This window comes from Thiemannella venezuelensis, from assembly GCF_014203605.1.
Taxonomy (GTDB): domain Bacteria; phylum Actinomycetota; class Actinomycetes; order Streptosporangiales; family Streptosporangiaceae; genus Planomonospora_A; species Planomonospora_A venezuelensis.
Window position 1 is genome coordinate 1 of record NZ_JACHJJ010000033.1, and the last position, 55590, is coordinate 55590.

Genomic DNA, 55590 nt, shown 5'->3' on the forward strand with positions numbered 1-55590 from the left:
CCGTACCACCCGCCACGGCGAACGGGACGATCAGGCGGAAACCTCCATCAGCCGAAAGCCTTCAGGAGGGACGGCCATCCCCTGAGTCATCCAGGCCAGGCCGGGGCCGCCTTCGGCGAGCGCGTCGATGGCCTGCACCACCCGGGCATGGGTGGCGTCGTCGAGTTGCTCGATCCATTCGCGGACCTCGGTCACGACGTAGATGTCCCACTCGTCTCCAGCCACTCGTGGAGTATAGCTATAGGTATACCGCGGTGTCCGAGGATGCCGACGATGCATTCGGGTGGCTTGCTTGCGTGTCGCGGGCATCCGGGATGTCGAACAGAGGGCCTGCGGCCTGGAGGACCGGCTGGACCGCGTCGAGGATCAGGGCTCGTTGGGCGGGTGTCTGCCGGCCGGAGTAGCCCGCGGTGGTCTGGTACGACGCGTGTCCGGCCACCAACTGCATCACCCCGGGGGCCACGCCGCCGTCCCGGAGCATGGTGATCATTGTGTGGCGCAGGGCGTGAGGGGTGATGTGCTTGGCCAGGCCGCGTTCCCGGGCGAGCGCGAGTGCGGGCTGCAGGATGTCGTTGCGCTGGTTGCCGTAGTCGATGTAGCCGCCTGTCCGCTTCTGGAAGAGCGGCTCGTCGGACCTGCTGCCCTGCGCCCGCCCGGACAGCAGCCCGGCCAGTTCCTCGCTGATCGGCACGTCCCGGCGTTTCTTTCCCTTCGGGTACGGCTTGATGCGCCACTCCCAGCGGCCGGTGTCCTCGTTCAGCAGCCGGGCGTAGGTCTGGACGACGTGGATCACGCACCCCGCCGCGTCCAGGCCGCTTGTGTGTAGCCCTGCCAGCTCACCCCAGCGAAGGCCGGTGGCCGTCATGGTGACGATGAACAGCGCGGTGTCGCGGTCGACGTCACCGACCGCCGTGAGGTAGACGGCGACCTCCGGCCCGTACAGGACCTGGCGGGCGCGCACCGGCGCGGGCGGTAGGCGGAACCCGTCGCAGGGAGACGAACGCAGCAGAGGCGGCTCGCCGTCGTCTCCTTGCCGCATCGCCGCCCGCAGCACCGGCTTGATCGAACCCCGGTAGATCTTCGTGACCGTGGCGGGGGAGAGCGTCCCCGGATCCGGTCGCGCCGGACGGGGGGAGCCCGCCTCGCGCCACTTCCGCAGCACGTCGGGTGAGACACGTCCGGTCGGCTTCACGGCGAGGCCGCAGGTCTGCGCCCACCGGCGCGCGGCCTGCTCGTCGGACAGGGGCCGGTGCGGCTGGTGGGCGTTGCGGGCGGAGGGCCTGGCGAGCATCTGCTGCGCCCACTCCCGCAGTACCCGGCGGGTGACCTCGTCCAGCCGGAGGTGACCGAGGAACGGGAAGACGTGCCGTTCGGCGTCGGTCAGGTAGGTGAACCGCTGCGTCGGGGAAGCGCCCGGACGGGCGGCGTACTCGGTACGCGCGTACGCCTCGAACGTCGGCATGCCCAAGGCGCCGTCATCGCGGAAACGGGGGTCCTGAAGGCCGTGGCAGCCCTTCGGGTAGCCCGGTGGCCGCCGCTCGCCGTTGTCCTCGACGAGTTCGGCGAAGGATTCGGCGATCGTCCTGTCGTAGCAGGTCTCGAAGTCCTCCTTGCCGTTCCGCCCGCCGCCGATCCGCCACTTCACCAGCCATGACTTCGCACCGCTCTTGGCCGTGCGCTCGATGATCCGCGCCACCTGTGATCCCCTCGTCTCGATGGCCGCAGGATGGCGCAGAATGCTCGCACGGCTCATGGAGATGATCGGGAATCGACCGCGGCGTGGTGGAACGCGGGAACACCGGGGGAACATGATCTAGGAAACGGCCCGGCCCGACCCCGCTGACACCAACAGGATCGGGTCGATGACCTGCGTAAACATCGGTAGGGCGCCTGGGACTCGAACCCAGAACCTACGGATTAAAAGTCCGCAGCTCTAACCATTGAGCTAACGCCCCGCTGAAGACAGCGTACCGAGGATAGTGTCCACCGACGTCCGTTGCCAGGTTCGGGAGAGGACGCTGTTCGCCCAAGTGGCCCCTGGGAGGGTGGAAGACTTCCTAGAGTGGCATCTGTGACGAGATCTGGGCCAGAGCTGGACGATTCCCTCCGCACGTCCGCGCGGGGCGGCTACGTCGTGGTGGACGTGGAGACGACGGGGTTCTCGCCCGCCAAGGGCGATCGGATCTGCGAGATCGCGCTCGTCTCCCTGGACGGCGAGGGCAGGACCGTCGACGAGTGGCACTCGCTCATCGACCCCCGCCGGGACACGGGCGCCGTGCACGTCCACGGCATCACCCGCGCGATGGTCGCCGGAGCGCCGGTGATCGACGAGGTGCTGGACGAGATCTGGGGGCGGGTCGCCGGGCGTGTCCTGGTGGCCCACAACGCCTCCTTCGACCTGCGCTTCCTCAAGGTCCTCCCGGGCAGCCACTGGGTGACGGAGACCCTGTGCACCCAGCGGCTCGCGCCGGAGTTCCTGCCCTACGGCAAGTGGACGCTCGCCGCCTGCTGCGAGCGGGCGGGGATCCCCCTGGTGAACGCCCACGCGGCGCTCGTCGACGCCCGGGCCACCGCGGAGCTGTTCCGCTCCTTCCTGGCCCGGGGGGCCTCGTGGGAGGACCGCCTGGCCAGGGCGGCGCGGGCTCCCGAATGGCGGTCCTGCGGCCTGCCGCAGCGCGAGCCCCGGGTCCGGCGGGTCGGCCTGTAGGAGCCGGTCCGCCGAGGGGCGCCGGCGGGTGGAACCCCCTGAGCGCCCCCGTGGCCGGGCACGGGCTCAGGGGGACTCGTCAGCGGTAGGCGGGGATGCCGGTCAGGGCCTCGCCGAGCACCAGCGTGTGGATCTCCTGGGTGCCCTCGTAGGTGAGCACCGACTCCAGGTTGTTCATGTGCCGGATCACCGGATACTCCAGTGTGATGCCGTTGCCGCCGAGAACCGTGCGGGCCTGGCGGGCGATGTCCAGGGCGGCGCGGACGTTGGCGAGCTTGCCGAAGCTGATCTGGCGCGGGGTGATGCTCCCGGCGTCCTTCAGGCGACCCAGGTGGAGCGCGGTGAGCTGGGACTGGCCCAGGCCGACGTACATCCAGGCGAGCTTCTCCTGGGTCAGCTGGAAGCCGCCGATGGGCCTGTCGAACTGGACGCGGCTCCTGGAGTAGTCGACGGCCGACTCCAGGCAGGCGCGGGCGGCGCCGACGACGCCCCACAGGATGCCGAACCGGGCCTCCGACAGGCACGACAGCGGGCCCTTCAGGCCCCGGACCCCGGGCAGTACGGCCGCCGCCGGCAGTCGGACGTCGTCGAAGTAGAGGGAGGAGGTCACCGAGGCGCGCAGGGACATCTTCTTGTGGATCTCCGGGGCGGAGAAGCCGGGGGTGTCCGTGGGGACGACGAAGCCGCGGATGCCCTCCTCGGTCTGGGCCCAGACGACGGCGACGTCGGCGATGGAGCCGTTCGTGATCCACATCTTGGCGCCGTTGAGGATCCAGTCGCCCGACGGGTCCTGCTTGGCGTGGGTGCGCATGCCGGCGGGGTCGGAGCCGTGGTCGGGCTCGGTCAGGCCGAAGCAGCCGATCGCCTCGCCGGAGGCCATCCGGGGCAGCCACTCCTCCTTCTGCTCCGCGGAGCCGTACTTCCAGATGGGGAACATGGCCAGCGAGCCCTGGACCGAGACGAACGATCGCAGTCCGGAGTCGCCGGCCTCCAGTTCGCGGCAGGCCACGCCGTAGGCGACGGCGTCCAGTCCCGCGCAGCCGTACCCCTCCAGGTGCATGCCGAGCACGCCGAGTTCGCCGAGGGCGGGGGCGAGCTCGCGGGCGGGGAAGGAGGCGTCCTCGAACCAGTCGCCGACGTGGGGGAGCACCCTGTCGGACACGAACTCCTTGACGGTGTCGCGGATGAGCCGCTGCTCCTCGGAGAGGGCGTCGTCGATGCGCAGGAGGTCGTCCATGGGGTTCCTCTCGTCCGTGGTGACCCTGCCAGGGTATTGCGGGGAGGTCAGGGTCCGGCCAGGGGGAATCCCGATGTGAACGGGGCTTCCCGGAGGGCAGTCTGAATACATGAACGAAAACGACTTCTCGGGCGTGAAGCAGCTCCGCCGGACCAGGAACGGACGGATCGTCGCGGGTGTGGCCTCGGGCCTCGGCCGCTACATCGGGGTCGACCCGAACATCATCCGCGCGGCCCTCGCGGTCGCCAGCTTCTTCGGCGGGTTCGGGGTGGCCGTCTACGCGATCGGCTGGCTGCTCCTGCCGGACGAGGACAGCGACCGGTCGATCGTCCAGGACCTGCTGGAGAAGAACAAGGACAACCCGGTCTGGCTGGACGCCAGGGCGAAGGCCGAGCGCGGCTGGCGGGAGGGCATGGCCAAGGCCGAGCAGGGCTGGACCAGGGCCACCGGCCACAGCGAGCCGTACCCGGACCACCGGGAGCCGGCGCACCCGCCGTACCAGAACCCGGCCCCGCAGTACACCCCGTCGGTGCCCCCGCAGTACGTGACCCCGACGTCCCCGCAGGGCGGCGACGAGCCCAAGCCGCAGGCGTGAGTCAGGCGGTCGCCCCCGCGCGAACCCTCTTGATGATCTCCTTGCGGGACTCGGTCCACACCAAGGCCAGCGTGGCGGCGACGAAGAGACCCGCCGCGCCGGCCAGGGCCACCACGGGTTCGGGGCCGAGCTCGTCGGCGGCGGCGCCGCCGACGAGGATGCCGATGCCCTGGGCGGCCAGCAGGCCCGACTGGACGAGGCCGAACGCCTGGCCGCGCCGCTCGGCGGGCACGCACTGCACGAAGGCGGCGTTGGCGGCGAGCTGGTAGGCCCCGCCGACGCCCGAGACGAACCAGAGCAGCAGCACCGCGGCGAGCGGCGGCCGCAGCGCGCACAGGACCAGCGGCGCGCAGGACAGCATCGCCATCCAGCCCATGGCGCGCAGGCGCCTGGAGGGGCCGACGTAGCGGCTGAACAGGAAGGCGCCCACCACCGTCCCGGTGGGCATGGCGCCCATCAGCAGGCCGGCGACGAACGAGATCTGCTGGGGGTCGTCGGTCAGCGTGGCGGCGTAGGGGGTCGCGATGCCCTCGGGGAGCACGTAGAAGCCGCAGAGCCAGGCGAAGAGCACCAGGGTGCGCAGCCGGGGGTCGCCGAAGACCAGCCTGGCCCCGGCCCGGGTCATCGTCCACATCGATGGGCGGTTGGCCGCGTCGCGCAGGGGCGCGGGGCGACGCCGTACCCCGGAGACCAGGATCAGCGCCGAGGCCATGAAGGTGGCCGCGTCCAGGGCCAGCGCGCGGTACGGTCCCATCCCCATGATCAGGGCGCCGCCGACGGCGAAGCCGAGCATCTGCGCCGCCTGGTTGGTCATGTTCTGCAGGGCCGAGCCCGCCACGTAGCGGTCGCCCTCGAGCAGCTCGGGCAGGAGCGCCGCGCGGGCGGCCGAGAACGGCGCGCTGAGCAGCACCACGCAGAAGACCAGCGCGCACAGCGTGACGAACGAGGTGCCGGGGATCGCCATCATCGCGACCATGACGGCGCGGAGCACGTCGCAGACGATCATGACGCGGCGCCGGGCGTAGCGGTCGGCGAGGCCGGCCAGGAGCGGTCCGCCGATGATCGGCGGCAGGTAGGTCAGGGCGTAGACCGACGCGGTGGCCAGAGGGGACTCGGTCCGCTCGAAGACCAGGACGGACAGGGCCACACGCGAGAGCTGGTCGCCGAGGAGGGAGAGCGCCTGACCGGCCCAGAGCGCGCGGAACTCGTCGATGGCGAGGACCTCGCCGTAGGTGGCTTGGTGTTCGGCCGGACGGCGGTGCCGCCCGGTCGGCCGCCCGGACTGTGTGGCCGCCATGGGACTCCGGTGAGCGTGTCGGCGAACCTGACTGTGTGTATTCGTGATGTGACCTACCGTGCCTGGTCGGACGCCGTTTCGCAACCTGAAGCGACCAAGCTCATGCAGCCTGTAATCACAGGTCGGGAAATATCGGGCATGAGGCAGGTCGATATGTAATGCCACCTTGGCTACCAGCCGAGATCGTGCAGCCTGTCATCATCGATGCCGAAATGGTGGGCGATCTCGTGAACGACGGTGATCTGTACCTCCTCGACCACGTCGTCCTCGGTCTCGCAGATCGAGCAGATGGGATTGCGGTAGATCTCGATCCGGTCGGGCAGCACGCCGGCGTACCAGTCGCCACGCTCCGTGAGCGGGATGCCCGTGTAGAGGCCGAGCAGATCCGGCTCCGGCGGGTCGTCCACGACCACGACCACGACGTTGTCCATGACTTTCGTCAGCTCCGGCGGGATCGTGTCCAGCGCCTCGGCCACGAGCTCCTCGAACTTCTCCCGCGAGACCTCGATCACATCGCCATTCTGCCCCGCTTTTCGGGGTAACCGACTTATCGGGAGATCGGGTAGGGGTGGAGGCGCATGGATTTCAGACGCTGGGCCCGGGGCGCACGCCGTATCGCGACGGGGCGGATCGCGCGGGCGACGGCGATCGCCGCTGTCGCGGTCGCCTGCGCGTGGCTGGGCATCGCCGTCGGCGGCCCGGTACGGGTCGCCGTGGGGCCGGTCGAGGCCGGGATGTCCGCCGAGCTCTCCTGGACGGGGGAGACCGTCGTCGACGCCCGCCCCCTGGGCGCGCTCCTGTTCGACACCCACGACGCGCCCATCCGCCTGCGCGTGACCCTGGAGAACATCGACACCGAGCGGGCCAGGGCGATGCTGGAGGACCCCCGGCTCGCCGACCGGCTTCCCGGGCTGCTGGAGGAGGACCTGAGCGAGGGGGTCGGCAGGCTGGTCCTGCGGGTCGTCGTCGGCGGCCTGGCCGGGGCGCTGATCGGCTGCCTCATCGTCTTCCGCCGACCCCGGGCGGCCCTGGCGGGCCTGCTGAGCGGCGTCGTCATGATCGCCGGCGTCGGCACGGCGGCCCTCGCGACGTACCGCCCGGACTCCGTGGTGGAGCCGGAGTACACCGGGCTGCTGGCCGGAGCGCCGTCCCTGATCGGCGACGCCGAGTCGATCGTGACGAGGTTCGAGTCCTACCGGGGGCAGCTCGCCAAGCTGGTCAACAACGTCTCCCAGCTGTACGACACGGTCTCGGCCCTGCCCGTCTACGACGCCGACCCCACCGCGATCCGGGTTCTGCACGTCTCCGACATCCACCTCAACCTGATCTCGTGGAACCTCATCCGCTCGATCACCGCCCAGTTCAAGATCGATGCGATCGTCGACACCGGCGACATCACCGACCACGGCACCGGCCCCGAGGACAACTTCGTGGAGGAGATCGGCGACTTCGGGGTCCCCTACGTCTTCGTCCGGGGGAACCACGACTCCAGGGCCACCCAGCGGGCCGTGGCGAGGCAGAAGGGCGCGGTCGTCCTCGACGACTCCGTCGAGACCGTCGCCGGGTTGCGCATCTACGGGCTGGGGGACCCCCGGTTCACCCCCGACAAGTCCGTCGTGGTCGACTCCGACCCCGACTCCCTGGCCGCTCTCGGGCGGGCGCACGCCACACGGCTCACGCAGGCCTTCGAACCGGTCGACCTGGTGGCCGTGCACGACCCGACGATCGCCAGGTCCTTCTCGGGGTCGACCCCCATGATCCTCGCGGGACACGCCCACGCGCGGTCCACCGAACTGCTGCCGACCGGCACCCGCATACTCGTCCAGGGCTCCACCGGCGGCGCCGGCCTGCGCGCCCTCGAACACGACGAGCCCACCCCCGTCATGGCCTCCGTCCTGTACTTCGACCGGGAGACGCACCGCCTCCGGGCCTGGGACGACATCACCCTCGGAGGGCTCGGCGAGCAGTCGGTGCAGATCCAGCGTCACCTGGAGAACGACCCTGGGCGTACAATTTCCCCGGAGCCGACGATCGGCCCGTCTCCGACGGGATCGACCGCCGGCCCCGAAACGCCGTAGCCGGGAAACCGCTTTGGCATCGGGGGCGAAAGTCCCCTATGCTTCAGAGGTCTCCAGCGGAAGACGGCAGGCAGCGGGACGCAAGTCCTACAAGCCCCCATCGTCTAGTGGCCTAGGACACCGCCCTTTCAAGGCGGCGACACGGGTTCGAATCCCGTTGGGGGCACGGCCGAGCGAAAGCTCACCGGGGAAACGGCAGGTCGAAGACCTCCGAAGAACTGGTAAGCTAAGCAAGGCAAGACGGACGGAAGCGCAAACTTCCGGACGAAGCAAGGTCCTGTAGAGCAGTTTGGAGTGCTCGCCACCCTGTCAAGGTGGAGGTCGCGGGTTCAAGTCCCGTCAGGACCGCTCTGGTAGGTGTTCGATCCACCACCGAGGTCAGGTAGCTCAGTCGGTACGAGCGTCCGCCTGAAAAGCGGAAGGTCGGCGGTTCGACCCCGCCCCTGACCACCACAACTGAGCAGCAAAGACGCCCCGAGCCGATCACGGCCGGGGCTTTTTTGATCTACCGGATGCCCCGGGCCCGGCTTCGGCCGGCCGGAGCCGGGTCGTGGTCATGGCGAGGCCGGTGCCGCCGTCCCGGCGGCGCGGACCCCTGCCCGGTGGCGACACTCCGAGGCGGCCGGGGGAGCGTCCCCCCTGGTCTGCGCCGTTGCTCCTAGGGTTGTGGCCGTTCGATGGCTGCGAAACGAGAGCAGCCGGAGGAGGCGGAGATGTCGCTGGGGAACCCGCCCGAGGTGGTGTCGCGTGAGGAATGGCTCGCCGCCCGCAAGGAACTGCTGGCGAAGGAGAAGGAGCTCACCCGGGCGTACGATCGGGTGAACGCCGACCGGCGCCGGCTGCCGATGGTCCGGGTGGACAAGCCGTACACGTTCGAGGGCCCGGACGGAGAGGCCGGCCTGCTCGACCTGTTCGAAGGCCGTCAGCAGTTGGTGATGCACCACTTCATGTGGAGCTACGACATCGACGCCGACGGGAACGAGCACCCCCGCGACGTCGGCTGCACCAGTTGCTCCACCACCGCCGACGTCATCCCCGGACCGACCCAGCTGAACGTCCGTAACACCACGCTCGTCGCGGTGTCCCGCAGCCCGTACGACAAGATCGCCGCGTTCCGCGAGCGGATGGGCTGGACGTTTCCCTGGTACTCCTCGGCCGGCGGCGACTTCAACTACGACTTCCACGCCACCGTGGACGAACGGGTCGCCCCGGTGCTGCTCAACCACCGCACCGAGGCGGAGCTGGCCGCGGTGGGGACTCCCTGGACGGCGGCCATGCGCGGCGACTACCCGGGCATCAGCACCTTCCTCCGCGTGGACGACGCCGTCTACCACACCTACTCCACCTTCGGCCGCGGCATCGAGTTCTCCTACGCCTCGAACCCCTACCTCGACCTCACCGCACTCGGCCGCCAAGAGGAATGGGAGGAGCCCGAAGGCCGCGCCACCCCCCTCGGCCTCCAGGCCGGCGGGCCCGCGCTCCGCTTCCCCGACGAATACGACGTATGAGTGCGCGGCGGGCGGCGCAGGCCTCCAGGGCCCGGCCGCGCCGCCGGCCCTGGACGGGGCGCGCTTGGCCCGGCCGGAGGTCCGCTGCCGCGGGGACGCGCATACGATTCAGCGGTGGAGGTTTTGGAACCGGAGGTGTGGCGGGCCCGGGCGGAGGCCCACCGGCGGCGGGCCGAGGCGTGGACGGCGCCGCACCTGGCGCGCAGGGCGCGGGGTGAGACCCACCCCGTCGAGGACTTCCTGTTCACCTACTACGGGCACCGGCCGGCGCGGCTGCGGCAGTGGCATCCGGGCGCCGGAGTGGTGCTGAAGGGGGCGTACGGCTTCGGCCGCGACTACCTCGACGCCGCCGAGGGGGCCGTGCTCGACACCGCGGCGCTGATGGACAGGCGCGGGGCCTCGGTGGAGTGGATCGCGCGGCTGCTGGCCGCGACCGCGGAACGGCCGCCGTACTTCGGCTGCTTCGGACTGCACGAGTGGGCGATGGTCTACAGGTCCGAGGAGGTACGGCACGGCGCCTGGCCGCTGCGGCTCGGCGGGGACCAGGTCGCGCGGGTCGTGGAGGAGCGGGGTGTGCGGTGCGGTCATTTCGACGCGTTCCGCTTCTTCACCCCCCAGGCGCGTCCGCTCAACGTGCTGCAGCCGACGCGGGAGCGGCAGCGGGAGCTGGAGCAGCCGGGCTGCCTGCACGCCAACATGGACCTGTACAAGTGGGCGTACAAGCTGTCGCCGCTGGTGGGCTCCGAGCTGGTGGCCGACTGCTTCGCGCTGGCCCGGGACATCCGCGCGGTGGACATGCGGGCCAGTCCGTACGATCTGAGCGCGCTCGGCTACCGGGCGATCCGGATCGAGACGCCGGAGGGGCGGGCCGAGTACGCCGCCGAGCAGCGCGGTTTCGCCGAGCGGGCGAGGCCGCAGCGGCAGAGCCTGATCGAGGCCTGCGAACGGCTGCTCGCCGGAGCGCTCCTCCCCTGACCCGGGTGGCCCGGCCCGGCCCGTCGCGTTCCGGCGGGCGGGATGCGGGTCCCGGCTCGCCGGGAGGGGCGGCCGGAGGCGTCAGCCGGTGACGGAGACGGTCCAGGTCTTCTGGCAGGTGGACCCGAAGACGCCGGTGTCGCAGCCCTTGAGGTTCCAGCGGTAGCCGCTGTTGGTGCGGACGCGCGTGCGGACGCGTCCGCGGAAGCCGCCGGTGACGTCCTCCTGGACGCCGTCCGGATCGGCGGCGCTGGTCCAGCGGACGATGAACTTGTCGAAGGCGCGATCGGTCGTGCGCCAGTCGACGTAGGCGTAGCCGTCGGCCGACCAGGCGGCCACCACCAGGTCGGCGCCGTTCTTGGGGGACCAGGCCAGCTGGCCGCGGGCGAACGTCTGGCGGCGGCCGGCCCAGCCGACGCCGTCCTGGAGGATGCCGCGCTCGGGCAGCCGAGCCTGCCGTTCTCGCCGCCGAGCTGGGCCCAGCGGGCGCCGATGAGGCCGTACGGCTGGATGCTGCAGCCGCTCGTCGCGGTGGTGGTGGCGGCGTGGGCGGGCGGGGCGGCGGACAGGGCCGCGGCCGCGGCGAGGGCGGCGGTCGCCGAGAGGACCGTGCGGAGGTTCATGGTGGGCTCCTGGGGTCAGACCCGCCGTGCTGCCTGTGCGGGTGCCGTGCCCCAGTGATACGGCGTGCCGCTTACCGGCGGCTTGAGCGCCGCCTGCGCGGCCTTGCACGCCGCGGTCGCCGGGCGTCCGGCGCGGTGGCCCGCCCGTGCGGCCGGCCCCGGCCCCCGCTCCGGGGCGGGCGCCCGGAGGGCGGATCGGAGATCCCCGGGAAGTCCTTCTCCCGGAGGCCGATTAGAACTAGAGTTCACATGTGAACCAGGTGCTGCTTCTCATCGACGTCCAGCGGAACATGCTCCTGCCCCCGCGGCCGGTTCCCGCCGCGGAGGCCGTCTCCGCCGCGATCACCGCGCTGCTGGAGCGCGCCCGCGCGGCGGGGATGCCGGTGATCTTCGTGCGGAACAACGGGGGAGAGGACGATCCCGACGCCACCGGCACACCGGGCTGGGAGCTGGTCCACGAGGTGCGCCCCGGAGAGTTCGTGGTCGACAAGCACACGCCCGACGCCTTCGCCGGCACCGGGCTGGCCTGGCTGCTCCCGCCGACCGCGTCCGTCGTGGTCGCCGGGATGCAGAGCGAGTGGTGCGTCCGTGAGACCTCCCTGGCGGCCCTGGGGCACGGGCACGCCGTCATCCTCGCGCGCGGCGCCCACGCCACCTACGACGACGGAGGGCCCGCCGCGGACATCTCCCGGAAGGTTGAGGAGGAGCTGGCCGCGGCGGGGGTCAGGGTGACTGAGGCGTCCGATCTCTTCTGAGCTGCTCCATCGCCGCGGGCCGCAGGAGCAGCGCGTTGGCGGCCACCGCGACGCAGACCAGGCCGAGCAGGAACCCCCAGGCCACGTCGCTCAGGTGGTGCATGCCGCGGTACATCCGGGAGTAGGCGATCCCCAGCGGGATCGCCAGCCCGACCAGCCACCACAGCGCGTTCAGGATCGTGTGGCGCTGGGTGTGCACGGTCAGCACCATGGCCACGCCGCAGTAGAAGGCGACCGCGGCGCTGGTGTGCCCGGACGGGAAGCTGGAGGTGGGCGGGGCGGGGTCCAGGTGCTCGACCGCGGGCCGCTTCCGCTCGGCGAGGACGGTCGAGAGGAGGAAGATGATCGACTGGGACCAGACGGCGACCACCAGGAAGAGCGACTCGTTCCAGCGCTTGAACACCAGCCGGAAGACGATGACGAGCACGGCGGTGGCGGCGACGATCACCGGCGTGTCGGACAGCCCCGACATCGTGTCGGTGACCTCGCTCCAGAAGGTCGTACGGCCGTCGGCCAGTTCCTCGTTGACCCCCCGGTCGTTCGCGCCGATGGTGGTCGTCTCCAGAACCTTGGTGATCAGCAGTCCGACGCCGATCGTCAGGGCGGCCATGACGGCCAACGGCATCAGGATCAGGCGCAGGGCGCCTTTGAGATCGACCGGCAGTCTCGACATGGGGCACCAGCTACCCCAAAAGCCGTCCAAGGAACGCCATGAGGAAAGTATCCGCCCCGAGTGTCGGGAAAGCGGCGCGCTCAAGACTCTTCCCGGGACGCCGGGACGCCGGGACGCCGGGACGCCGGGACACGGGTCCGGCCGGGAGCCGCCGCGGCCGTCCGGAACGCCGTCCCCGGCGGGCGGTCTCCACGACCGCGGCTCGCCGTACGGACCGCGGCGTCCCGGCCGAGGCTCACGACGCCTCGGGCTCCACGCCCTCCTCGTACGGCACGGCGGGCCTGCGCCCCTCGTCGCGGCGCCAGGTCTCGTACCCGGTGGCGGTCGCCGCGACCGTCGAGAATCCCAGGGCCACCCCGGCGACCACGTCGCTGACCCAGTGCACGCCGAGCGCGACCCTGCTGTAGGCGACGAAGACGGTGACGGCGATCGCGACCGCCCAGGCGAGCAGGCGCGTGCCCCGGTGCCGCAGGAGGGGGAGCAGGAGGAGGACCAGCATGCTCGTCCCCGTCGCCGCGGCCATGGCGTGGCCGGAGGGGAACGAGGCGCCCGGCGCCCACGCCACCGGGTCCGGCAGGATCGGGCGGGCCCGGTCGACGAACTCCTTCATCGCCAGATTGAGCAGGCCGCTGGCGGTGATCGTGACGACCGACCAGACCGCCAGGCGCGGCCAGCCCCGCACCCAGAGCCAGACCGCCGCCAGCACCGCCAGGACGCGCCAGGTCCACGGCCCGAACACCTCGGTGGCCACGCCGAGGAAGTCCGTGTAGCCGGGGATGGACAGCGCGTGCCCGTAGAAGAGCTCGGCCATGCTCTGGTCGAAGTCGTTCAGCGGGGTGAAGGAGGACATGACCAGCACCAGCAGCACGACGAACGGCACCGAGAACAGTGCGACGGCGATCGTGGCCAGGGTGAGCCGCACGCCCAGGCGGCGGTCCGAGTGTCGGTGATCGAGCAACGTGACCATCATTGATGGCTACCCGATTCCACGGTTTCATGCGTCGGACCGCGGGACGGCCTGTGTCCACGGATCGGGCCGGGCCGGCCGGGGGACGGCGGGGCGGGCTCTTCAGGCGGCCTGGCGGCACTCACGACGGGCGGTCCAGCGCAGCACGTCGCAGTGGCGCCGCTCCGCCTCGGCCAGGGCGGGCTCGCCGGCGTAGGAGTCGAGGACGGCCCGCAGGTGCGGCAGCTGCTCGCTCACCTCGTGCCACGCCTGGTCGGGGCCGCCGGAGCCGAGCTCGATCAACGCGTCCAGGTGCGCGGCGTAGGCCGTCCACCACTGCCGGCTCAGCTCCGCCAGGAACCCGTCCAGCCCGCCGAACTCCCGCTCGATCTCGGGCTCCCACCAGACCGGGACGGTGGTGTGCCCGGTCTCGGCGAGGTCGCGGAGCACGACCTGCGCCAGGGTGCGGCGGCGGCGGACGGCGGTGGAACGCGAGGGAATGTTCATGCGGGCAGCCTGCCGATCTTCGCTTGACGAATGCTTAACAAGGTATTGACGGTGGTATGCGAACTTTTCCGGGTCAACCCGCTCCCGGAATCGCTTGGCTGGGGCTGTCGGGCGGCACTACGCTTTACACACAGATCATTCCGCCTTGTGTCCGCGGAGCTGCCCCGCCATGGAGGAAGCCCGCTATGACCCACGGTGCCGAGCCCTCCCGCGTCGTCGACCGCACCCTGCACGCCCTCGCCGAGGCCCTGGGTGCCGACGGCGCGGCCCTGATGCTCATCGACGACCACGACCGTCCCCGCGCCGTCGGCGGCTCCGACGCCGACGGGCGGCGGCTGGAGCTGGCCCAGGAGCGGACCGGCTCGGGCCCCTCGATCGAGAGCCTCGCCCGGGACGCGGACGTCGCGGTCAACGACCTGTACGCCGAGCGGCCCTCGGGTTTCCCCGGTGTGGCCGCGCAGACCCGCAGGGTGCGCGCGGTGCTCTCCGTGCCGCTGCACGCCGACGACCGGGTGATCGGCTCCCTCGACTTCTACGACCGGGTCAGCCACGAGTGGCAGCCCGCCACGGTCCGGGCCGGGCGCCGGCTGGCGGAGCTGATGGTCATGGTCCTGGAGGCGCTCGCCCATAAGTCCCCGTTCTCAGGGCAGTCGTAGATCTCAGGTCAGCATTAGGTCAGACGCTGTGAAAGGCGCCACACATATGACGCACATTGACCAGGAGGCGCTGGTCGCGAGCCTCAGAGGGCTTCAGATGACCGTCCCGGCCACGGGGATCGTCCACCAGCTCGAGCGGGCGGTCGAGGTCGTGGACACCCTGTTCGGCTACTCGGGAGCGGGCCTGATGTTCGCCGGAGAGGACGGGGAACTGCGCTACCTGGTCGCCACCGACGACGCGGGCCGGAGCCTCGAAGGCGCCCAGCTCCGCGTCCGCCGGGGCCCGTGTGTGTCCACCTACGAGAACGACGCCGCGGTGACCTCGTTCGACGTGCGGACCGATCCCCGCTGGCCGGAGCTGGCCGAGCGGCTCCACCCCGGTGTGCGGGCGGTCGCGGGGGTGCCGGTACGGCTCGGCGGAGAGCCGGTGGGCACGCTGAACGTCTACCAGTCGACCCCCTACCAGTGGGACGACTCCGACATCCGGGCGATGCAGGCCTACGCCGCCGTCATCGAGCAGATCCTCACCGCCGCGATGGCGGCCGAGGAGAAGAGCGCCCTGGCCGACCAGCTCCAGTACGCCCTGGACTACCGCGTGGTCATCGAGCGCGCGATCGGCTACCTCATGGGCAAGCACGACCTCACCGCCGCGCAGGCCTTCACCGGCCTGCGCAAGAAGGCCAGGGACAGCCGCCGCCGCGTGGCCGACCTGGCGGCCGAGGTGCTCGCCGACGGGGCGGGCGAGCCGGGGTGATCCAGATCGCTTCGCGGAGGATCGGCGACGACGCCGCGGAGATCGCCGTCGAGGGCGACCTGGACGCCGTCGCCTCCGGCGAGCTGCGGCGCGTCCTGGAGGAGACCCGCGCGGCCAGGGTGGAGCTCGACCTGTCCTGCGTGGCCTTCCTCGACTGCGCGGGCGCCCGGAGCCTGCTCCGGGCCGACGCGCGCGTGCGGGAGCGGGGCGGGAGGCTCGTCGTCATGCGCCCCTCGGCTCCCGTGGTGCGGCTGCTCCGGCTCCTGTCGTTCGACCGGTACCTGTCGATCGAAGGGGTGGTCGGCGCGGGCCGCACCCCGCCGGGGGACTAACCTGGCCGGTGATGTATCGATTCGTTTTCACGCAGATCCTCAGCCGCTTCGACGCCGAAGACGTGCACCACCTGACGGTCCGCGGGCTCCGGCTCCTGTCGGTGGCTCCGGTGGTCAGGAAACTGGTCCACCGGCGCCTCGCCCCGCGTGACCCGGTCCTGCGGGTGCAGGCGTTCGGCGTGCACTTCCCCGGCCCGTTCGGGCTCGCGGCGGGCTTCGACAAGGACGCCGGGTGCGTGGAGGCGATGTCCGCGCTCGGCTTCGGCCACGTCGAGGTGGGCACGATCACCGCCCACGCCCAGCCCGGCAACGCCCGGCCCCGGCTCTTCCGGCTGCCCGCGAACCGGGCGGTCATCAACCGGATGGGCTTCAACAACGCGGGCGCCGCCGCCGCGGCCGGGAAGCTGCGCAGGACCCGAGGGGTCCCGGCGATCGTCGGGGTCAACATCGGCAAGACCAAGGTGGTGCCCGAGTCCGAGGCCGCGGCCGACTACGTGGCCAGCGCCAGGGAACTGGCCCCGCTCGCCGACTACCTGGTCGTCAACGTCAGCTCGCCGAACACCCCCGGTCTGCGGAACCTCCAGGCCGTGGAGCTGCTGCGCCCGCTGCTCCAGGCGGTCAAGGAGGTCGCCGACGGCACGCCGAAGCGCACCCCGCTGCTCGTCAAGATCGCTCCTGATCTGGCCGACGAGGACGTGGACGCCGTCGCCGACCTCGCCCTGGAACTGGGCCTGGACGGCATCATCGCGACCAACACCACGATCGGCCGCGAGGGCGTGGCCAGCACCGAGACCGGCGGCCTGTCCGGACGGCCGGTGAAGGCGCGCTCGCTGGAGGTGCTCCGCAGGCTGCGCGCCCGGGTCGGCGACCGGCTCACCCTCGTCTCCGTCGGCGGCGTCGAGGACGTCGACGACGTCTGGGAGCGCCTGCTCGCCGGGGCCACGCTGGTCCAGGGCTACACCGCGCTGATCTACGAGGGGCCGCTCTGGGCGCACCGCATCCACCGGCGGCTCGCCCGGCGCATGCGCCGCCACGGCGCCACCGATCTGCGCCAGATCATCGGCCGGACCGCGTCCTGAGGTATACCCTGGGTGGGTAACTCAGGACATTGGAGGGGCGCGATGAGCGTGACCACATACACCGTCACCGGCATGACCTGCGGCCACTGCGTGAGCTCGGTCAAGGAGGAGGTCGGCGAGGTCCCCGGCGTCACCGGCGTCGAGGTCGACCTGGAGTCCGGCCGGGTCGAGGTGACCGGCGACTCCCCGGACGACGCGGCCGTCCGCGCCGCCATCGAGGAGGCCGGCTACGCGGTCGCGGGCTGAGCCGCCCGTACGGCTCCGCCCCGGTCGCGCCCGCCCGCGGTCAGAGGCTGGGACGGGTGGAGTCGGCCGTGAGGGCCAGTTCCTCCACGTGCTTCATGGCCTCGTCCACCCTGATGACCCCCGGCCGGTGGCGGCGCCGGCCGGTCCCGCCGCGCTGCCAGGGCCGCGGCCCGGCCGGCGGGCGGTACTCCACGCCCAGCGCGTCCAGCCGCCCCAGATGCCGCTCCAGCCGTACGGGGAACGAGTCGTCGGCCGAGCCCGACCAGGCGACCTCCGCCAGCGCGCACCCGCGCGGCCAGGCCCGGTAGTCGACGGCCCGGCCGTCGGGCAGGCGCTCGCTCCAGAGCTGGAACTGCGCGCCCAGCACGCGCCCGCCCTCCTCCTCCGTCCACACCCCGGGCACCGGCTCGAATCCCGCCACGTCGGCCAGCGTGATCGCGTCCCCGATCGCGACCGGCTCCTGCTCGGAGGACGCCTCCGCGTAGTCGAAGTAGAGCGGGAAGATCGGGGTCTGCACCACGTCGTGCCCGGCCCCGGCGGCACGCCGGGCCACGCCCGCCCCGCGCCAGGGCATCACGATCGTGTCGGGCCTGAGCATGCCGCTGACGAACGCCTCGTCCCAGACGACCGCCCGGCTGCCCCGCTCGGCCAGCACGTCCGCGAGCCGCCGCAGGAACCACGCGTGCACCTCGGACAGGCCCGACAGCCCCAGCTCGGCCTGGAAGGCGGTGATCTCCGGCGAGGCGGCCCAGTCGTCGAGCACGCACTCGTCCCCGCCGAGGTGCACGTACGGCGTCTCGCCCAGCGCGCCGAGCAGCTCGTCGAGCACGACGGTCAGGAACTCCACCGTCGGCGGGAGCGGGGAGAGGATCGCCGGGGAGATGCCCCACCGCTCCAGCACCCCGAACGGCTCCGGCTCCCGTCCGCCGGTCGCCCGCGCGTCGAACTCGGGGTAGGCGGCGAGGACGGCCGAGGCGTGGCCGGGCACGTCGATCTCCGGCACGATCGTCACGGCCCGCGCCCTGCCGTAGGCGGCGATCTCCGCCAGGTCGTCCAGCGTGTAGTAGCCGCCGTGCGGGACGCCGTCGTAGGCCGGCTCCTCCCGGTAGTAGCTGGTGATCGTCTGCGGCCGGTGCGAGGCGACCTCGTGCAGCCGGGGGTAGGCCCGGCTCTCGAACCGCCAGCCCTGGTCGTCCACCAGGTGCAGGTGGAGGCGGTTCAGCTTGTGCGCCGCCATGAGGTCGATCATCCGCAGCACCTCCCGCTTGGGCAGGAAGTGCCGGGCCACGTCCAGGTGCGCCCCGCGCCAGGAGAAGCGCGGCGCGTCCTCCACCCGCACCTGCGGGACGCTCCCGCCGGCCGGGACGCTCCGGAACGCCGCGTCGGGCAGGAGCTGCCGGAGCGTCTGCCCGGCGTAGAACGCGCCGGAGGCGTCCGCCGCCGCGATCCGCACGCCCCCGGCGGTCACCTCCAGCCGGTAGGCCTCCGCGCCCAGCGAGGCGTCGGCCTCGACCGCCACCGCGGCGGTCGCGGCCTCCACGGGCCGCAGGTCGAGTGCGGCGAGCGCCTGCCGTACGGCCCGCACCAGCCCGGCGGGGCCGGAGACCGTGTCGCCGGGAGAGAGGTCGAAGGATCCGGATCCGGTGGAGACGACGGACTGGGGGCGGGGGAGAAGGTCGTTCATCACCAAATCATCCCAAATCATCCCGGAAACCCCAGAGGGGGCGGCCAAGTGTTGTGCATACCGGAACCGCCGCCGGAATCCCGCGCCGGGACGCCCCCGGCGCACCGGTTCACCTCAGGTAGCTCTGGATCCCGTTGGCCAGGGCGGTCGCGATCCGCTTGCGGAAGCCCGCGTCCTGGAACTTCGCCGCCTCGGCGGGGTTCTTCATGTTCCCGCACTCGATGAAGACCTTGGGGACCGTGGAGAGGTTCAGCCCGCCCAGGTCGTTGCGGAAGTTCAGCGCCCGGTCGCCGATGTAGGTGGAGTACGGCAGGCCGGTGCCCCTGCGGAAGGAGTCCCGCACGGCCCTGCCGAGTTTCTCGGACTCGGCCACCATGCGGCTGGTCTGGCTGCTGATCTTCTTCGGCATGATCACGTGGAAGCCGTGGTTCCCGGTGGCCGAGCCGTCGGCGTGCACCGAGATCGCCGCGTCCGCCCGGGGCGGCCGGTTGCCGATCGCCGCGCGCTCGGTGATGCACGGGCCGTACGGCGTGTCCGCGCTGCGGGTCAGCCGCACCTGCGCGCCCCTTGCCTCGAGGATCCTCTTCATGCGCAGGGACACGTCCCAGGCGAACGCGGCCTCGCTGTAGCCGCTCGCGGTGGCCGTGCCCGTGGTGTCGCAGGCCTTCTTCTGGGTCAGGACGTCGACCTGCCTGTTGATCTCCGCGGTGTGCCGGTGGTTGCGCTCGTTGTGCCCCGGGTCGATGACCACGACCTTGCCCTGGAGGGGCTTGGCCCCGGCGGCCTCGCCCCCCGGCGCGGGGGCCTCGGCGGTGCCCGAGGCGGTGCCCGAGGCGGTGGCCGTGGAAGGGCCGGCCGGGGTGGTGGTCCCGGGGGAGCCCTCCGCGGCGCCCGGGGCCGGGGACTCCCCGGCCCCCGGCGAGCTCTCGGCGGCGGTCGCCGCCGGGCCGGTGCCGGGCCCGGCCGTCCGGTCCGGGCCCGCGCCGACGTCCTCCGGGGAGCCTCCGCAGGCCGCGGCGGCCAGGCCACACAGGACGAGTGCCGCCGCGAACGCTCTGCCAGTCACGTCGAAATCCCCCCGTGGTAACCGTCGGCCCCCCAATCTACGCGTCCGGCGGCGGCCCCGGGGTCAGGTCACCAGACGTGTTCCCCGATGTCCTGCCGCTGCAGGAGCGCGGCCAGTTCCCGGGCGTCCTCGGCGTCCACGCCGAGGACCACGCGGGGGCGCCCCCACGGGTGGTCGATCGAGTGGGCCACGTAGCTGGCCACGGATTCGGCCGCGACCTCCTCGCCCCGGCCACGGAAGGTGCGCCACTGCGCCCACGCCCGCTCCAGCTCCGAGGCGGCGCGCTGAGCGCATGAAACCAGTTCTGGATCACGCATAGTTACCCCCTTATCACGAGCAGAGTCAACACCGGTGACCCGCCGCGACCGAGGGGCTTTGCCCAAGCCTTCCACCTCGACCGAGGGGCTTTGCCCGAGCCTTGGCGCCCGCCTGGAAACGGTGTAACGCTCCAGGCGGGCCGTTTACGTTCCGGCGGGACCGCTGCTGCGCCGTACGACGAGCCGGGGGGTCACCTGGTGCAGCCGGGAGGCCTTGCCCGGCTCGCCGATCCGGTCGCTGAGCAGAGCCGCGGCGGAGCGGCCCATGGCCCGGCGGGGCTGGTCGACGGTGGTCAGTGAGACCGGGGCGGTCCCCGACGGCCGGGAGTTGTCGTAGCCGACCACCGACAGGTCCTCGGGCACCCGCAGGCCGAGCTCGGCCGCGGCGGAGAGCACGCCCATGGCGACCCGGTCGTTGACGGCGAAGATCGCGGTGGGCCGGGGGTCGCGGGTCAGCAGGCTCCGCGCCGCCCTCGCGCCGCCCTCCTCGGTCGCCTCGCCCTGCTCGACCGTGATGTACGGCGCCAGCGCGTGCCTGCGCATCGCGACCAGGTAGCCCTCGCACCGGAACCTGCCGGAGGAGGAGCAGGCGCCCTCGATGTGCGCGATCCTGCGGTGGCCGAGCTCCACGAGGTGGTCGACGGCCAGGCGGGAGCCGAGCTCGTCGTCGTCGGCGACGATGTCCACCCCGCCCAGCAGCGTGCCGTCGATGTCGCGTTCACCCACGACGACGGTCGGGGTGTACCCGGTCGCCTCGATCAGCGTCTCGCTGGTGGGCGGGATGCCGAGCAGGACGAGCCCGTCCACCCGGAGCTCCAGGAACGCCTCGACCGCCTCGTCCTCGAAGGCGGGGGTCCACTGGCTGTTGCCGATGAGCAGCCTGAGCCCGTCGCCGTGCAGGCTCTCCTGCAGGCCGTCCAGGAACTCGGCGTAGAAGGGGTTGTGCAGGTCGGCGACGAGCGCCCCGACCAGGTGGGTGCGGCCCTCGACCAGGCTGCGCGCGACCGCGTTGGGCCGGTAGCCGAGGTCTCTGGCCGCCTCCAGCACCGCCTGCCTGCGGTGCTCGCTGACGTGCGGTGATCCGCGCAGGACGAGCGAGACCAGCGATTTGGAGACGCCTGCTCGCTCGGCGACGTTGCGGATCGTGGGCCGCGGGCGCGGCCCGGATCCGTCCGGTGGGACGGTGACGGCGAGCTCGCGGGCTCGGGCGGCGGTGGTGGTCTTGACCGGCGGTCCTGACATGGCCTCTCCCCCGGGGAATGGTGGGTGGGCACCTGTGCGGGTGTCTGGATGCCCTCTCACTCAAAACGATCGAGTTCCGAATGGGGTACGGCTTTGTTTGGAACGAACCGCGGATCCCGGCAGGCGGGTCCCCGGTCTTGACGCGCACGTTCCAGATCTTGACATCGGCGCTATTGGGCACCGACTCCGATAGTGTGCGAGGTGTGGGTTCGACATCCGGGGCCGCCAAGCAGGAGAAGCCTGCGGCGGGCGACGCGCGGCCGGCGCGGCGCAGGCTCAGCGTGGACCGGCGTCGTGAGGAACTCATGGCGGCCGCGCTGGAGCTGTTCAGCAAGCACGACGCGGAGGACGTCTCCATCGACGACGTCGCCTCGGCGGCCGGGGCGTCGCGCGCGCTGGTCTACCACTATTTCGGCGGCAAGCAGGAGCTCTACGTCGCCGCGCTGAGGAGCGCCGCGAGCCAGCTGGAGGCGAGGCTGCGCCCGCAGGGCAACGGCCGCCCGCTGGACGAGCTGGCCCTCGGGCTGGGCCGCTACTTCGACTTCGTCGAGGAGCACGCGGCGGGATTCGCCGCGCTGCTCAGGGGAGGACCGGCCAACCGGAGCGGCGAGATCGGGGAGATCGTCGACAGCGTCCGGCACCGTCTGTTCAACCTCATCACCAAGCAGATGAGGGTCGAGGAACCCGGTCCCTGCCTGCGCATCACCCTGCGGTCGTGGATCGCCTCCGTCGAGACGGCGGGCCTCGACTGGCTGGAGCACCGCGACATCGAGCGGCCCGTGCTGGAGCGCATGCTGGTCGATCACATGGTGGCGCTGCTCGGCGTGGCCGCGAACCACGACCCGCAGGTCGAGAGCCTTCTCGAGGACCTCGTCCGCGACCAGCTGCTGTAGCCGCGCCGGAACTGCACGGGAACCAGGTGGGGCGGCGCCGGGCGGGCGGCGCCGCTTCCCACACAAGTCGTCCGGCCTACGCGCTCGCGTGGAGCACGCACGTGCTTCCCCCGGGGATCGGCGTGCCGATCCCGGCTCACTCGGAGCGCTGCTGCGGAATCCCCGCGAGCAGCGCGCGAACCTCGGTCTCCCGGTAACGGCGGTGCCCGCCCAGCGTGCGGATGGACGTCAACTTGCCGGCCTTCGCCCACCGGGTGACGGTCTTGGGGTCGACGCGGAACATGGTTGCGACCTCGGCCGGGGTGAGCAACGGCTCGGCCTCGGGTGTACGAGCTGACATTTGTGCGGCCTCTCCTCCGTGTGGACCGGCGACAGCGATCCTGCGACTTGACGCTTGTCACGGATGTCCTTCTATGGCCCCTTGCGTGCGGCTGTTCGGACCATATGCGGCATCACCCGATGTGACCATACAGCTACGAAGAGCGATTGGCGAGCCTTTATGCGACTCATCTCTCTTGTGTACCCGCTGTAGTCACGCTCGGTGATTCTAGCGACACGTTTCGTGGTATCGCAGTGAAAACGGCAAACTACTCAGTTCGCAGATGCTCCACCGGACGTTGACAGCCCCACTTATGCAGGTCAGAGGGGTGATATGCGACTCAGTTTGCTGATTCGAGAAGTTGTATTGACCTCCAGCGGAGGATCACCCGCTGATACATGGCGAACGCGAGCTCTTCCTGGCCCGTCTCCAGACCCGTCAGCGCCGCCGCCAGCTCCGCCACGGACTGGTCGGCCTGGAGCTTCTCGTCGTCCATGAGATGGACGATGCCGCCGTAGTCGAGCTCGACCAGCGAGTGGGGGTGGAACTCCTCCAGCCACCGGGCGACGTCCTCGACCTCGCCGGCCACCCCCGCGTCGCCCACCTGGCGGCGGATGATCTGCAGCGCGCGGGCGGTGCGCCGCCGGGCGTGGCCCATCGAGGTGACGTAGATGAGGTTGCGGGTCGTGGTCGCGCCCGAGGAGGTCCGGTCGCCGTGCAGGACGAGCCAGCGCTCGTTGCCGTCGAAGGGGACGAACCAGGACGCCGGGACGTGCCAGGTCGAGGTGCGGATGTGGGTGCGCAGGCCGGCCGAGCCGCTGCGCCGCTTGAACCGGTCGAAGTCGTCGGCGGTCTGCTCGGCGATGGAGGTCGGCACGAACCGCTCCACCAGCCTGGCGGGGGTCGTGCCCCGGAAGCGGGAGAAGGCCAGCCACGAGCGGAGCCTGCTCTGCCAGGGGCAGACGTAGAGCACGTTCTCCACGCGCCTGAGATAGGCGTTGGGGCTCTCGTGCGCGGGGGCGGGAGCCGGAGGCACCCCCAGCAGCCGTGCGACCGCCTCCCCGTGCTCGGCGTGGAGCGCGCCCGCCCGCCGGGGCCGGTCGCGCGCTTCGGCGTAGGACTCCCACGAGGCGCGCTCCGAGGGGCTGAACGCGGCCAGGGGCTCATAGACGCGGAGGTACGCGGCATAGGGCAGCACGCACGAATCGTGCCACGAAGAGCCCCTCCCTGTCCGGTATCGGCCCTGTCTCCCGCACCGCCGTACGCCGGGACCGGAGAGGGCGGCGGTCCGCGCCCGGGCGGGTACGGTGTTATGTCCCGGCAGGTGAGAAGGGAGATTACCCCTCCTCCGCACCGGTGGGTTGTGGCTACCCTGAGAGTGATCTCCGCCGCGACGGCGCGGCGGACCTGACGACCAGGAGTCACCACCGTGACGGACGTCTTCGGGCTCTCCCACAAGGACAGCGGCCCAGCGAACGGTCAGGCCGGGCACGAGCAGGTCATCTTCTGCTCCGACGAGCGCAGCGGCCTCCACGCGATCATCGCGATCCACAACACCGCCCTCGGCCCCGGCCTCGGCGGCACCAGGTTCTACCCCTACGAGAGCGAGCAGGCCGCCCTGGCGGACGTGCTCAACCTCTCGCGGGCGATGGCCTACAAGAACGCCCTGGCCGGCCTCGACCTCGGCGGCGGCAAGGCCGTCATCATCGGCGACCCGGCGAAGGACAAGAACGAGGCGATGCTCCGGGCCTACGGCCGGTTCATCCAGTCCCTCGGCGGCAGGTACATCACCGCGTGCGACGTCGGCACCTACAGCGAGGACATGGACGTCGTCGCCCGTGAGACCTCCTACGTGACCGGCAGGACCCTCGCCCAGGGCGGCGCCGGGGACTCCTCGATCCTGACCGCCTTCGGGGTCTTCCAGGGCATGAGGGCCGCGGCCGAGCACGTCTACGGCACGCCGTCGCTGCGCGGCAGGAGGGTCGGCGTCGAGGGCGTGGGCAAGGTGGGCCACCGGCTGGTCGAGCACCTCGTCGAGGACGGCGCCGAGGTCGTGGTCTGCGACGTCAGCGAGCAGGCGGTCGAGCGCGTACGGCGGCGCCACCCCGGGGTGGAGGTCGTCGCCGATCAGGCCGAGCTCACCGCGGCGGAGATCGACGTCTACGCGCCGTGCGCCCTCGGCGGGGCGCTGGACGACGGGACGGTCGCCCGGCTGCGGGCCGCGATCGTCTGCGGCGGGGCCAACAACCAGCTCGCCCATCCGGGGGTGGAGAAGCAGCTCGCCGACCGCGGCATCCTGTACGCGCCCGACTACGTGGTCAACTCCGGGGGCGTGATCCAGGTCGCCGACGAGATCCAGGGCTTCGACATGGAGCGGGCCAGGGCAAAGGCCGCCAAGATCTACGCCACGACTCTCAAGATTTTCGCCACGGCGGCGGAGGATGGCGTCCCTCCGGCGGTCGCAGCGGATAGGCTAGCCGAGCGCAGAATGTCGGAAGTCGGGCGAATTAGGGGCATTTGGCTGGGTGACTAGCCCCGCACGCCCATACGGCGTACCGAGCCGGGCGCAAAACAGGTACGGTTGTAGTCGAACGAGAACTGACGCGCTAGTCAGGTTGCGTCAGTGCGTGGTGCGTTAGCGACGAGGGGTCAAAGCGACCCCACACGAGGGGGTCGAGCCAATGGGGCGCGGCCGAGCAAAGGCCAAGCAGGTCAAGGTTGCTCGCCAGCTGAAGTACAACAGCGGTGGCACTGATCTTGAGCGTCTTCGTGATGAGCTCGGAGTCAGGGATGACTCCAACCACAAGGACGACGCCGACGACTCCTACGACGAGCTGGCGGATCGCTATGCCGATTACGCCGACGACTTCGGCTCCGACGAGGACCGGGACGAGGGCCCGCCCGGCCGTCGCTAGGCCGGTCTCAGATTCGACGTGAAACAGGACACCCGGGGGCGGAAAGCCCCCGGGTGTCCTATCCGTATGCGCCACTCTTCCCGGCGGGCGCCGCCCCGCCCGGGGTCCGGTGCGCGTCTCCGCCTCCCCGGCGGCGGGGTGCCGCCGCCGGGGAGGCGGAGGGCCGGTCCTACCGGTAGCGGGCCCGGCCGGTACCGGCGACGACCTCGCCCAGCACCCAGGCCGGCAGGTTCCGCTCCCTGAGCAGGGCCAGCGCCGGGTCGACCGCGTCCGCGGGGACGACCGCCGCCATGCCCACGCCCAGATTGAAGGTGCGGTCCATGTCGGCCTGCGCGACCCCGCCGTGCCGGGCGAGCACCTCGAAGACGGCGGGCGGGGTCCAGGACGAGCGGTCCAGCAGCGCGTCCAGCGTGGGCGGGAGCGAGCGGGACAGGTTGCCCTCCAGGCCGCCGCCGGTGATGTGCGCGTAGGCGTGCACCTCGACCGAGCGCGCCAGCTCCAGGCAGTCCAGGGAGTAGATCCTGGTCGGCTCCAGCAGCTCCTCGCCGAGCGTCCGGCCGAACTCGGGGACCTCCTGCTCCAGCGAGAGCCCGGCGAGCTTGATGATGTGCCTGACCAGCGAGTAGCCGTTGGAGTGCACGCCGGAGGAGGCCAGCGCCAGCACCACGTCGCCCTCGCGGACCCGGTCCCGGCCGAGCATGGCGTCGGCCTCGACCACGCCGGTGGCCGCGCCCGCCAGGTCGTACTCGTCGGCGTCCATGGCGCCCGGGTGCTCGGCCGTCTCCCCGCCGATGAGCGCGGCGCCCGCCAGGCGGCAGCCCTCGGCGACCCCGCCGACGATCTCGGCGATCCGCTCCGGGACGACCTTGCCGCAGGCGATGTAGTCGGTCATGAACAGCGGCTCGGCGCCGCAGACCACCAGGTCGTCCACGACCATGCCGACCAGGTCGATGCCGATCGTGTCGTGCCTGCCGAGCTTCTGGGCGAGCATGACCTTGGTCCCGACGCCGTCGGTCGAGGTGGTCAGCAGCGGACGCCGGTAGGCCAGCAGCGCCGAGGCGTCGAACAGGCCGGCGAACCCGCTGGCGTCGTCGACGACCTCGGGCCGCCGGGACCGGGCGACCTTCGACTTCATCAGCTCGACGGCGCGCTCGCCCGCGTCGATGTCCACGCCCGCGGCGGCGTAACTGGTCATACGACCTCCTTCGTCGGTCGCATGACCTCGGGTGCTGTGCCGATCGGCTCGCTCGCTCCGCTCGCTCACGTCTTGGCCTCCAGGACGTACTTGCCCACGTTGTCGCGGTCGACGGCGATGGGGTACTCGCCGTCGAAGCAGGCCCGGCAGAGCCGCTCCGAGGGGATCGTGGTGGCCTCGACCAGGCCCTCCTGCGAGATGTACCCGAGCGAGTCGGCGCCCAGGGAGTCGCGGATCTCCTCCACGCTGAGCGAGCCCGCGATCAGCTCGGCCCGGGTGGCGAAGTCGATGCCGTAGAAGCACGGCCAGGCGACCGGGGGCGAGGAGATCCGGACGTGGACCTCGCGCGCGCCCGCCTCGCGCAGCATCCTGACGATCGCCCGCTGGGTGTTGCCCCGCACGATCGAGTCGTCCACGACGACCAGGCGCTTGCCGGCGACGACCTCCTTCAGCGGATTCAGCTTGAGCCGGATGCCGAGCTGGCGGATGGTCTGGGACGGCTGGATGAAGGTCCGGCCGACGTAGGAGTTCTTCACCAGGCCCTGGCCGTACGGGATCCCGCTCGCCTCGGCGTAGCCGACGGCGGCCGGGGTGCCCGACTCCGGGGTGGGGATGACCAGGTCGGCCTCCACCGGGTGCTCGCGGGCCAGCACGCGGCCGACCTCGACGCGGGTGGACTGCACGCTGCGCCCGGCGATCGTGGTGTCCGGCCGGGCCAGGTAGACGTACTCGAACAGGCAGCCCTTGGGCTCGGCCAGCGCGAACCTGCGGGACCGCACGCCGCGCTCGTCGATGGTGATCAGCTCGCCCGGCTCGATCTCCCGGACGAAGGCGGCGCCCACGATGTCCAGGGCGGCGGTCTCGGAGGCGACCGCCCAGCCGCGCTCCAGGCGGCCGAGGACCAGCGGGCGGATGCCCTGCGGGTCGCGGGCGGCGTACAGCGTCTTCTCGTCCATGAAGACGAGCGAGTAGGCGCCCTTGACCTGGGGGAGGAGTTCGGCGGCCGCGTCGTCGATGGGCTGGCTGCGGTCCTGTGCCAGCAGCGACGTCAGCACCTCGGTGTCGGTGGTCGCCCGGGTGGCGCCGGGCGCGAGGCGCCGGGCCAGCTCCCGGGTGTTGATCAGGTTGCCGTTGTGGGCGAGCGCGAGCCCGCCGACCTCGGTCGAGCTCAGCGTCGGCTGGGCGTTCTCCCAGACGCTCGACCCGGTGGTCGAGTAGCGGCAGTGCCCGATGGCCAGGTGGCCGCGGAGGGTGCCGAGCACCGACTCGTCGAAGACCTGGGCCACCAGGCCCATGTCCTTGTAGACGAGGATGCGGCTTCCCTCGCTCACCGCGATGCCCGCGGATTCCTGGCCACGGTGCTGCAACGCGTACAGCCCGTAGTAGGTGAGTTTGGAGACTTCCTCCCCTGGGGCCCATACGCCGAAGACGCCACAGGCGTCCTTCGGGGGTCGGTCGTGGGGGTCAAGGTCATGGCTCAGCTGGCCGTCGCCCTTCAGCACGGCTTCAGTGTAGGTCGGCCTCTGCGCTGCTCGTACCCCGGGGCCGGGTCTCTCCGTCATGGTGCGCTGACCGAACCTTCATCGGCGTTTTGCCGTGGCGTCCCCGTTTCGTTGGCAGAGGCCAGGGGATGGTGGGGTATCCGGCATATCGACCCGTTGGAGAGCAGACGTGACCCCACCTGTTGACCCATCCCAGCCTGGCCCGTGGCGGGAACCGGGGGGCCGGCGGTCCGAGGGGGAGGAGCCCGTACCGCGGCCGGGGGACACCGCCGGCCCCTCCGGCACCGGCGAGACGACGGCCGCCGGGAGGCGGTCCGAGGAGGAGGCCCCGCCCGTCGGAGAGCCCTCGGGGCCCGGTGAGGCGCCGCCGCCGGTCGTGGAGCCCTCGAAGCCCGGAGAGGCCCCGCCGCCCGCCCGGGAGCCCTCGGAGCCCGGTGAGGCGCCGCCCGGGCGCCCCGGACCCGGACCGGGCGGGACGCCGCCGGGCGGTCCCGGTGGCGAGCCGGGCGAGACGCCTCCCGGTCCGCCCGGCCCGGCCCCGCGGGAGCCGGTGCCTCCTCACCCGGACCTGCCGGGAGCACCGGAGGTGCCCCAGCCGCTCCAGGCGGATCCGTCCCCGCCGTCCCAGGCGGCTTCGCCGCCCGCCCACTCCGTGCCCGGAGCCGCGCCGCCCGCCTATCCGGGCTGGGAGAGCACCGCCGAGCAGCGGCCGGACGACCGGGACGTCCCGCCGGGGGCCTCCCGGCCCTCGCGCTACGACCCGCCGACCCCGGAGGCCTCCGCCGCCGTCCCGGCGCAGGCCACCGAACCCGTCACCGGGTGGTTCCCGCCGGACCGGGCGCCCGGTGATCCGTACGGCGCACCCGGCCGGGGAGGTCCGTACGAGTCCTCCGGCGCGCCCGCCCAGGCAGGCCCGTACGGCGCGCCCGCGCCCGGCGGCCCGTACGGCGCGCATCCCTCCGGGGTCCCGGCAGGAGCGCCCACCGGAGCGCATCCCTACGGCGGGGGCCAGGCGCCGCCGGTTCCGGCCGGCCCCGCCTACCCGGGGCCGGCGGGGTACCCGGCGCCGCCCCCGGGCGACCGGTCCCAGCACGGGCAGGGCGGCAGGCTCGGCACCGCCGCCCTGGTGCTCGGCATCGTCAGCCTCGTCCTGCTCTTCGCCTGCGGGGCGGGCGTGCTGACGGCGATCGCCGGCGTGGTGCTCGGCATCGTCGCGGTGGTCAAGGACTCCAACCGGGGCCGGGCCTGGGTGGGCCTGCTGCTGAGCGCCCTCGCGCTGATCATCGCCGCGGTCTTCCTCGCCTGGTTCGTCAACAAGGTGGGCGGCTGCCTGGACCTGCCCCGCGAGCTCCAGCAGCGCTGCGTCGAGGAGAGGTTCGGCATCGACATCCAGCCCCCGGGCTGACGGGGTTCACGTGAGCGGCAGGTACTCCGCCAGATCGGCCCGGGCGCCGCTCGCGGACACGGCCCCGGACGCCATCGCCCGGTCCCACGTCAGCCGCCCGGTGGCCAGCTCCAGCCAGGTCCGCGCGTCCGTCTCGATCACGTTCGGCGGGGTGCCCCGCGTGTGCCGGGGCCCCTCCACGCACTGCACCGCCGCGTACGGCGGGACCCGCACCTCGACGGTCCGCCCCGGAGCCGACGCGGCGAGCCGGTCCAGCAGGTGCCGTACGGCGAAGCGCACCGCCTCCCGCTCCGGCCCGAGCCCCCGGCCGTACGCCCGCAGGACCGCCGCGACGCACGCCCCCAGCAGCGCGCCGAGGGACTCGGGGCCGTCGTGGGGCGGTTCGTCCAGGGCGGTCAGCTGGGCGTCCAGAGCGGCGAGGACCTTGGCGGCGTCAGGCTTGTACGGCGGCACCGTCCCATCATGCCCGCCCGTGCCGTACCGGTGGACGGGGCGGCCCGCCGGGGACCGGTCCGCGTTCCCCCCGCTCCCGCGCAGGCAGGCGGGCCGAGGAACCGGTCATTCGCGACATACGGTTCATCATCTGGGAAAACGTTGTTCACCTCCGGTTCGGCCGGCCTCCGTAGCGTCCCCGGCCGGAACATCTGTGCACCACCTTGGAGGCCCCTGTGGCGAACCCGTCGCCGCGCCGAACGCTCCCGCTGCTCATGAGCCCGCACAAGAGCGGGCGCTCCGCGCTGACCTGTGAATTCCGCTGCGGCAACGCCTGCGCCCACGACGTCTCGAACACCAGCGACAACGCCTACTTCGGCGACGTGGTCGCCTCGGCCCTCTCCCGCCGCGGCGTGCTGCGCGCGGGCGCGCTCGGCGCGCTCGCCGCCGGCGCCGGCGCGGCCGGGGTGGCGGGAGCCGTGCCCGCCGCGGCCGAGCCCGCCCCGGAGGCCAGGTCCGGAGGCCGGGGGAACCACGGCGGGCGGGGCGGGCTCCGCTTCGCCGCGGTGGCCCCGAACCGGGAGGACCGCATCGTCGTCCCCGAGGGGTACACGTCGGCCGCCGTGGTGCGCTGGGGCGACCCGGTCCTGCCCGACGCCCCGGCGTTCGACTTCGAGAACCAGACCGCCGAGGCGCAGGCCAAGCAGTTCGGCTACAACTGCGACTTCGTGACCTTCTTCCCGATGGGCGGCCACCGCGGCCTGCTCTGGGTCAACCACGAGTACTCCGACGAGGCGCTCATGTTCCGCGGCTACGCCGGCGGGACCGCCGCGACCGAGGAGCAGCTCAGGATCGGCCTGGCCGCGCACGGCGGCTCGGTCGTCGAGATCGAGCGGGTGGGCCGCTCCGGGCAGTGGCGGCTGGTCACCCGGGGCCGCCGCCGCTACAACCGGCGCATCACCGCGCAGACCCCGATGAAGCTCACCGGTCCGGCCGCAGGCCACGACCTGCTGAAGACGGCCGCCGACCCGACCGGCACCACCGTCCTCGGCATGCTCAACAACTGCGCCGGCGGCACCACCCCGTGGGGGACCGTGCTGAGCGGCGAGGAGAACTTCAACCAGTACTTCGTCCTGGGCAGCGGCGCCCCGGAGGCGGAGAAGGCCGCGCTCAAGCGGTACGGCATCGACACGGCCTCGACCACCCCGGGCGGCCGCCGCTTCGACCGGGTCGAGGAGCGCTTCGACCTGTCCAGGCACCCCCACGAGGCCAACCGCTTCGGCTGGATCGTGGAGATCGACCCGTTCGACCCCGACTCCACCCCGGTCAAGCGCACCGCCCTGGGCCGGCTCGCCCACGAGGGCGCCACCACCACCCTCGCCAGGGACGGCCGGGTCGTGGCCTACATGGGCGACGACTCCCGCTTCGAGTACGTCTACAAGTTCGTCTCGAAGAAGCGCTACATCCCCGGCTTCGACCGCCACAACCGCACCCTGCTGGACGAGGGCACGCTGTACGTGGCCAGGCTCACCGGCGACAGCCCGGCCGCCGAGATCGACGGCACCGGGAAGCTCCCCGCCGACGGGCGGTTCGACGGCTCCGGCGAGTGGATCCCGCTGGTCACCGGGAACGTCTCGCACGTGCCCGGCATGTCCGCCGCGGAGGTGCTCATCCACACCCGCCTGGCCGCCGACAAGGTCGGGGCGACCAAGATGGACCGCCCCGAGGACATCGAGCGCAACCCCGTCACCGGGGGCGTCTACCTGGCGCTGACCAACAACTCCAACCGGACCCCGGCCCAGGTGGACGAGGCCAACCCGCGCCCGGCCAACAAGCACGGCCACGTCCTGGAGATCGTCGAGCAGCGCAACGACGCCGCGTCCACGGCCTTCGCCTGGTCCCTCCCGCTGGTCTGCGGCGACCCGAACGACGCCTCGACCTACTTCGCCGGGTTCGACAAGACCAAGGTCTCGCCGATCTCCTGCCCGGACAACGTCGCCTTCGACCGCGACGGCAACCTGTGGATCTCCACCGACGGCAACGCCCTGGGCTCCAACGACGGCCTGTTCGTCATGCCGGTGGCCGGCAGGGAGCGCGGCTATCTCCGCCAGTTCCTCACCGTGCCGATCGGCGCGGAGACCTGCGGCCCGATGGTCACCCAGGACCAGCGCAGCGTCTTCGTCGCCGTCCAGCACCCGGGCGAGGTCAACGGGGCCTCGCCCGAGGCCCCGGCCAGCCACTGGCCCGACGGCGGCACCAGCCAGCCCCGGCCCTCGGTCGCGGTGGCCTGGCACACCCGGGGAGAGAAGATCGGTTCCTGATCTCCGGTACGGCCCGCGTCCCGGCCCGGCGGCGCTCCCGCGGGGGCGCCGGGCCGGGACGCGGGCCCGGGTTACGCCGGCACCCCCGTGCGCTCGGCGGCGCCCTCCCGCGTCTCGGCGGGCGGGCCGGTCCGTGCGGACCGCAGCGAGAACAGGCTGATCGGAACCCCGGCCAGCACGATCGCCGCCGCGAGCACCAGCGTGGACTGGTAGGCCGACAGGAACGCCGGGAGCGGTTCCGCCCCGCCCTCGGCGAGTGAGGCCTGGCGGGAGTTGAGGATCGCGCCGAGGAGCGTGATGCCGAGCAGGCCGAAGACCTCGCGCGAGACGTTCAGCACGCCCGAGGCGACCCCGGCGCGGCCGTCGGGGAGGGTGCCGAGGATGGCGGTGGTGAGCGGGACCAGCAGGCCGCCGCCCAGGCCGTAGACCAGGAACCAGGGGAGCAGGTCGCCGAACGAGCCGCCCTCGCCGACGAACGAGATCCCGAAGACGGCCACCGCCATCAGCAGCAGCCCGGCCGCCACGGTCCGCGCGGTGCCCAGGGCGCCGCTGATCCGCGGGGCGACGGCCGCGGTGACCGCCATGACCAACGCCATCGGCACGAACGCGGCGCCGGCCTCGATGGGGGTGAAGCCCAGCGCGTTCTGCAGGTACAGCGCGGTGAAGAAGTAGATCCCGAACACGCCGAACGCCCACAGGCCCATGGAGAGCGTGCCCCCGCTGAACACCCGCGAGCGGAACAGCGACAGGTCGATCATCGGTTCCCGGCTCCGCGTCTCGACCGCCACGAAGGCCAGCGCCGAGGCCAGCGCGAGCCCGAGGGCGCCCAGGATCTCCGGCGAGGTCCAGCCGGCGCCCTCGCCCTCGATGAGGCCGTACGTCAGGGCGAACAGCGCCAGGCTGGAGGTGGCCAGGCCGGGCAGGTCCATGCTGCGCCGTACCCGGTCCCGGGCGGCCGGGCGGATCGCCCAGAGCCCCAGGCCGAAGGTCACGGCCCCGATCGGCACGTTGATCAGGTAGATCCAGCCCCAGTCCCACCGTTCGCTGATGAACCCGCCGGTCAGCGGGCCCAGGGCCAGGGCGAGCGCGCCGACGGCGCTCCACAGGCCGACGGCCGTGCCGCGCTCCCTCGGGTCGGGGAAGGTCGAGCTGATCAGCGCGAGCGCGGTGGGGGTGAGGAAGGCCGCCCCGACGCCCTGCACCGCCCGGGTGACGATCAGCGTCGTGCCGTCGGCGGCGAGCCCGGCGGCCAGCGAGGCGAGGGTGAAGACCCCGAGCCCGATCAGGAAGATCCGCCGTCGGCCGAAGAGGTCGGCCAGCCGCCCGCCGACCAGCATCAGCCCGGCGAAGACCAGGATGTAGCCGCTCACGATCCATTCGAGACCTGAGACGTCCAGCCCGAGGTCCCGCTGGATCGTCGGCAGGGCCACGTTGACGACGTTGTTGTCGAGATAGGTCATGAAGGTGCCGAGAGCGATCGCTCCCAGCGCCCACCACCTGCGGTTGTCCACCACTTCCACTCCTCTACGGCGTACTTGTACGACGTACATGTACGGTGGATAGTGGAACGTGTACGGCGTATAGTTGTCAAGCGTGATGGGGAAACTGACCCGCCAGGCGGTCGTCGAGCAGGCACTGGAGATCGGCGACGCCGAAGGACTCGCGGCGGTGACCGTCCGGCGGCTGGCCCAGGAGCTGGGTGTCACGCCGATGGCGCTGTACTGGCACTTCAAGAACAAGGAGCAGCTCACCATCGGCATGGCCGACCACCTGGTCGAGGGCTTCATGATCCAGGAGGACTTCGCCGCCCCGTGGCGGGAGCAGCTCCACGAGCTGGTCTCGGGCCTGGTCAGGGTGCTCCGCCGCCATCCCTGCGCGACGGCGGTGCTGGAGGAGGTCGACCATCTGGCGGTGCCGAGCTTCCTGCGCGTCTGGGACACCGCGCTCGGCCTGGCCAAGCAGGCCGGCTTCTCCTACGAGCAGAGCTGCCTGATCTCCAAGTACCTCCTGCAGGGGGCGATCGCCCTGGCGGCCGGGCCGCTCAACCGCCACGGCCGGGGCCTGACGGAGGAGGCGGCGGCCGAGAGGCTGCGCGTCAAGCGGCTGACCCTCCAGTCGCTCCCGTCCGACCTCTACCCGCACATCGTGGAGATGGCCGTCCCCCTCGCGGAGGGGAGCGGCGCCGACCTCTACGACACGTTCGGCGTCGACCTCCTCGTCGCCGGCATCGAGGTCATGGCCGCCCGCTCCCGCGCGTGACCGGCCCCGCCGCGCGGCGGGAACCGGGGGGAGGGAGCGCCGAAGGCCGGGGGCCCGGACGCCGGAGGGGTCAGCCGGACGCGCCCAGATGGCTCCCTCCGGTCATCCGGGGGCGGTGCCGGGGAGGCCGCCGGACGGAGGCGGACGACGTGCGGGGCCGGGACCGGTGCTGCGGCCGCCCCGGCCACAGGACGGCGACGGTGACGAGCGCGGACACCGTCAGCAGGACGCCCAGCAGGATCTCGATGATCAGATTGGCCGACATGAGGATCTCCTTCGCCCTCGCCGTGGACATGCCGGTACGAGGACGGAGGTCTTCCCGCACCCTCCCCGCCGGGGAGGGCCACCCCGCCGGGCTCCCGGGCTCCGGGCGCCGTGCTGACGGACGAGGTGTCGGGCGGCGGGTACTCCCCTCCGCTGATTCCACTATCCGCCCAGTTCAGGCGGTAGGTCAAATGCGCGGGACCGCTCTGCGGGGAACGGCGGGCGGTTCCCGGAGGTGTTTCGGAGACGGGAGGTATTCACTGGGCCCTCGGGGCGATCTAACCTGAGAAGAGCGAGGGGAGTACTTCCCAAGAGCCGCTTCCGGTCAGTACGGCCGCCCCGAGGCGTCCCCGGACGGCCGCCCGCGTAGCGCGGGTGAAGGAGACCTCGGACAGCCGAGCGCGTTCGAGGAGTTCCCATGCCCGTCGAGGCGAGTCCACTGGCGGCCGACATCGAGACGATCGCCTCCCCCGCCATGTGGGGGATCACCGTCGCAGCCCTGCTGCTCCTGCTGGCCCTGGACTTCCTGGTGACCCGGCGCCCGCACGAGGTGCGGATGCGCGAGGCGGCGGGCTGGTCGGCCTTCTACCTGGCGCTCCCGCTGGCCTTCGGCGGCTACCTGTGGGCGTCGTCCGGATCCACCGTCTCGGTGGAGTTCCTCACCGGCTACGTGGTGGAGAAGTCGCTCTCGGTCGACAACCTCTTCGTCTTCATGCTGCTGCTGTCGGCCTTCGCGGTCCCGGTCGAGCTGGCCCAGCGGGTCCTGCTCTACGGCATCGTCGGGGCGCTGGTGCTGCGCGCGGTCTTCATCGCGCTCGGGGCCGCCGCCCTGCAGAGCGGAACCTGGGCGTTCCTGCTGTTCGGCGCGGTGCTGCTCGTCACCGCAGTGAAGATCTTCCGGGACGCCCTGTCCGGCCACGAGAAGAAGGTGGACGTCTCCTGCCTGCGTACGGTCCGCCTGGTCCGGCGCTTCATGCCGGTCACCGACGACTACCGGGGTTCGCGCCTGCTCGTCCGGGAGGGCGGCCGGCGGGCCCTGACCCCGCTGGCCCTGGCCGTCGTGGCGGTCTTCGCCACCGACATCGTCTTCGCCGTCGACTCGGTGCCCGCGGTGTACGGCGTGACCGACGATCCGTTCCTCGTCTTCGCCACGAACGCCTTCGCCCTGCTGGGCCTGCGGGCGCTCTACTTCGTGCTCCAGGGTGCGCTGACGAGGCTGCGGCACCTGAACCACGGGCTCAGCGTCATCCTCGCCTTCATCGGCGTCAAGCTCGTCATGCACTGGGCGCACGGCATCTGGGCCGGGGTGCCGGAGATCCCCACGCCCGCGTCGCTGGCGGTCATCGTCGGGGTCCTGGCCACCGTCACCGCCACCAGCCTCCACGCCGGCCGCAGGGCCCCGTCCTCCCCGCTCACCCCGCCGCCCGGGGACCCCGACCCCGGGCCAGCGCGGCCAGCAGAGCACCGGCCAGGGCGACCGCGAACAGCACGCCGTACGTCTTCTGGAAGCCGTCCATGAGCTGGTCGACCGCGACCGGGGACATGCGCGACAGGGTGCCCGCGTAGACCTGGGCGCGCAGGGCGGGGCTGACCGTGCTGGTGAGCACGCTCAGGGTGAGGGCGATGCTGAGCACGATGCCGACGTTCATCACCATGAGCCGGAAGCCGTTCACCACGCCGAGGCTTCCGGGGGGCAGGGCCTTCATCACCTGGGTGGTGTTGCCGGTCAGGAACGCCCCGCTGCCGCAGCCGCACAGGAACAGGCCGATCCCGATGACCCAGTACGGCGTGGCGGGGGCGGTGTTCAGCATCAGGACCCCCAGCCCGGAGGTGCTCAGCAGGGCGCCGCCGACGGACAGGGCGTAGGGCGAGACCCGGCGGCCGAGGGCGCCCGCCGCCGGGGAGGCCAGCGCCATGCCGACCGGGACCGGGAGCACGCCCAGTGCCGCGGTGACGGCGTCGACGCCCCTGGCCGCCTGGAAGTAGAGGGCGACCAGGAGGATCAGCGCCGCGCGGGCCAGCGCGTTGCAGAACGAGGCGAGGTTGGCGAAGGCCAGCATGCGTTCGCCGAACAGCCGCACGTCGAGCACCGGGTGCGCGGCGCGGCGCTCCACGACGACCAGCACCGGGACGAGGAGCGCAGCGACCGCCGCACCGGCGACCACGACCGGGCTGCCCAGGCCGCGCGAGCCCGCTTCGGAGAGTGCGACGAGCGCGGCCGACAGGGCGGCGAAGACGACCAGGTTGCCCAGGGCGTCCACCGGTTTGCGGGGGCCGCGCGCGACCTTCCGCAGGGTGAGGGTCCCCCACAGGAGGGCGACCAGCCCGGCGGGCACGTTCACCCAGAAGATCCACTGCCACCCGGCGGTCTCCGCGACCAGGCCGCCGAGCGTGGGGCCGGCGAGCTGGGCGACCGAGAGCGTGCCGATGTAGACGCCCATGCCCTGGCTGAGCCGGTCGGGCGGGAAGGCGTCGGTGATGATCACGGTCCCGTTGGCGAGGATCATCGCCGCGCCGACGGCCTGCGCCGCCCGCATCGCGATCAGGAACCAGACGTTCGGGGAGAGCCCGGCGAGCAGCGAGGCGGCGGTGAAGAGGGCGAAACCGGTGAGGTAGACCTCCCGGCGGCCGAGGAGGTCGGCCACCCGGCCGAAGAACACCAGGGTCGCCGTGTTGACCAGGAGGAACGACAGGAGGATCCAGCCGGAGGCGAACGCGTCGGCGTGGAAGTGCCGGACCACCGCCGGGAGCGCCACGTTCAGCGTGCTCCCGGAGACGCCGATCAGCACCAGGCCGAGGCTGGTGACCGAGCAGACCCGCCAGGCGTAGCGGAGCCTGGCGGCGTACTCCGGTGAGCCGGGCTGGTCCTGAGGGATCGCGACCATGGGATCCAGTCTGACGTACGGCGTACGCCCGTTTTGTCCAGGGTGCCCGGCGGCGCGCCGGGAACGTCCGCCGCGGACCGGAGCCCGCCCGTCCGCCGTGCCCGCGTCACCTGGCCCGCTTGCGCAGGCCTTCCAGGTCGTGGACGATCACGCGGCGGCGGCCGGTCTCGATCAGGCCCCGGTCCCGGAGCGAGCGCAGGGCCTTGCTGACCGCCTCGCGCGAGGCCCCGGTCCACCCGGCCAGCTCGTCCTGGGAGAGCGGCAGCTCCACCCGGATCCCGCCGTTGGCCGGCTTGCCGTACCGCTCGGCCAGTTCCACCAGCCGGGTCGCCACCCGGCCGGTGGTGTCGAACGCGCCGTACTCGATCCGCTTGCGGTCGGCGTCGCGCACCCGGCTCGTCACCATCTCCAGCAGCAGCACCGCGACGCGGCCGTTCTCCTGCAGGAACGCGGTGAAGTCGCGGACGGCGATGCCCTCGACCGGTTCCAGCGCGGTCACCGTGGCCGACCTCGGCAGCCCGTCGATGACCGAGAACTCGCCGAGCAGCGCGCCGGGCCCGCGCACGGCGAGCACAACCTCGGTCCCGCTCTCGGTGTGCGAGGAGACCTTGACCCGGCCGGACGTCAGCACCAGCACCCAGTCCGCCACGTCGCCCTCGGACATCAGGGCCGTCCCCCGGTCCCAGCGCCGGATCCGGCCCGCCGCGCGCAGCGCGGCGACCTCGTCGGCGGTGAGGAGCGAGAGGAACTCACCGGACTCGAACGACTGACTCACAGAACCTCCTGGCGGTGCGGCGCCATGTGGATGCCCTGTCGATTATGTCGGTCCCGTTCCCGGACGAGAACGGATTTGTCCCCGCGGATCACCGCATGCCGTACGGCGTGCGGTGATCCGCGCGGGATCTCACGGCCGCGACCGGTCCGCGGCCCCCGTCACGCCAGCGCCGTGAGGACGTAGGCGGGGACGGGCTTCTCCTTGCCCTTGAGGCTCAGCTCACCCAGGGAGCGGACCTCGGCGCGGGGGCCGATCAGGTCGAGGGTGCTCTGGCCGATCACGACGGTGCCGGGCTCGGCGACGCCCTCCAGGCGGGCGGCCACGTTCACGCAGTCGCCCATCGCGTTGAACCCGCGCAGCTGGGGGCTGCCGATGTTGCCGACGAGGGCGGGCCCGGTGTTGATCCCGATCCTGAACCGGGGGTAGCCGGGCGTCCCGGCGACGATCTCCGCGGCCGCCTCCTGCATGGCCAGGGCCGCGCGGGCCGCGGCCTCGGCGTGGTCGGCCTGGCGGGCCGGGGCGTTGAACAGCGCCAGCAGCGCGTCGCCGACGAACTGCACGATCGTGCCGCCGTTGCCGAGGATGATCGGCACGGCCGCGGTGTGGTAGCGGTTCAGCATCTCCACGATCTCCCCGGGCTGGACCCGCTCGGAGAAGCTCGTGAAGCCCTTCAGGTCGGCGAAGAGGGCGGTGAGCTCGACCAGCTCGCCGCCGAGCTCCGCCGTCCTGGGGTCGGCCAGCAGCGACTTGGCCACGTCCGGGGACATGTACTGCCGGAACAGGGTCTCCAGCTCCCGGTAGAGCCGCGCGTTCTCCAGCGTGATGGAGAGCTGCCCGGCCAGCGTGGCCGCGAGCGCGTCGTCCTGCGGGGTCCTGCCGACGGGCACCCGCAGGGCTCCGGCGAGCAGCCCCTTGACGGTCAGCGGGTGGACCACCGCGTCGCCGAGCCGGATCGGCCCGCCGGAGGGGAAGTCCTCCCGGCGGTACTCGGTGGAGCCGAAGGCGACCCGCTCGTCGGAGACCAGGGCGATCCGCACGTCCCCGTAGGCCTGCCGCACCCGGTCCAGGGACTGCACGAGCAGCTCGTCCTCGGGCAGGCCGACCCGGGCCCGGTTGCCCAGGTCCACCAGCGCGGACAGCCGCTCGGACAGCTCCCGCTCGTTGGCCAGCGCCGCGCCCGCCCTGTCGAGCACCGCGGCCTGCGCCTCGGTGAGCCCGAACTTGCCCGCCAGCCGGGTCGCGACCGGCGCCCGGCTGTCCGCCCTGCGCCGCAGGTGGCCGACGAGCTCCTCCAGCGCCTGCTCGTACTCGGCCCTGATCCTCCGGACGGTCGCCGCCAGCGCGATCGAGTCGAACAGCCCGGCGGTCGAGCCCTCACGGCGCGACTGGATGTGGGCGCCGTAGGCGACGAAGACGAAGGCGAAGGTGAGCAGCAGGTGCCACAGCCACCAGGACAGGTGCCAGTTGTGGCGGTACATCCCGGCGATCATCGCCTCGGCGAGGAGCGCGTAGGCGGTGATCATGCTGATCAGCATCGCCGCCGGGCGCCTGCGGTGGAGCCGGAAGAGCATCGCCGCGGCCGCGCCGTACAGCACCACCCCGAGCAGCTCGGCGCCGCCGAGACCGGCCCCCTGCTCGGGCGGCCTGGAGCTGAGCGGGGTGAGGCCGTCGACGAGCGAGAGCATGCCCCAGAGGGCCAGCAGCAGCACGAGCCCGCCGCGCAGCCAGACCTGCGAGCGCAGCACGGCGGCCGCGGCGCGCTCGCTCAGCGGGAGCCCCGAGGCGAACGCGAACCCCGAGGCGAGCAGGAGGCCGACCGGCTGGGACAGGTCGAACCCGTAGCTCCCGGCCGGAAGGATGATCTTCGGGGTGGCCAGGCCGTGCATCAGGAAGAAGCCGGCGCTGCTCAGGAAGACCAGCGAGACCAGGAGCAGTCTCGCGTCCGAGCGCCGGGCCGACGCCTGGCTGATCATGGCGCCCAGGACCAGGTTGACCCCGGCCACGGCGATGATCAGCCAGAAGTGGCTGGGATTGTGCTGCCATTTGACGTTGATGGCGTCGTGGTTGGCGATCAGCAGCCAGAGCCCGAGCATCGGAAGGGCCAGGTGGATCACCCAGACCACCGCGCGGACCGGCTGCGTGGCCGGGGGAAGGTACGGCTGTCGCCCGGCGCTGTCCGCGATCGTGACGGCCGTCGGGTCGTTCGTCGGCACGGTGGCCTCCGTATTCGGCGGGAGTCGTGCGACCCCCTGTGTCGTCCGCCCCCGCCCACCGGGCGGGGTTCCCCCGAACGGTCCGATTATCCCGGCACGCCGCCGGTGCTGCCAACGGCGCGACCGCTCCGCCCACCGCTCGGAGATCTCAGGTGACCGTCTGTTCACTTTTCTGCGACCAAAGCGTGATGTTTGACGCGTCAACGTTTGGAACGGTTCAAACGTGCAACATGCGACTCTCAAGACACACCAGGAACTCTGGTGCCGCAGAAAGGAAGCCCCGTGGCTTTCAGGTTGCCGGGCGGGCGCACGATCAGTGTCGTAGCCGTCGGAGTGCTGGCCGGAACGATGCTCACGGTGGGCGGCAGCGCCGTCGCCGCGACCGCTGGCGAGGAGATCCACGCCTGCGTCAACAAGAAGACCCGCTACGCACGGATCGTCAACCCGACGGCCAAGTGCCGGACCACCGAGATCCGCGTGACGTGGGGCTCGGAGGGCCAGCAGGGCATCGCCACCGCCGGCCCGCAGGGTCCGGCCGGGCCCCAGGGCAAGCCGGGACCCCAGGGTCTCAAGGGTGACACCGGGCTGAAGGGCGACAAGGGCGACAAGGGCCTCAAGGGTGACACCGGCCCGCAGGGTCCCAAGGGTGACACCGGCGCCCAGGGTTCCAAGGGCGAGCCCGGCCAGAACGGCAAGGACGGCCAGAACGGCAAGGACGGCAAGGACGGCAAGGACGGTCTTCCCGGCAAGCAGGGGGAGACGGGCCCGAAGGGCGACCCCGGCCCCCAGGGGCCGCAGGGGCCCGACGGCAAGAACGCCTACGAGGTCTGGAAGGCGCAGCCGGGCAACGGCGGCAAGACCCTGCAGCAGTTCTGGGAGTTCCTGAAGGGCCAGGGCGGCTCCACGACCCCCAAGGTCACCGTCGTCAACGAGTCGTTCAACTTCCCCGCCTGGGGCGGCAGCGTGACCGTGAACTGCGGGCAGGGCCAGGTCGCCACGGGCGGCGGCTACAGCATCAGCGGCATCGTCGGGGAGATCACCAAGAGCGCGCCCTCCTCCGGCGGCGCGCCCACCGGCTGGACCGTCGCCGGTGTGACCAGCAAGGGCAGCGCCTACGCGGTCTGCATGGGCTGACCTCCACCGGAACCCGGGGACGGGTCCTCCGGGCGGCGGACCGGCGGTGAGACGGTGGTCTTCCCGCCCGGCGCAAGCCCGGTCACCGGCGGGTTCGGAAAACGACGAAGGGGTACGGCTCGCGCGAGCCGTACCCCTTCCGTGTGTCGAAGGACGGTCTCCTCGGGCGGGTGCCGGTCGGGAGGGCGGGACGAGCCGGGTGAATGTAATCGTTCGCCGGAAATGAGAAGGTGGGCGGGAGGGCTGTCCGCGGAAAGACCTGAGGTGAACGGAGGTGAACCGTAAAGTGGGCACGGATTCGGAGGGGGACGAGATGACCGCTGAAACGCTGCCTTCCTGGTTCTATCCACCGGCTCGCGGCTGGGTCGCCGAGGACCTCGACAGGCTCCCCCCCGAAGCGCCGCGCCGCCTCGAACTCGTCGATGGAGCCCTCATCGTGATGTCCCCCCAGACCAAGTTCCACATGAGGGTCATCGACAATCTCACCCGGGTGCTGCGGTCCTCGGCACCGGAAGGGCTCGACGTGGTGCGTGAGATGACGGTCACGCTGGGACGGCGTCAGCGGCCGGAGCCGGATGTCATGGTCGTCCGGGAACCGTCCGGGGCGGGACTGGAGCGCACGACATACCGGCCTGAGGAGGTCGTCCTCGCGGTCGAGGTGGTCTCACCCGACTCGGAGGAGCGCGACCGGAAGGTCAAGCCGGAGCGGTACGCGCAGGCCGGTATCCGTCACTTCTGGCGGATCGAGAACGAGGACAACCGTCCCGCTGCCTACGTATACGAGTTGGACCACACCACGGGTGCCTACGTGCCGACCCTCATCGAGAGGGAGAAGCTCCGGCTCGCAGTGCCCTTTCCCGTCACCGTCACGATGCAGGAACTGCTCTCCTGAACTTTCCCGGGCGGTCCCGGGCCGGGATGCCCGCCCGGCCGGACACCGTCCGACGGAAGAACCGCGAAAGGGGTACGGCTCGGGCGAGCCGTACCCCTTTCTCCGTGCGCGGATCAGCCGAAGACGGCCGGGAGGGTGCCCGTGTGGACCTCGCGGAGCTCGGCGACCGGGATCTCCAGGACGCCCTCGACGGTCAGCGAGGCACCGCCGGTGGTGCCCAGGCCGTAGCAGGGGACCTCGTGGGCCGCGCAGAGCTCGGCGAAGGCGTCGAAGGACTCCGGCGCCACGGTCACCAGCGCGCGGGCCGCCGACTCGCTGAACAGGTCGGTGAAGGCGTCGCCGCCCGGGAGGGAGACCGCGCAGCCGACGCCCTGGGCGAGGCAGGCCTCGGCCAGGGCGATGGCCAGGCCGCCGTCGGACAGGTCGTGGGAGCCGGTCAGCAGACCGCGGGAGGCGGCCTCGGTGAGCACCCGCGCGAGGGCCCGCTCGGCCTCCAGGTCGGCCACCGGCGGCAGGCCGCCGAGGTGGCCGTGGGCGACGTGCGCCCACTCCGAGCCGCCGAGCTCCTCACGGGTCTCGCCGAGCAGGGCGACCCGGTCGCCCTCGCCGGTGAAGCCGCTGCGCACCCGCCCGGCCACGTCGTCGATGACGCCCAGCACGCCCACGACCGGGGTCGGGTGGATCGCGGCGGTCCCGGTCTGGTTGTAGAAGGAGACGTTGCCGCCGGTCACCGGGACGCCGAGGATCTTGCAGGCGTCGGCCAGGCCGCGCACCGCCTCGGCGAACTGCCACATGACCTCCGGGTCCTCGGGAGAGCCGAAGTTCAGGCAGTTGGTCACCGCCAGCGGGGTGGCGCCGGTCACGGCGACGTTCCGGTAGGCCTCGGCCAGGGCGAGCTGGGCCCCGGCGTAGGGGTCGAGGCGGGCGTAGCGGCCGTTGCCGTCGGTGGCCAGCGCGATGCCGCGGGTGGTCTCCTCGGCGCCCGGCATGGCCTCGCTGATCCGCAGCATCCCGGCGTCGGCGGGCTGGGCCAGCACGGTGTTGCCCCGGACGTACCGGTCGTACTGGGAGGTCACCCACTCCTTCGAGGCCAGGTTCGGCGAGCCGAGCAGCTGGAGCAGGGCCGCGCGCAGGTCCTCGGGGCGGGGCAGCTCCGCCGGGGAGTCGGCGTTGAGCGCGGCCTGCCCGGCGGGCTCGGTGAAGGGGCGCTCGTAGACCGGGCCCTCGTCGGCCGCGGTGCCCGGCGGGATGTCCACGATGGTCTCGCCGTGCCAGGTCATGACCAGGCGGCCGGAGTCGGTGACCTCGCCGATGACCGTCGCCGGGATGTCCCACTTGGCGCAGATCGCCATGAAGGCGTCGATGTCGTCGGGGGCGACGACCGCCATCATGCGCTCCTGCGATTCGCTCATCAGGATCTCTTCGGGCCGCAGCGACGGGTCGCGCAGCGGCACCAGGTCGAGCTGGACGTCCATGCCGCCGGTGCCCTTGGCCGCCAGCTCGGTGGTGGCGCAGGAGACGCCGGCCGCGCCGAGGTCCTGGATGCCGACGACCACGTCCGCCTGGTACAGCTCCAGGCAGCACTCGATCAGCAGCTTCTCCATGAACGGGTCGCCGACCTGCACGCTGGGCCGCTTGGCCTGCGACTCGTCCTCGAAGGTGGCGCTGGCCAGCACCGACGCGCCGCCGATGCCGTCGGGGCCGGTCAGCGCGCCGAACAGCACGACCTTGTTGCCCGGGCCGGGCGCGGTGGCCAGCTTGATCTGGTCCTTGCGGAGCAGGCCCACGCAGAGCGCGTTGACCAGCGGGTTGCCGATGTAGCAGGGGTCGAAGACGACCTCGCCGCCGATGTTGGGCAGGCCCAGGCAGTTGCCGTAGTGGCTGATGCCCTCGACCACGCCGGGCAGCACGCGGCGGGTGTCGGCCTGGTCGGCGCCGCCGAAGCGCAGGGCGTCCATGACCGCGATCGGCCGGGCGCCCATCGACATGATGTCGCGGACGATGCCGCCGACGCCGGTGGCCGCGCCCTGGTGCGGCTCGACGTAGGACGGGTGGTTGTGGGACTCGATCTTGAAGGTGGCGGCCCAGCCGTCGCCGATGTCCACCACGCCGGCGTTCTCGCCCATGCCGACGAGCAGCGCCTCGGACTCCGGCGCCTTGGTGCCGAACTGGCGCAGGTGCACCTTGGAGGACTTGTAGGAGCAGTGCTCGCTCCACATGACGCTGTAGATGGCCAGCTCGGAACTCGTCGGGCGGCGGCCGAGGATCTCGCGGACCCGGTCGTACTCGTCGAGCTTCATGCCCAGCTCGGCGTACGGCTGGCGCTCGTCCGGCGTGTCCGCGGCGCGCTTGACGGTGTCGAGGCTCACGTCGGGGCTCACACGACCTCCTCCGCCGGCCGCGTTCGCGACGCTGCTGTGTCTGTCGGCTCGCTCGCTCACGCGTTCACCAGCTTCTTGAGGATCGAGGTGAAGAAGGCGCGGCCGTCGGTGCTCGGGGCCCCGGTCAGGTCCTCGACGGCGTGCTCGGGGTGGGGCATCAGGCCGACGACGTTGCCGGCCTCGTTGCGGATGCCCGCGATGTCGTTCAGGGAGCCGTTGGGGTTGCCGCCGGCGTAGCGGAAGACCACCTGGCCGCCCGCCTCCAGCGCCGCCAGGGTCGCCTCGTCGGCGACGTAGCGGCCCTCGCCGTGCTTGATCGGGAGCACGATCTCCTGGCCCTCGGCGAAGTCCGCGGTCCACGGGGTGGCGGTGCTCTCCACGCGGATGCCCTGGTCGCGGCAGATGTAGTGCAGCCCGGCGTTGCGCATCAGCGCGCCGGGGAGCAGGTGGGCCTCGCAGAGGATCTGGAAGCCGTTGCAGGTGCCCAGGACGGGGAGCCCGGCCCTGGCGGCGGGGATCAGCTCCTCCATCAGCGGCGCGAACCTGGAGATGGCCCCGCACCGCAGGTAGTCCCCGTAGGAGAACCCGCCGGGCAGGAAGACGGCGTCCACACCCTTGAGATCGGCGTCCGCGTGCCAGAGCGGGACGGCCTCGCCCCCCGCGTGGCGTACGGCGCGGGCCGCGTCCTGATCGTCAAGAGTTCCGGGAAAAGTGACGACGCCCACGCGGGCAGCACTCATGGCAGCGTTCCCCTCCACAAACGAGCGCCGCGCCGGCGTCTCACACGGCGGACGGCGGTCTGCGGCGGTGCGCCCAGGCTATCCGCTCCCGGTGAGCGGATCGCACCCGGACCCGTCGGATCGCACCATCCATCCCCGGACGACCGGCTCCGGCTTTGGAGGATCGTACGAACGGCCGGGCGGACCGGCGGGATCAGACCGAGGCGAGCTGCCGGGAACGGGCGGGGACGGCCTCCTCGTCCAGGTCGAGGCGCTTGCGCAGGTGCACGGTGGTCCCCCGCCCGGGGGCGGCGTCGAAGGAGAGCTCGTCCACCACGGCCTGCATGATCAGGATGCCGCGGCCGTTCTCGACGTCGGAGGAGGGGTAGCGGTCGGGCAGCCGGACCTGGCCGTGCCCGCCGTCGATGACGCGGACGTCGCAGCGGCCGTAGCCGATCGCGGCCTCGACCTGGTAGCGGTTGGCCGGGCCGCCGTGGCGCACCGCGTTGCCGCACGCCTCGCTGACCGCGAGCAGGATGTCGGAGACGCAGGTCTCGGTGACGTGGAGCGAGCGGAGGGAGTCGCCGAGCACTCTGCGGACCATGGGAATGCCGATGGCCTCTCTTGGCAGAGCCAACGAGAACTCGATATCCACCGGATTCCTCCCGGGGCCAGACGTCACCTTGTGAAGGTTTCCCGCCCCGAATCCGGCCTAACCGCAAAATAACTGTGATGTTATCTGCCGTTGGTCAAGCCGTGGTGTTCGACGCGCGCCGCCATCGAATTGGCGCGTGCCAATCGGAAACCCGTGTGTTCTGTGTGACGGTTCATTCCGCCACGGTGACCGTGAAATCCTCGATGACAGTGTTGGCCAGCAAGGTCTCGGCCATCTTTCGGACGTCCGAAATCGCCGCCTCGTCGGCCGGGCCGTCGAGCTCCACCTCGAACCGCTTGCCCTGCCGCACCGCGGAGACACCGGAGAAGCCGAGCCGCGGGAGCGCGCGGGCGATGGCCTGGCCCTGCGCGTCGAGAATCTCGGGCTTCAGCATGACGTCGACGATGACGCGCGCCACGGTGTTCCTCCAGGTGTAGCGGGACGGTCGGGCGCCTCAAGCGTAACGGTCGCGCGGGACGGCCCGTCCCCGGGTCCTCCCGTGCGGTCCGCGCCTCTCCGGCCGGGGGCCTCGCCCGCCTCGCGGGAGGAGGGCGCTCCCGGCCGCGGGGCGCCTCCGCGCGGGGGCCGTACCTCCCGAGAGGGTGAAAAACGGATGGAGGGGGAACGGGGAGGGCATGGAGGTCCCGTCAGGTCTTGCGCGTAGGTATGTGACCTCTGCCACGATGTCCACAAACGCAGACGAACCACTACCAGAAGGATCGAATGCGTCGCTAACCGGCCGGACAAGAGCGGCGAACCCGCTCGGACGGCCCCGAGCACACAGGAGCGGCACGTGACAGCCGACGCCTCTCGTGGTGCGCAAGCACCCCCCGAGCTCGTCCAGTTGCTGACCCCCGAGGGGGAGCGGGTCGAGCATCCCGACTACGACATCGACCTGACGCCGGAGGAGGTCCGCGGGCTCTACCGCGATCTGGTCCTGGTCCGCCGCGTCGACCTGGAGGCCGTGGCCCTGCAGCGCCAGGGCGAGCTGGGCATCTGGGCCTCCCTGCTCGGCCAGGAGGCCGCGCAGATCGGCTCGGGCCGGGCGCTCACCGACGCGGACATGGCCTTCCCGACCTACCGCGAGCACGGCGTGGCCTGGTGCCGCGGGGTCGACCCGGTGAACCTCCTCGGCCTGTTCCGCGGGGTCAACCACGGCGGCTGGGATCCCGCCGAGCACAACTTCCACCTCTACACGATCGTGATCGGCAGCCAGACCCTGCACGCCGTCGGCTACGCCATGGGCGTGCAGCGCGACGGCGCCGTCGGCGAGGACGGCGCCGCCACGATCGTCTACTTCGGCGACGGCGCCACCTCCCAGGGCGACGTCAACGAGTCGTTCATCTGGGCGTCGGTGTTCAACGCGCCCGTGGTGTTCTTCTGCCAGAACAACCAGTGGGCCATCTCCGAGCCGCTGGAGAAGCAGTCGCGCATCCCGCTCTACCGCCGGGCCAGCGGGTTCGGCTTCCCCGGCGTCCGGGTCGACGGCAACGACGTGTTCGCCTGCCTCGCGGTGACCCGCCAGGCGCTGAAGAACGCCCGCGAGGGGCAGGGCCCGATGCTGATCGAGGCCTTCACCTACCGGATGGGCGCGCACACCACCTCCGACGACCCGACCCGCTACCGGGTCCAGGACGAGCTGGAGGCGTGGAAGCTCAAGGACCCGATCGAGCGGGTCAGGGCCTACCTGTTCAAGAACCAGCTCGCCGACCAGGCGTTCTTCGACAAGATCGACGCCGAGGCCGACGAGCTCGGCAGGGACGTGCGCAGGCGCTGCCTGGCGATGCCCGACCCGGAGCCGCTCGCGATCTTCGACCACGTCTACGCGGAGCCGCACCGCCTGATGGACGAGGAGCGGGCCGCCTTCGCCGCCTACCTCGCCGGGTTCGAGAGCGAGGAGAGCAGCCGATGACGACGCTCACCCTGGCCAAGTCCCTGAACGAGGGCATGCGCAAGGCCATGGAGGACGACCCCAAGGTCCTCGTCATGGGCGAGGACGTGGGCAAGCTCGGCGGCGTCTTCCGCGTCACCGACGGGCTGCAGAAGGACTTCGGCGAGGAGCGGGTGATCGACACCCCGCTGGCCGAGTCGGGCATCATCGGCACGGCCATCGGCCTGGCGCTGCGCGGCTACCGGCCCGTCTGCGAGATCCAGTTCGACGGGTTCGTCTTCCCCGCCGCCGACCAGATCATCACCCAGCTCGCCAAGATGCCGCTGCGCTCGCTGGGCGCGCTCAAGCTCCCGGTGGTCGTGCGCATCCCGTGCGGCGGCGGCATCGGGGCGGTGGAGCACCACAGCGAGTCCCCCGAGGCGTACTTCACGCACACCGCGGGCCTGCGGGTGGTGGCCTGCTCCAACCCGGTGGACGCCTACACGATGATCCAGCAGGCGATCCGCTGCGACGACCCGGTCGTCTTCTTCGAGCCCAAGCGGCGCTACTGGGAGAAGGCCGAGGTCGACACCTCCGCCGCGGACGGCTGGCTCCCCTTCGACCGGGCCCGGATCGTACGGCCCGGCACGGACGTCACCCTGCTGGCCTACGGGCCGATGGTGAAGACCTGCCTGGAGGCCGCGGCCGCCGCGGAGGAGGACGGCCGCTCACTGGAGGTCGTGGACCTGCGCTCGCTCAACCCGCTGGACGCGGCCACGGTCACGGACTCCGTACGGCGCACCGGGCGGTGCCTCGTGGTGCACGAGGCGCCCGTCTTCGGCGGGTTCGGCGCCGAGCTCGCCGCCCGGATCACCGAGGAGTGCTTCTACAGCCTGGAGGCCCCGGTGCTGCGCGTCGGCGGCCCGTCCACCCCGTACCCGCCCTCCCGGCTTGAGGAGCACTACCTGCCCGACCTGGACCGGGTCCTCGACGCCGTCGACCGCGCGTTCGCGTTCTGAGAGGGGAGACGGATGAAGGAGTTCAAGCTCCCCGACGTGGGCGAGGGGCTGACCGAGGCCGAGATCGTCCGCTGGCACGTGAAGGCGGGCGACCCGGTCAAGGTCAACCAGACCATCGTGGAGATCGAGACCGCCAAGGCCATCGTCGAGCTGCCCTGCCCGTTCGAGGGCGTGGTCGCCGCGCTGATGGTCGAGGAGGGGCAGACCGTCGACGTGGGCACGCCCATCATCGCGGTGGACGACGGCTCGTCCCCGGCGCAGGCCGCCGGGGCGCGGGCCGGCCGTGCGGGCGGACCGGCCGGCGGGGAGGCGCTGTCCGGCGGGGAGGACGGCCGGGCGGCGGAGCCCGCGGGACGCGGCCAGGCGCTGGCCGACGACATGGTGCCCGCGCCGCCCAAGGAGGAGCGCCAGCCCGTCCTGGTCGGCTACGGCGTCAAGATGGGGGCGGCCAAGCGCCGCCCCCGCAAGCAGCCGCCCGCGGCCTCCGCGCTCCCTGCGGCCCCGGCCGCCTCCGGGCCCGGGGCGGCCCGGGTCGCGGTGCTGGCCAAACCGCCGGTGCGCAAGCTCGCCAAGGAGCTCGGGGTGGACCTCGCCGCGCTGACCGGGACCGGGCCGCAGGGCTCGATCACCCGGGACGACGTGCACGCGGCCGCGGACACCGGTCCCGGGGCCGCGCCCGCGCGGCCGGCGGCGCACGCCGTACCGGCCGGCGGCGAGGAGCGGATCCCGGTCAAGGGCGTGCGGAAGGCGACCGCGCAGGCCATGGCGGCCTCCGCGTTCACCGCGCCGCACGTCACCGAGTTCCTCCAGGTGGACGTGACCGCGACGATGGAGGCGGTCGTGCGGCTGCGCGCGCTGCCCGACTTCGCCGAGGTCAAGGTCTCGCCGCTGCTCCTGGTCGCCAAGGCGGTGCTCGTCGCCGCCCGCCGTCATCCCATGATCAACTCGATGTGGGACGAGGCGGCCCAGGAGATCGTGGTCAAGCACTACGTGAACCTCGGCATCGCCGCCGCCACCCCGCGCGGCCTGCTCGTGCCCAACATCAAGAACGCCCACGCCCTGTCGCTCCCCGAGCTGGCGGCGGCGCTCGGTTCGCTGGCCGAGACCGCGCGGGCGGGCCGCACGCAGCCCGCGGACATGTCCGGGGGAACGTTCACGATCACCAACGTGGGCGTGTTCGGGGTGGACGCCGGAACCCCGATCCTCAACCCGGGCGAGTCCGCGATCCTGGCCTTCGGGCAGGTCAGGGAGCTGCCGTGGGTGGTGGACGGGCAGATCGTGCCGCGCAGGGTGTGCACACTCGCGCTCTCCTTCGACCACCGGATCGTGGACGGCGAGCTGGGCTCGCTGTTCCTCCGCGACGTCGGCGCCATGCTCCAGGACCCCCTGCGCATGCTCGCCTGGGGCTGACCCGCGCAACCGCGGGGGTGGGAGACGGCCGCTCCCGCCCCCGCCGTACGCTGGCGGGGCACCCGACCGAGAGCGTGCTCACCTGCCGGTGGTCACCACCGGGAGTCTGCCGGACGGCTTACTCCCAGAACTGATGAGGACGGCCATGTTCCGCCATATCGTGCTGTTCACCTGGGCAGAGGGAACCACCGACGAGCAGAGGGCCGCGGTGGCGACCGAGCTCGGCAGGCTCCCGGAGATCATCCCCGAGATCCGGGCCTACACCCTCGGCACCGACGCGGGAGTGAACCCGGGCAACCACGAGTTCGCGCTCATCGCGGACTTCGACGGCGTCGACGACTACCTCGTCTACCGCGACCACCCGGCCCACCAGGCCGTGATCGCCGAGCACATCAAGCCGATCCTGGCCTCCCGCGCCGCCATCCAGTACACGGTCGGCGGCTGACGCCGCGGCCGTCAGGGCCGCGCCGCGACCCCGGCCGCCGCCAGCGGCAGCCGGGCCGTCACGACCGTGCCGCCGCCCGGCCGCGCCTGCACGGCGCACGTGCCGCCCACCTCCGCGGTGCGCTCGTGCATCGAGGCCAGGCCCACGCCCGGCGTGTGCCTGGCCGGCATCCCGACGCCGTCGTCCTCGACCCGCACGACCAGCTCGCCGCCGAGGCCGCCGGAGCCGCCCGGCCCGTCCCCGGGCCCGTCGCCGGCTCGGGTCACGACCACCCGCGCGACGTCCGCCCGGGCGTGCCTGCGCACGTTCGTCAGCGCCTCCTGCACGATCCGGTAGGCCGCCAGCTCCAGCGACGGCGGCAGGTCGCCCCCCGCCTCGACCTCGACCTCGACCTCGACCCGTACCCCCGGCACCTGCGCGGCCGCCCTGAGCGCACCCTCCAGCCCCAGGTGGTCGAGCACGGGCGGGCGCAGCCCCGCCACCAGCTCGCGAACCGACACCGCGGTCGCGGCGAGGTCGGCCTCGATCCGGGCCAGCAGCGGACGTCCGCCGGCCGGGTCGCGCCTGGCGGCGTCGAGCATGAGGACCGCGCCGGTCAGCGCCGGTCCGAGCCCGTCGTGCAGTTCCCGGCCCAGCCACCTGCGCTCCTCCTCGCGCGCCGCCCTGATCCGCTCGCGCGAGCGCCGCAGGTCGGCGGCCAGCCGTACGGCGTGGGCCAGCTCCGCCAGGTGGGTGGACATCACGGCCAGCGACTCCCCGCCCTTCCTGGGACCCGGCACCAGCAGCCGCCCGACGTCCTCGCCGTGCCAGACGAGCGGCAGCGAGCGGGGCCGGTCGCCCAGCGCGCCGTCGGCGAACAGCTCGCCGTCGACCTCGACGCCCGCGCCCCGTGCGCCGAGCGACCAGCGCAGCACCGACACGGCGGTGGCCAGCGCCTCGGCCGGGTCCCCCGCCTCCTGCACGGTACGGCTGAGCCGGTCGGCGGCCCGGTACGGGTCGCGCTCGACGCCGAACAGCCGGTCGACCGGTCCCTGCAGCCGCCGGCGCACCGGCTGGAAGAGCGCGCCGACGGACATCACCGCGACCAGCCCGGCGGCGGGGCCGAAGCCGCCCGCCAGCCTGTCGCCCGTCCAGATCATGAAGGTGTAGCCGGCGGCGAGCACGACGGTCAGCGTGCCGTACACGAGGGTCCTGTTGAGGACGACGCGGATGCCGTAGAAGCGGTGACGCAGCACGGCGGCGACGATGGAGATCGGCACGCCGCCGGCGATGAGGAGCTGGATCATCTCCAGCGCCAGGTGCTCGCCGTCCACCGAGAACAGCGTCCTGGCCACCCAGAAGCCCATGAACGCGCCCATGGTGCCGACGCACCAGGCGATCTGCCTGCGCACCCCGGGGTCGGCCGCCCGGTAGCGGAAGGCGAGTGAGACCGCCGACAGCGTGTAGAGCGGCAGCATGGCCCAGCCGATGTGGGTCTCGACGGTCCACGGCAGCGTGCCGAGGGCGTCGATCGCCAGCGGGTTGTCGAACGGCATGCCGAGCTCCAGCTCGGGCTGGGGGATGCACGCCATGAGGAAGGAGTGGGTCACACCCAGCGCGACCACCCCCCACAGCACCGGGCGCCAGCGCGGGGACGGCAGGCGTCCGTCGGGGTAGAGCAGGGGCAGCAGGCCTCCCATGGCCGAGACGGGCGGCATCCACAGCCACAGCCCCAGCCAGCCGGTGAGCGGGAGCAGCGGGTGGCCGGGGTCGTGCAGGTGGATCCAGTACGCGATGTTGTAGGCCAGCTCGTACAGCGCCCAGCTGACGCCGGTCCCCCACAGCAGCCACGCGACCGTCAGGCGCGGGCGGTAGGTGATGAGGAAGGCGCCGGCGGCGGGGAACAGCAGTCCCACCGGGTCGACCGGCACCTGCAGCACGCCGCCCCAGCTGTTCTTCCAGGCAAGCCAGGTGGCCATGCACACGGCCAGCGGCGCCAGCACCGCCCCCGCCCAGGCCGCGGCGACGGCGGTCCGGCGGCGCCACGAGACGGGCAGCGGCGTCGGCTCGGGAACGTGCCGGACGGGGGCGGCCGGGGTGCGCGGCGGCGCGGGCGGGGCCGCCGCCGCGTGCAGCCCGTAGACCAGGTCGCGCACGCTCTCGATGGACTCGGCGAGCTGACGGCGCGCCCGCAGCAGCAGGTCGCCGGCGCCGGCCGCGGCCGGCGCCGCGCGGACCTCGGCGACCATGGCGACGAGCGTGCCCAGGGTGCTGCCGAGCCCGTCGTCGAGCACCCCCAGCAGCCGCCGCCGCTCCTCCTCGCGGGTGGCCAGCAGCCGCTCGTGCGCGCGCGCCAGGTCGCCGGTGAGCTGGACGGCGTGCGCCACCTCGGCCAGGTGCCTGGCCAGCAGATCCAGCAGCTCGCGGTCGGGTCTGGCGCCCCAGACCGTGAGACCGCCGACCGGCCGGCCGTGCCAGACCAGCGGTGTGAACAGCGGCGCGAGGGGCGCGGTCCGCGTGCCGTCCCCGTCCGGTCCGGTGGTCCCGTCCGGTCCGATGGTCCCGTCCGGTCCGGTGGTCCCGTCGACCAGCCTGACGCCCTCGACCTCGACGAGTACGCCGTCGGCCCGCAACGCCTGCCTGACGGCGGCGATCCCGGAGGCCAGCGCCTCGCCGGGCCCGCTGGCGGCCTGCACGCCCTGCGCCAGGCGCCCGGCCAGCCGGTACGGGTCGCGCTCGACCGTGAGCAGCCGGTCGGTCAGCTCCAGCAGGCGCAGCCGGAGCGGATGGAACAGCGCTCCGGCCGCCAGCGCGGCGACCAGCTTGTCGATGCCGAGCGAGCCCAGGCCGAAATAGACGGCGGCGACGGCGGACGTGAGCAGCACGAAGGCCACGAGCGCGGAGATCCGGCCCGCGAAACCCGGTCCGGTCCGCCCGTCCATATATCCCCAGGTTATCCGGACTAGAACGCGGTTCACCATATTCGGCCGCTGTCCCGCCCGGGTCCCGCCGTCGCGGTGCGCCCGGCGCGCCGTCCGGTGGGCGCCGTCCGGTGAGCGCCGTCCGGTGGGCGCTGCTCCCGGCCGACGCGTGGCTCGCGGCCGGTGCCGGTCCGGTCGCCGAGCCCCTACTGGGCGGACGCCCCGCGGCCCGGCTCGGTGCAGGGCCGGGAGCGCGGCGGCTCACGCAGCGACCGGAGGCCCCTCATGACGTGCATGCCGTTCCGGCGGGGCGGAGCGGCGGCGACCGGGGACTTGGCCGCGGCGGTCGGGCCGGAGGAGCCGAGCCAGACGCGCACGCCCAGCGCCTCGGAGACCGCGGCGGGCCAGTCGGTGATCCCGTCGGTGTAGCGGGGCCGGGCCCGGAGCACCCGGGCGGTCAGCGCGGCCTGGCCCTCCAGGTCGTTCTTCCCGCCGACGGGGAGCTCCCCGGTGTCGTAGGAGTCGCACATCCGCGACACCGGCGCGTCCAGGTGGGTGAGGGCGAGGACGTCCGCGCCGCCCGCCGCCGCCAGCGCGTAGCGGTGCGCGACGGCGTCGAAGTGGCCGGTCCTGAACGGCCCCTGCCAGCGGCCCGTCCCGTTGTGCGGCTCGGGCAGGCGCAGCCGCGGGTCCTCGGTGACCAGCGGCCCGGGTCCGTGCCTCGGGGTGTAGGTGCGCAGCACGCCGAGCCGTACGGCGTCCGCCCCCTCCAGCAGGGAGAACGCGTTCTCGAAGGTGGTCGTGCTCCAGGTCGTGTAGGGGTGGAAGCCGTACCACTCGTCGAGCAGCACCCCCTGGGCGCCCTCGAAGACCACGGGCCGCCTGCGCACCAGCCCCCTGACGTAGGACGGGTCGACCAGGGTCACCCGGTCGGAGAACGCCCGGTAGGCGGCCACGCAGTCGGCGACCGGCGGCCCGTCCACCCCGAGCCGCTCGCGCAGCAGGCCGAGCTTCTGCGCCAGCAGCCCGGGCCGCTCGCAGTCTCCGACCTTGGGCGCCACGAACGGGTTCTCCGTCGCGTAGGCCATCACCTCGCCGACGCCCATCCCGCACGACCCGTGCCGGTCCTCACCGCGCGCCAGCTCGCGGGCCCGGCCGGCCTCGACGTGGTACGGCGTGGCGAGCAGGGCGTCCCGGTCGACCGTGATCATGCCGTAGGGGTGCGGGACGCCGATCCGGCGCAGGTGGCCGGCCTCGGCCGAGAGCGCGAAGGGGTCGACCACCACGTACCGGGACAGGTGGGTCGGGACGCCGCGCAGGGTGCCGGAGCCGAACTGGGAGAACGTGTGGTGCCGCCCGTCGGGCAGGACGACGTTGTGCGCGGCCTGGGCGCCCCCGTTGAACCTGACCACGGCCGTGACGCCGCCCTGCGCGCAGAGCCAGTCCACGACGCCGCCCTTCCCCGCGTCGCCGTACCCGAGATCGACGACGATGACGTGGTCCCTCACAG

Annotated in this window: 55 protein-coding genes and 4 tRNA genes (1 of these 59 only partly in view); 28 read left to right on the plus strand and 31 right to left on the minus strand. The window is 72.4% G+C overall.

What is annotated here, in order from left to right:
• Positions 1-30: 30 nt before the first annotated feature.
• The 3 genes from FHS22_RS33150 to FHS22_RS33160 form a co-directional block, all read right to left on the minus strand.
• Positions 31-225, minus strand: a complete 195-nt coding sequence (locus FHS22_RS33150) for a type II toxin-antitoxin system RelE/ParE family toxin (RefSeq protein WP_221474433.1) — start codon at positions 223-225, stop codon at positions 31-33.
• A gap of 13 nt (positions 226-238) precedes the next feature.
• Entirely contained in the window at positions 239-1753 is a 1515-nt protein-coding gene (locus tag FHS22_RS33155) for a tyrosine-type recombinase/integrase (RefSeq protein ID WP_184948150.1), read from the minus strand.
• A gap of 129 nt (positions 1754-1882) precedes the next feature.
• A tRNA-Lys gene (locus FHS22_RS33160) sits at positions 1883-1955 on the minus strand.
• A 116-nt stretch (positions 1956-2071) separates the two neighbouring features.
• On the opposite strand from FHS22_RS33160, the gene FHS22_RS33165 reads away from it, so the two are divergent.
• Positions 2072-2707, plus strand: coding sequence for an exonuclease domain-containing protein (locus FHS22_RS33165; RefSeq protein ID WP_184948151.1), 636 nt, complete (start codon positions 2072-2074; stop codon positions 2705-2707).
• A gap of 79 nt (positions 2708-2786) precedes the next feature.
• On the opposite strand, the gene FHS22_RS33170 is transcribed toward FHS22_RS33165, so the two are convergent.
• Positions 2787-3944, minus strand: coding sequence for an acyl-CoA dehydrogenase family protein (locus tag FHS22_RS33170; RefSeq protein WP_184948152.1), 1158 nt, complete (start codon positions 3942-3944; stop codon positions 2787-2789).
• Between the two features lie 109 nt (positions 3945-4053).
• On the opposite strand from FHS22_RS33170, the gene FHS22_RS33175 reads away from it, so the two are divergent.
• Positions 4054-4539 (plus strand): PspC domain-containing protein, encoded by a 486-nt coding sequence (locus FHS22_RS33175; RefSeq protein WP_184948153.1) that lies wholly within the window; start codon positions 4054-4056, stop codon positions 4537-4539.
• Position 4540: 1 nt separating this feature from the next.
• Here the strand turns inward: FHS22_RS33175 and FHS22_RS33180 are convergent, their stop codons facing one another.
• Together FHS22_RS33180 and FHS22_RS33185 are read right to left on the minus strand one after the other, a co-directional pair.
• Positions 4541-5836 carry an MFS transporter gene (locus FHS22_RS33180; protein ID WP_184948154.1) on the minus strand — a complete coding sequence of 432 codons (1296 nt, stop codon included), beginning with the start codon at positions 5834-5836 and terminating at the stop codon, positions 4541-4543.
• A gap of 170 nt (positions 5837-6006) precedes the next feature.
• The gene (locus tag FHS22_RS33185; protein ID WP_184948155.1) at positions 6007-6348 is read right to left on the minus strand and encodes a metallopeptidase family protein; all 342 of its coding nucleotides are present in this window, start codon (positions 6346-6348) and stop codon (positions 6007-6009) included.
• A gap of 66 nt (positions 6349-6414) precedes the next feature.
• On the opposite strand from FHS22_RS33185, the gene FHS22_RS33190 reads away from it, so the two are divergent.
• The 6 genes from FHS22_RS33190 (at position 6415) to FHS22_RS33215 (ending at position 10397) form a co-directional block, all read left to right on the plus strand.
• A complete protein-coding gene (locus FHS22_RS33190; RefSeq protein WP_184948156.1) occupies positions 6415-7914 on the plus strand; it encodes a metallophosphoesterase family protein in 1500 nt (499 codons plus the stop codon).
• 93 nt (positions 7915-8007) lie between these two features.
• Positions 8008-8080: transfer RNA gene (locus FHS22_RS33195), tRNA-Glu, on the plus strand.
• A 107-nt stretch (positions 8081-8187) separates the two neighbouring features.
• Positions 8188-8262: transfer RNA gene (locus FHS22_RS33200), tRNA-Asp, on the plus strand.
• A 28-nt stretch (positions 8263-8290) separates the two neighbouring features.
• Positions 8291-8367, plus strand: a tRNA-Phe gene (locus tag FHS22_RS33205).
• 224 nt (positions 8368-8591) lie between these two features.
• Positions 8592-9422, plus strand: a complete 831-nt coding sequence (locus FHS22_RS33210) for a DUF899 domain-containing protein (RefSeq protein WP_260408537.1) — start codon at positions 8592-8594, stop codon at positions 9420-9422.
• Between the two features lie 114 nt (positions 9423-9536).
• A complete protein-coding gene (locus FHS22_RS33215; protein WP_184948157.1) occupies positions 9537-10397 on the plus strand; it encodes a 3-methyladenine DNA glycosylase in 861 nt (286 codons plus the stop codon).
• A gap of 81 nt (positions 10398-10478) precedes the next feature.
• Here the strand turns inward: FHS22_RS33215 and FHS22_RS33220 are convergent, their stop codons facing one another.
• Entirely contained in the window at positions 10479-10739 is a 261-nt protein-coding gene (locus FHS22_RS33220; RefSeq protein ID WP_184948158.1) for a hypothetical protein, read from the minus strand.
• A 168-nt stretch (positions 10740-10907) separates the two neighbouring features.
• On the opposite strand from FHS22_RS33220, the gene FHS22_RS33225 reads away from it, so the two are divergent.
• Together FHS22_RS33225 and FHS22_RS33230 are read left to right on the plus strand one after the other, a co-directional pair.
• Positions 10908-11078: a hypothetical protein gene (locus FHS22_RS33225; RefSeq protein WP_184948159.1), complete on the plus strand. Its 171-nt coding sequence runs from the start codon at positions 10908-10910 to the stop codon at positions 11076-11078.
• Positions 11079-11271: 193 nt separating this feature from the next.
• A complete protein-coding gene (locus FHS22_RS33230; protein WP_184948160.1) occupies positions 11272-11775 on the plus strand; it encodes an isochorismatase family protein in 504 nt (167 codons plus the stop codon).
• On the opposite strand, the gene FHS22_RS33235 is transcribed toward FHS22_RS33230, so the two are convergent.
• The 3 genes from FHS22_RS33235 to FHS22_RS33245 all read right to left on the minus strand — a co-directional run bounded on the left by FHS22_RS33235 (position 11744) and on the right by FHS22_RS33245 (position 13901).
• Entirely contained in the window at positions 11744-12448 is a 705-nt protein-coding gene (locus FHS22_RS33235; protein WP_184948161.1) for a phosphatase PAP2 family protein, read from the minus strand. The genes FHS22_RS33230 and FHS22_RS33235 overlap by 32 nt on opposite strands.
• A gap of 235 nt (positions 12449-12683) precedes the next feature.
• Positions 12684-13406, minus strand: a complete 723-nt coding sequence (locus FHS22_RS33240) for a phosphatase PAP2 family protein (RefSeq protein WP_260408538.1) — start codon at positions 13404-13406, stop codon at positions 12684-12686.
• Positions 13407-13517: 111 nt separating this feature from the next.
• Entirely contained in the window at positions 13518-13901 is a 384-nt protein-coding gene (locus FHS22_RS33245; protein WP_184948162.1) for a hypothetical protein, read from the minus strand.
• Between the two features lie 185 nt (positions 13902-14086).
• Here FHS22_RS33245 and FHS22_RS33250 point away from each other — a divergent pair, with 185 nt between their 5' ends.
• Genes FHS22_RS33250 through FHS22_RS33270 form a run of 5 tightly spaced genes read left to right on the plus strand, consistent with a single transcriptional unit; the run spans position 14087 to position 16968 of the window.
• Positions 14087-14557 carry a GAF domain-containing protein gene (locus FHS22_RS33250; protein WP_184948163.1) on the plus strand — a complete coding sequence of 157 codons (471 nt, stop codon included), beginning with the start codon at positions 14087-14089 and terminating at the stop codon, positions 14555-14557.
• A 46-nt stretch (positions 14558-14603) separates the two neighbouring features.
• Positions 14604-15311, plus strand: coding sequence for a GAF and ANTAR domain-containing protein (locus FHS22_RS33255; protein WP_184948164.1), 708 nt, complete (start codon positions 14604-14606; stop codon positions 15309-15311).
• Positions 15308-15643, plus strand: coding sequence for an STAS domain-containing protein (locus tag FHS22_RS33260; RefSeq protein WP_184948165.1), 336 nt, complete (start codon positions 15308-15310; stop codon positions 15641-15643). Before FHS22_RS33255 ends, FHS22_RS33260 begins: the two co-directional genes overlap by 4 nt.
• An 11-nt stretch (positions 15644-15654) precedes the next feature.
• Positions 15655-16722, plus strand: a complete 1068-nt coding sequence (locus FHS22_RS33265) for a quinone-dependent dihydroorotate dehydrogenase (RefSeq protein WP_184948166.1) — start codon at positions 15655-15657, stop codon at positions 16720-16722.
• Between the two features lie 42 nt (positions 16723-16764).
• Positions 16765-16968: a heavy-metal-associated domain-containing protein gene (locus tag FHS22_RS33270; protein ID WP_184948167.1), complete on the plus strand. Its 204-nt coding sequence runs from the start codon at positions 16765-16767 to the stop codon at positions 16966-16968.
• A gap of 40 nt (positions 16969-17008) precedes the next feature.
• Here FHS22_RS33270 and FHS22_RS33275 read toward each other — a convergent pair whose 3' ends face one another.
• The 4 genes from FHS22_RS33275 to FHS22_RS33290 form a co-directional block, all read right to left on the minus strand.
• Positions 17009-18652, minus strand: a complete 1644-nt coding sequence (locus FHS22_RS33275) for a beta-N-acetylhexosaminidase (protein ID WP_184948168.1) — start codon at positions 18650-18652, stop codon at positions 17009-17011.
• A gap of 109 nt (positions 18653-18761) precedes the next feature.
• On the minus strand, positions 18762-19718 hold the full coding sequence (locus tag FHS22_RS33280) for an N-acetylmuramoyl-L-alanine amidase (RefSeq protein ID WP_338048053.1): 957 nt from the start codon (positions 19716-19718) through the stop codon (positions 18762-18764).
• 68 nt (positions 19719-19786) lie between these two features.
• A complete protein-coding gene (locus FHS22_RS33285) occupies positions 19787-20035 on the minus strand; it encodes a hypothetical protein (protein WP_184948170.1) in 249 nt (82 codons plus the stop codon).
• A 144-nt stretch (positions 20036-20179) separates the two neighbouring features.
• The gene (locus tag FHS22_RS33290; protein ID WP_184948171.1) at positions 20180-21277 is read right to left on the minus strand and encodes a LacI family DNA-binding transcriptional regulator; all 1098 of its coding nucleotides are present in this window, start codon (positions 21275-21277) and stop codon (positions 20180-20182) included.
• Positions 21278-21480: 203 nt separating this feature from the next.
• On the opposite strand from FHS22_RS33290, the gene FHS22_RS33295 reads away from it, so the two are divergent.
• The gene (locus FHS22_RS33295) at positions 21481-22170 is read left to right on the plus strand and encodes a TetR/AcrR family transcriptional regulator (RefSeq protein WP_338048054.1); all 690 of its coding nucleotides are present in this window, start codon (positions 21481-21483) and stop codon (positions 22168-22170) included.
• A gap of 136 nt (positions 22171-22306) precedes the next feature.
• Here FHS22_RS33295 and bldC read toward each other — a convergent pair whose 3' ends face one another.
• Together bldC and FHS22_RS33305 are read right to left on the minus strand one after the other, a co-directional pair.
• Positions 22307-22510, minus strand: coding sequence for a developmental transcriptional regulator BldC (gene bldC / locus FHS22_RS33300; RefSeq protein WP_013133571.1), 204 nt, complete (start codon positions 22508-22510; stop codon positions 22307-22309).
• Positions 22511-22829: 319 nt separating this feature from the next.
• On the minus strand, positions 22830-23687 hold the full coding sequence (locus FHS22_RS33305) for a DUF8083 family protein (RefSeq protein ID WP_184948172.1): 858 nt from the start codon (positions 23685-23687) through the stop codon (positions 22830-22832).
• A gap of 231 nt (positions 23688-23918) precedes the next feature.
• Between FHS22_RS33305 and FHS22_RS33310 the strand changes: the two genes are divergently transcribed.
• Positions 23919-25022: a Glu/Leu/Phe/Val family dehydrogenase gene (locus FHS22_RS33310; RefSeq protein ID WP_184948173.1), complete on the plus strand. Its 1104-nt coding sequence runs from the start codon at positions 23919-23921 to the stop codon at positions 25020-25022.
• 148 nt (positions 25023-25170) lie between these two features.
• Positions 25171-25404 (plus strand): DUF3073 domain-containing protein, encoded by a 234-nt coding sequence (locus tag FHS22_RS33315; RefSeq protein WP_184948174.1) that lies wholly within the window; start codon positions 25171-25173, stop codon positions 25402-25404.
• A gap of 169 nt (positions 25405-25573) precedes the next feature.
• Here the strand turns inward: FHS22_RS33315 and purM are convergent, their stop codons facing one another.
• Positions 25574-26599: a phosphoribosylformylglycinamidine cyclo-ligase gene (purM, locus tag FHS22_RS33320; protein WP_184948175.1), complete on the minus strand. Its 1026-nt coding sequence runs from the start codon at positions 26597-26599 to the stop codon at positions 25574-25576.
• 65 nt (positions 26600-26664) lie between these two features.
• Positions 26665-28101, minus strand: a complete 1437-nt coding sequence (gene purF / locus FHS22_RS33325; protein ID WP_184948176.1) for an amidophosphoribosyltransferase — start codon at positions 28099-28101, stop codon at positions 26665-26667.
• A gap of 586 nt (positions 28102-28687) precedes the next feature.
• Here purF and FHS22_RS33330 point away from each other — a divergent pair.
• Positions 28688-29506, plus strand: a complete 819-nt coding sequence (locus FHS22_RS33330) for a DUF4190 domain-containing protein (protein ID WP_184948177.1) — start codon at positions 28688-28690, stop codon at positions 29504-29506.
• 6 nt (positions 29507-29512) lie between these two features.
• On the opposite strand, the gene FHS22_RS33335 is transcribed toward FHS22_RS33330, so the two are convergent.
• Complete coding sequence (locus FHS22_RS33335; protein WP_184948178.1) at positions 29513-29959, minus strand: sterol carrier family protein; 447 nt, start codon at positions 29957-29959, stop codon at positions 29513-29515.
• Between the two features lie 215 nt (positions 29960-30174).
• Here FHS22_RS33335 and FHS22_RS33340 point away from each other — a divergent pair, with 215 nt between their 5' ends.
• Positions 30175-32259, plus strand: a complete 2085-nt coding sequence (locus FHS22_RS33340; RefSeq protein WP_377297435.1) for a PhoX family protein — start codon at positions 30175-30177, stop codon at positions 32257-32259.
• Positions 32260-32330: 71 nt separating this feature from the next.
• On the opposite strand, the gene FHS22_RS33345 is transcribed toward FHS22_RS33340, so the two are convergent.
• The gene (locus FHS22_RS33345) at positions 32331-33770 is read right to left on the minus strand and encodes an MFS transporter (protein WP_338048055.1); all 1440 of its coding nucleotides are present in this window, start codon (positions 33768-33770) and stop codon (positions 32331-32333) included.
• An 85-nt stretch (positions 33771-33855) separates the two neighbouring features.
• On the opposite strand from FHS22_RS33345, the gene FHS22_RS33350 reads away from it, so the two are divergent.
• Positions 33856-34518, plus strand: a complete 663-nt coding sequence (locus tag FHS22_RS33350) for a TetR/AcrR family transcriptional regulator (protein ID WP_260408546.1) — start codon at positions 33856-33858, stop codon at positions 34516-34518.
• A gap of 70 nt (positions 34519-34588) precedes the next feature.
• Here the strand turns inward: FHS22_RS33350 and FHS22_RS33355 are convergent, their stop codons facing one another.
• Entirely contained in the window at positions 34589-34783 is a 195-nt protein-coding gene (locus FHS22_RS33355; RefSeq protein ID WP_184948181.1) for a hypothetical protein, read from the minus strand.
• Between the two features lie 417 nt (positions 34784-35200).
• Between FHS22_RS33355 and FHS22_RS33360 the strand changes: the two genes are divergently transcribed.
• On the plus strand, positions 35201-36301 hold the full coding sequence (locus tag FHS22_RS33360; protein ID WP_184948182.1) for a TerC family protein: 1101 nt from the start codon (positions 35201-35203) through the stop codon (positions 36299-36301).
• Here FHS22_RS33360 and FHS22_RS33365 read toward each other — a convergent pair.
• From FHS22_RS33365 to FHS22_RS39450, 3 genes are all read right to left on the minus strand, one after another.
• Positions 36195-37667: an MFS transporter gene (locus FHS22_RS33365; protein WP_184948183.1), complete on the minus strand. Its 1473-nt coding sequence runs from the start codon at positions 37665-37667 to the stop codon at positions 36195-36197. The genes FHS22_RS33360 and FHS22_RS33365 overlap by 107 nt on opposite strands.
• A 106-nt stretch (positions 37668-37773) precedes the next feature.
• On the minus strand, positions 37774-38442 hold the full coding sequence (locus FHS22_RS33370; RefSeq protein WP_184948184.1) for a Crp/Fnr family transcriptional regulator: 669 nt from the start codon (positions 38440-38442) through the stop codon (positions 37774-37776).
• Positions 38443-38600: 158 nt separating this feature from the next.
• On the minus strand, positions 38601-40655 hold the full coding sequence (locus FHS22_RS39450) for an adenylate/guanylate cyclase domain-containing protein (RefSeq protein WP_184948185.1): 2055 nt from the start codon (positions 40653-40655) through the stop codon (positions 38601-38603).
• Positions 40656-40937: 282 nt separating this feature from the next.
• Between FHS22_RS39450 and FHS22_RS33380 the strand changes: the two genes are divergently transcribed.
• Entirely contained in the window at positions 40938-41789 is an 852-nt protein-coding gene (locus FHS22_RS33380) for a collagen-like protein (protein ID WP_221474436.1), read from the plus strand.
• 313 nt (positions 41790-42102) lie between these two features.
• Positions 42103-42681 carry a Uma2 family endonuclease gene (locus FHS22_RS33385; protein ID WP_184948186.1) on the plus strand — a complete coding sequence of 193 codons (579 nt, stop codon included), beginning with the start codon at positions 42103-42105 and terminating at the stop codon, positions 42679-42681.
• A 113-nt stretch (positions 42682-42794) separates the two neighbouring features.
• Here the strand turns inward: FHS22_RS33385 and purL are convergent, their stop codons facing one another.
• The 4 genes from purL to purS form a co-directional block, all read right to left on the minus strand.
• Positions 42795-45062: a phosphoribosylformylglycinamidine synthase subunit PurL gene (purL, locus tag FHS22_RS33390; RefSeq protein WP_184948187.1), complete on the minus strand. Its 2268-nt coding sequence runs from the start codon at positions 45060-45062 to the stop codon at positions 42795-42797.
• A 56-nt stretch (positions 45063-45118) separates the two neighbouring features.
• Entirely contained in the window at positions 45119-45802 is a 684-nt protein-coding gene (gene purQ, locus FHS22_RS33395; protein ID WP_184948188.1) for a phosphoribosylformylglycinamidine synthase subunit PurQ, read from the minus strand.
• A 193-nt stretch (positions 45803-45995) separates the two neighbouring features.
• Positions 45996-46418: an ATP-binding protein gene (locus FHS22_RS33400; protein WP_260408539.1), complete on the minus strand. Its 423-nt coding sequence runs from the start codon at positions 46416-46418 to the stop codon at positions 45996-45998.
• 190 nt (positions 46419-46608) lie between these two features.
• Positions 46609-46854 (minus strand): phosphoribosylformylglycinamidine synthase subunit PurS, encoded by a 246-nt coding sequence (gene purS / locus FHS22_RS33405; RefSeq protein ID WP_184948190.1) that lies wholly within the window; start codon positions 46852-46854, stop codon positions 46609-46611.
• A gap of 375 nt (positions 46855-47229) precedes the next feature.
• On the opposite strand from purS, the gene pdhA reads away from it, so the two are divergent.
• From pdhA to FHS22_RS33425, 4 genes are all read left to right on the plus strand, one after another.
• Positions 47230-48348, plus strand: a complete 1119-nt coding sequence (gene pdhA, locus FHS22_RS33410) for a pyruvate dehydrogenase (acetyl-transferring) E1 component subunit alpha (RefSeq protein ID WP_184948191.1) — start codon at positions 47230-47232, stop codon at positions 48346-48348.
• Entirely contained in the window at positions 48345-49325 is a 981-nt protein-coding gene (locus tag FHS22_RS33415) for an alpha-ketoacid dehydrogenase subunit beta (protein WP_184948192.1), read from the plus strand. The genes pdhA and FHS22_RS33415 overlap by 4 nt, the downstream gene beginning before the upstream one ends.
• Positions 49326-49337: 12 nt before the next feature.
• Positions 49338-50735 carry a dihydrolipoamide acetyltransferase family protein gene (locus FHS22_RS33420; protein ID WP_184948193.1) on the plus strand — a complete coding sequence of 466 codons (1398 nt, stop codon included), beginning with the start codon at positions 49338-49340 and terminating at the stop codon, positions 50733-50735.
• A 145-nt stretch (positions 50736-50880) separates the two neighbouring features.
• Positions 50881-51180, plus strand: coding sequence for a Dabb family protein (locus FHS22_RS33425; protein WP_184948194.1), 300 nt, complete (start codon positions 50881-50883; stop codon positions 51178-51180).
• Positions 51181-51191: 11 nt separating this feature from the next.
• Here the strand turns inward: FHS22_RS33425 and FHS22_RS38640 are convergent, their stop codons facing one another.
• From FHS22_RS38640 to FHS22_RS33440, 3 genes are all read right to left on the minus strand, one after another.
• A complete protein-coding gene (locus tag FHS22_RS38640; protein ID WP_260408540.1) occupies positions 51192-54101 on the minus strand; it encodes a sensor histidine kinase in 2910 nt (969 codons plus the stop codon).
• Between the two features lie 185 nt (positions 54102-54286).
• Positions 54287-55588 (minus strand): adenylosuccinate synthetase, encoded by a 1302-nt coding sequence (locus FHS22_RS33435; RefSeq protein ID WP_184948195.1) that lies wholly within the window; start codon positions 55586-55588, stop codon positions 54287-54289.
• Positions 55585-55590 carry the final stretch of a hypothetical protein gene (locus tag FHS22_RS33440; RefSeq protein ID WP_260408541.1) on the minus strand. It continues 1044 nt past the right edge of the window, so the window shows 6 of its 1050 coding nt (coding positions 1045-1050); the start codon falls outside the window, past its right edge; it ends in the stop codon at positions 55585-55587. Before FHS22_RS33440 ends, FHS22_RS33435 begins: the two co-directional genes overlap by 4 nt.

Coding starts and splice junctions, on each gene's coding strand:
- FHS22_RS33155 (WP_184948150.1), bottom strand. CDS start 1,753: ATGAGCCGTGCGAGCATTCTGCGCCATCCTGCGGCCATCGAGACGAGG.
- FHS22_RS33170 (WP_184948152.1), bottom strand. CDS start 3,944: ATGGACGACCTCCTGCGCATCGACGACGCCCTCTCCGAGGAGCAGCGG.
- FHS22_RS33175 (WP_184948153.1), top strand. CDS start 4,054: ATGAACGAAAACGACTTCTCGGGCGTGAAGCAGCTCCGCCGGACCAGG.
- FHS22_RS33180 (WP_184948154.1), bottom strand. CDS start 5,836: ATGGCGGCCACACAGTCCGGGCGGCCGACCGGGCGGCACCGCCGTCCG.
- FHS22_RS33190 (WP_184948156.1), top strand. CDS start 6,415: ATGGATTTCAGACGCTGGGCCCGGGGCGCACGCCGTATCGCGACGGGG.
- FHS22_RS33210 (WP_260408537.1), top strand. CDS start 8,592: ATGGCTGCGAAACGAGAGCAGCCGGAGGAGGCGGAGATGTCGCTGGGG.
- FHS22_RS33225 (WP_184948159.1), top strand. CDS start 10,908: ATGCTGCAGCCGCTCGTCGCGGTGGTGGTGGCGGCGTGGGCGGGCGGG.
- FHS22_RS33235 (WP_184948161.1), bottom strand. CDS start 12,448: ATGTCGAGACTGCCGGTCGATCTCAAAGGCGCCCTGCGCCTGATCCTG.
- FHS22_RS33245 (WP_184948162.1), bottom strand. CDS start 13,901: ATGAACATTCCCTCGCGTTCCACCGCCGTCCGCCGCCGCCGCACCCTG.
- FHS22_RS33250 (WP_184948163.1), top strand. CDS start 14,087: ATGACCCACGGTGCCGAGCCCTCCCGCGTCGTCGACCGCACCCTGCAC.
- FHS22_RS33255 (WP_184948164.1), top strand. CDS start 14,604: ATGACGCACATTGACCAGGAGGCGCTGGTCGCGAGCCTCAGAGGGCTT.
- FHS22_RS33265 (WP_184948166.1), top strand. CDS start 15,655: ATGTATCGATTCGTTTTCACGCAGATCCTCAGCCGCTTCGACGCCGAA.
- FHS22_RS33270 (WP_184948167.1), top strand. CDS start 16,765: ATGAGCGTGACCACATACACCGTCACCGGCATGACCTGCGGCCACTGC.
- FHS22_RS33275 (WP_184948168.1), bottom strand. CDS start 18,652: ATGAACGACCTTCTCCCCCGCCCCCAGTCCGTCGTCTCCACCGGATCC.
- FHS22_RS33285 (WP_184948170.1), bottom strand. CDS start 20,035: ATGCGTGATCCAGAACTGGTTTCATGCGCTCAGCGCGCCGCCTCGGAG.
- FHS22_RS33290 (WP_184948171.1), bottom strand. CDS start 21,277: ATGTCAGGACCGCCGGTCAAGACCACCACCGCCGCCCGAGCCCGCGAG.
- bldC (WP_013133571.1), bottom strand. CDS start 22,510: ATGTCAGCTCGTACACCCGAGGCCGAGCCGTTGCTCACCCCGGCCGAG.
- FHS22_RS33315 (WP_184948174.1), top strand. CDS start 25,171: ATGGGGCGCGGCCGAGCAAAGGCCAAGCAGGTCAAGGTTGCTCGCCAG.
- purM (WP_184948175.1), bottom strand. CDS start 26,599: ATGACCAGTTACGCCGCCGCGGGCGTGGACATCGACGCGGGCGAGCGC.
- FHS22_RS33350 (WP_260408546.1), top strand. CDS start 33,856: ATGGGGAAACTGACCCGCCAGGCGGTCGTCGAGCAGGCACTGGAGATC.
- FHS22_RS33355 (WP_184948181.1), bottom strand. CDS start 34,783: ATGTCGGCCAATCTGATCATCGAGATCCTGCTGGGCGTCCTGCTGACG.
- FHS22_RS33360 (WP_184948182.1), top strand. CDS start 35,201: ATGCCCGTCGAGGCGAGTCCACTGGCGGCCGACATCGAGACGATCGCC.
- FHS22_RS33365 (WP_184948183.1), bottom strand. CDS start 37,667: ATGGTCGCGATCCCTCAGGACCAGCCCGGCTCACCGGAGTACGCCGCC.
- FHS22_RS33385 (WP_184948186.1), top strand. CDS start 42,103: ATGACCGCTGAAACGCTGCCTTCCTGGTTCTATCCACCGGCTCGCGGC.
- purQ (WP_184948188.1), bottom strand. CDS start 45,802: ATGAGTGCTGCCCGCGTGGGCGTCGTCACTTTTCCCGGAACTCTTGAC.
- FHS22_RS33415 (WP_184948192.1), top strand. CDS start 48,345: ATGACGACGCTCACCCTGGCCAAGTCCCTGAACGAGGGCATGCGCAAG.
- FHS22_RS33420 (WP_184948193.1), top strand. CDS start 49,338: ATGAAGGAGTTCAAGCTCCCCGACGTGGGCGAGGGGCTGACCGAGGCC.
- FHS22_RS33425 (WP_184948194.1), top strand. CDS start 50,881: ATGTTCCGCCATATCGTGCTGTTCACCTGGGCAGAGGGAACCACCGAC.
- FHS22_RS38640 (WP_260408540.1), bottom strand. CDS start 54,101: ATGGACGGGCGGACCGGACCGGGTTTCGCGGGCCGGATCTCCGCGCTC.